Source organism: Pseudomonas rustica, from assembly GCF_049959085.1.
Taxonomy (GTDB): Bacteria; Pseudomonadota; Gammaproteobacteria; order Pseudomonadales; family Pseudomonadaceae; genus Aquipseudomonas; species Aquipseudomonas rustica.
In genome coordinates, this window is record NZ_CP188200.1 from 1305983 (window position 1) to 1360811 (window position 54829).

Annotated in this window: 57 protein-coding genes and 1 pseudogene (2 of these 58 cut by a window edge); 28 read left to right on the forward strand and 30 right to left on the reverse strand. The window is 59.2% G+C overall.

Going from position 1 to position 54829, the window contains the following annotated elements; all coding sequences use genetic code 11:
- A protein-coding gene (locus ACP3TY_RS06170; protein WP_093099671.1) for a hypothetical protein crosses the window boundary here: on the forward strand, positions 1-447 show its 3' portion. The gene continues 300 nt to the left of window position 1, outside the view; 447 of the gene's 747 nt are visible here — the last part of the coding sequence; its start codon lies off the left edge, out of view; it ends in the stop codon at positions 445-447.
- A 419-nt stretch (positions 448-866) separates the two neighbouring features.
- Positions 867-1550, forward strand: a complete 684-nt coding sequence (locus tag ACP3TY_RS06175; RefSeq protein ID WP_426619501.1) for a hypothetical protein — start codon at positions 867-869, stop codon at positions 1548-1550.
- 221 nt (positions 1551-1771) lie between these two features.
- On the opposite strand, the pseudogene ACP3TY_RS06180 reads toward ACP3TY_RS06175, so the two are convergent.
- From ACP3TY_RS06180 to ACP3TY_RS06190, 3 genes and pseudogenes are all read right to left on the reverse strand, one after another.
- Positions 1772-1942: pseudogene (locus tag ACP3TY_RS06180) on the reverse strand (transcription elongation factor GreB); the annotation flags it as partial.
- A 34-nt stretch (positions 1943-1976) separates the two neighbouring features.
- Positions 1977-4481 (reverse strand): ABC transporter permease, encoded by a 2505-nt coding sequence (locus ACP3TY_RS06185; RefSeq protein WP_426619502.1) that lies wholly within the window; start codon positions 4479-4481, stop codon positions 1977-1979.
- A complete protein-coding gene (locus tag ACP3TY_RS06190) occupies positions 4481-5164 on the reverse strand; it encodes an ABC transporter ATP-binding protein (protein WP_159811583.1) in 684 nt (227 codons plus the stop codon). The genes ACP3TY_RS06185 and ACP3TY_RS06190 overlap by 1 nt, the downstream gene beginning before the upstream one ends.
- A gap of 10 nt (positions 5165-5174) precedes the next feature.
- Here ACP3TY_RS06190 and ACP3TY_RS06195 point away from each other — a divergent pair, with 10 nt between their 5' ends.
- The 3 genes from ACP3TY_RS06195 to ACP3TY_RS06205 all read left to right on the forward strand — a co-directional run bounded on the left by ACP3TY_RS06195 (position 5175) and on the right by ACP3TY_RS06205 (position 7303).
- A complete protein-coding gene (locus ACP3TY_RS06195) occupies positions 5175-5780 on the forward strand; it encodes an arylesterase (protein ID WP_053122303.1) in 606 nt (201 codons plus the stop codon).
- 57 nt (positions 5781-5837) lie between these two features.
- Positions 5838-6131: a hypothetical protein gene (locus ACP3TY_RS06200; RefSeq protein ID WP_007908575.1), complete on the forward strand. Its 294-nt coding sequence runs from the start codon at positions 5838-5840 to the stop codon at positions 6129-6131.
- Positions 6132-6331: 200 nt separating this feature from the next.
- A complete protein-coding gene (locus ACP3TY_RS06205; protein ID WP_426619503.1) occupies positions 6332-7303 on the forward strand; it encodes a L,D-transpeptidase family protein in 972 nt (323 codons plus the stop codon).
- Positions 7304-7429: 126 nt separating this feature from the next.
- On the opposite strand, the gene oprI is transcribed toward ACP3TY_RS06205, so the two are convergent.
- Positions 7430-7681: an outer membrane lipoprotei OprI gene (gene oprI / locus ACP3TY_RS06210; protein ID WP_003199355.1), complete on the reverse strand. Its 252-nt coding sequence runs from the start codon at positions 7679-7681 to the stop codon at positions 7430-7432.
- A gap of 636 nt (positions 7682-8317) precedes the next feature.
- Between oprI and ACP3TY_RS06215 the strand changes: the two genes are divergently transcribed.
- Positions 8318-8599, forward strand: coding sequence for a GNAT family N-acetyltransferase (locus ACP3TY_RS06215; RefSeq protein WP_003226804.1), 282 nt, complete (start codon positions 8318-8320; stop codon positions 8597-8599).
- Between the two features lie 60 nt (positions 8600-8659).
- On the opposite strand, the gene ACP3TY_RS06220 is transcribed toward ACP3TY_RS06215, so the two are convergent.
- Positions 8660-9736 (reverse strand): 3-deoxy-7-phosphoheptulonate synthase, encoded by a 1077-nt coding sequence (locus tag ACP3TY_RS06220; RefSeq protein ID WP_053122298.1) that lies wholly within the window; start codon positions 9734-9736, stop codon positions 8660-8662.
- Positions 9737-9866: 130 nt separating this feature from the next.
- The gene (locus tag ACP3TY_RS06225) at positions 9867-10310 is read right to left on the reverse strand and encodes a PilZ domain-containing protein (RefSeq protein WP_053122296.1); all 444 of its coding nucleotides are present in this window, start codon (positions 10308-10310) and stop codon (positions 9867-9869) included.
- Here ACP3TY_RS06225 and ACP3TY_RS06230 point away from each other — a divergent pair.
- The 5 genes from ACP3TY_RS06230 (at position 10309) to cysB (ending at position 14274) form a co-directional block, all read left to right on the forward strand.
- Positions 10309-10695 carry a thioredoxin family protein gene (locus ACP3TY_RS06230; RefSeq protein ID WP_053122294.1) on the forward strand — a complete coding sequence of 129 codons (387 nt, stop codon included), beginning with the start codon at positions 10309-10311 and terminating at the stop codon, positions 10693-10695. The genes ACP3TY_RS06225 and ACP3TY_RS06230 overlap by 2 nt on opposite strands.
- Complete coding sequence (locus ACP3TY_RS06235; RefSeq protein WP_426619504.1) at positions 10692-11648, forward strand: putative 2-dehydropantoate 2-reductase; 957 nt, start codon at positions 10692-10694, stop codon at positions 11646-11648. The genes ACP3TY_RS06230 and ACP3TY_RS06235 overlap by 4 nt, the downstream gene beginning before the upstream one ends.
- 31 nt (positions 11649-11679) lie before the next feature.
- A complete protein-coding gene (locus ACP3TY_RS06240; protein WP_053122291.1) occupies positions 11680-12585 on the forward strand; it encodes a 5'-nucleotidase in 906 nt (301 codons plus the stop codon).
- A gap of 98 nt (positions 12586-12683) precedes the next feature.
- The gene (locus tag ACP3TY_RS06245) at positions 12684-13187 is read left to right on the forward strand and encodes a universal stress protein (RefSeq protein WP_053122288.1); all 504 of its coding nucleotides are present in this window, start codon (positions 12684-12686) and stop codon (positions 13185-13187) included.
- A gap of 112 nt (positions 13188-13299) precedes the next feature.
- Positions 13300-14274 (forward strand): HTH-type transcriptional regulator CysB, encoded by a 975-nt coding sequence (cysB, locus tag ACP3TY_RS06250; protein ID WP_007908591.1) that lies wholly within the window; start codon positions 13300-13302, stop codon positions 14272-14274.
- A gap of 9 nt (positions 14275-14283) precedes the next feature.
- Here the strand turns inward: cysB and ACP3TY_RS06255 are convergent, their stop codons facing one another.
- Positions 14284-14766, reverse strand: coding sequence for a GreA/GreB family elongation factor (locus tag ACP3TY_RS06255; protein ID WP_053122286.1), 483 nt, complete (start codon positions 14764-14766; stop codon positions 14284-14286).
- A gap of 2 nt (positions 14767-14768) precedes the next feature.
- Positions 14769-15179 (reverse strand): hypothetical protein, encoded by a 411-nt coding sequence (locus tag ACP3TY_RS06260; RefSeq protein ID WP_426619505.1) that lies wholly within the window; start codon positions 15177-15179, stop codon positions 14769-14771.
- Between the two features lie 124 nt (positions 15180-15303).
- Here ACP3TY_RS06260 and earP point away from each other — a divergent pair, with 124 nt between their 5' ends.
- Positions 15304-16446 (forward strand): elongation factor P maturation arginine rhamnosyltransferase EarP, encoded by a 1143-nt coding sequence (earP, locus tag ACP3TY_RS06265; RefSeq protein WP_426619506.1) that lies wholly within the window; start codon positions 15304-15306, stop codon positions 16444-16446.
- A gap of 48 nt (positions 16447-16494) precedes the next feature.
- Entirely contained in the window at positions 16495-17064 is a 570-nt protein-coding gene (locus ACP3TY_RS06270) for an elongation factor P (protein ID WP_007908599.1), read from the forward strand.
- 144 nt (positions 17065-17208) lie between these two features.
- On the opposite strand, the gene ACP3TY_RS06275 is transcribed toward ACP3TY_RS06270, so the two are convergent.
- From ACP3TY_RS06275 to ACP3TY_RS06285, 3 genes are all read right to left on the reverse strand, one after another.
- On the reverse strand, positions 17209-17628 hold the full coding sequence (locus ACP3TY_RS06275) for an organic hydroperoxide resistance protein (protein ID WP_034155242.1): 420 nt from the start codon (positions 17626-17628) through the stop codon (positions 17209-17211).
- A 232-nt stretch (positions 17629-17860) separates the two neighbouring features.
- Positions 17861-18316: a MarR family winged helix-turn-helix transcriptional regulator gene (locus ACP3TY_RS06280; RefSeq protein ID WP_426619507.1), complete on the reverse strand. Its 456-nt coding sequence runs from the start codon at positions 18314-18316 to the stop codon at positions 17861-17863.
- 72 nt (positions 18317-18388) lie between these two features.
- A complete protein-coding gene (locus ACP3TY_RS06285) occupies positions 18389-19345 on the reverse strand; it encodes a LysR family transcriptional regulator (protein WP_426619508.1) in 957 nt (318 codons plus the stop codon).
- A 111-nt stretch (positions 19346-19456) separates the two neighbouring features.
- Between ACP3TY_RS06285 and ACP3TY_RS06290 the strand changes: the two genes are divergently transcribed.
- Positions 19457-20206: a sulfite exporter TauE/SafE family protein gene (locus tag ACP3TY_RS06290; RefSeq protein ID WP_172680136.1), complete on the forward strand. Its 750-nt coding sequence runs from the start codon at positions 19457-19459 to the stop codon at positions 20204-20206.
- Here the strand turns inward: ACP3TY_RS06290 and ACP3TY_RS06295 are convergent.
- On the reverse strand, positions 20196-21050 hold the full coding sequence (locus ACP3TY_RS06295) for a LysR substrate-binding domain-containing protein (RefSeq protein WP_172680137.1): 855 nt from the start codon (positions 21048-21050) through the stop codon (positions 20196-20198). The two genes, ACP3TY_RS06290 and ACP3TY_RS06295, sit on opposite strands and share 11 nt — an antisense overlap.
- Positions 21051-21147: 97 nt before the next feature.
- On the opposite strand from ACP3TY_RS06295, the gene ACP3TY_RS06300 reads away from it, so the two are divergent.
- Entirely contained in the window at positions 21148-21363 is a 216-nt protein-coding gene (locus ACP3TY_RS06300; RefSeq protein ID WP_053122393.1) for a DUF1127 domain-containing protein, read from the forward strand.
- 64 nt (positions 21364-21427) lie between these two features.
- Positions 21428-22657 carry a winged helix-turn-helix domain-containing protein gene (locus ACP3TY_RS06305; protein WP_426619509.1) on the forward strand — a complete coding sequence of 410 codons (1230 nt, stop codon included), beginning with the start codon at positions 21428-21430 and terminating at the stop codon, positions 22655-22657.
- Between the two features lie 99 nt (positions 22658-22756).
- Here ACP3TY_RS06305 and ACP3TY_RS06310 read toward each other — a convergent pair whose 3' ends face one another.
- Positions 22757-24103 carry a class II 3-deoxy-7-phosphoheptulonate synthase gene (locus ACP3TY_RS06310; protein ID WP_007964815.1) on the reverse strand — a complete coding sequence of 449 codons (1347 nt, stop codon included), beginning with the start codon at positions 24101-24103 and terminating at the stop codon, positions 22757-22759.
- Between the two features lie 150 nt (positions 24104-24253).
- On the opposite strand from ACP3TY_RS06310, the gene ACP3TY_RS06315 reads away from it, so the two are divergent.
- Complete coding sequence (locus ACP3TY_RS06315) at positions 24254-25009, forward strand: spermidine synthase (protein WP_053122388.1); 756 nt, start codon at positions 24254-24256, stop codon at positions 25007-25009.
- Positions 25010-25111: 102 nt separating this feature from the next.
- Here ACP3TY_RS06315 and ACP3TY_RS06320 read toward each other — a convergent pair whose 3' ends face one another.
- A complete protein-coding gene (locus tag ACP3TY_RS06320) occupies positions 25112-25903 on the reverse strand; it encodes a crotonase/enoyl-CoA hydratase family protein (RefSeq protein ID WP_426619510.1) in 792 nt (263 codons plus the stop codon).
- 424 nt (positions 25904-26327) lie between these two features.
- Between ACP3TY_RS06320 and ACP3TY_RS06325 the strand changes: the two genes are divergently transcribed.
- Positions 26328-28001, forward strand: a complete 1674-nt coding sequence (locus ACP3TY_RS06325; protein WP_053122275.1) for a DEAD/DEAH box helicase — start codon at positions 26328-26330, stop codon at positions 27999-28001.
- Between the two features lie 160 nt (positions 28002-28161).
- On the opposite strand, the gene ACP3TY_RS06330 is transcribed toward ACP3TY_RS06325, so the two are convergent.
- Complete coding sequence (locus ACP3TY_RS06330; protein WP_426619511.1) at positions 28162-28929, reverse strand: DODA-type extradiol aromatic ring-opening family dioxygenase; 768 nt, start codon at positions 28927-28929, stop codon at positions 28162-28164.
- Positions 28930-29032: 103 nt separating this feature from the next.
- Here ACP3TY_RS06330 and ACP3TY_RS06335 point away from each other — a divergent pair, with 103 nt between their 5' ends.
- A complete protein-coding gene (locus tag ACP3TY_RS06335) occupies positions 29033-29689 on the forward strand; it encodes a thiopurine S-methyltransferase (RefSeq protein WP_426619512.1) in 657 nt (218 codons plus the stop codon).
- 90 nt (positions 29690-29779) lie between these two features.
- Here ACP3TY_RS06335 and ACP3TY_RS06340 read toward each other — a convergent pair whose 3' ends face one another.
- Positions 29780-30001 carry a YgdI/YgdR family lipoprotein gene (locus tag ACP3TY_RS06340; RefSeq protein WP_053122269.1) on the reverse strand — a complete coding sequence of 74 codons (222 nt, stop codon included), beginning with the start codon at positions 29999-30001 and terminating at the stop codon, positions 29780-29782.
- A 78-nt stretch (positions 30002-30079) separates the two neighbouring features.
- Positions 30080-30682 carry a molybdenum cofactor guanylyltransferase MobA gene (gene mobA, locus ACP3TY_RS06345; RefSeq protein WP_053122267.1) on the reverse strand — a complete coding sequence of 201 codons (603 nt, stop codon included), beginning with the start codon at positions 30680-30682 and terminating at the stop codon, positions 30080-30082.
- 81 nt (positions 30683-30763) lie between these two features.
- Here mobA and moaB point away from each other — a divergent pair, with 81 nt between their 5' ends.
- Positions 30764-31303, forward strand: a complete 540-nt coding sequence (moaB, locus tag ACP3TY_RS06350; protein ID WP_053122265.1) for a molybdenum cofactor biosynthesis protein B — start codon at positions 30764-30766, stop codon at positions 31301-31303.
- A complete protein-coding gene (glp, locus tag ACP3TY_RS06355) occupies positions 31287-32513 on the forward strand; it encodes a gephyrin-like molybdotransferase Glp (protein ID WP_426619513.1) in 1227 nt (408 codons plus the stop codon). The genes moaB and glp overlap by 17 nt, the downstream gene beginning before the upstream one ends.
- A gap of 60 nt (positions 32514-32573) precedes the next feature.
- On the opposite strand, the gene ACP3TY_RS06360 is transcribed toward glp, so the two are convergent.
- Entirely contained in the window at positions 32574-32882 is a 309-nt protein-coding gene (locus tag ACP3TY_RS06360) for a hypothetical protein (RefSeq protein ID WP_172680133.1), read from the reverse strand.
- Between the two features lie 316 nt (positions 32883-33198).
- Between ACP3TY_RS06360 and yegS the strand changes: the two genes are divergently transcribed.
- Positions 33199-34116 (forward strand): lipid kinase YegS, encoded by a 918-nt coding sequence (gene yegS / locus ACP3TY_RS06365; protein ID WP_053122259.1) that lies wholly within the window; start codon positions 33199-33201, stop codon positions 34114-34116.
- Here the strand turns inward: yegS and ACP3TY_RS06370 are convergent.
- From ACP3TY_RS06370 to ACP3TY_RS06380, 3 genes are all read right to left on the reverse strand, one after another.
- On the reverse strand, positions 34100-34759 hold the full coding sequence (locus ACP3TY_RS06370; protein ID WP_053122257.1) for a response regulator: 660 nt from the start codon (positions 34757-34759) through the stop codon (positions 34100-34102). The genes yegS and ACP3TY_RS06370 overlap by 17 nt on opposite strands.
- On the reverse strand, positions 34756-35649 hold the full coding sequence (locus tag ACP3TY_RS06375; protein ID WP_426619514.1) for a sensor histidine kinase: 894 nt from the start codon (positions 35647-35649) through the stop codon (positions 34756-34758). The genes ACP3TY_RS06370 and ACP3TY_RS06375 overlap by 4 nt, the downstream gene beginning before the upstream one ends.
- A gap of 475 nt (positions 35650-36124) precedes the next feature.
- Positions 36125-36595 (reverse strand): hypothetical protein, encoded by a 471-nt coding sequence (locus ACP3TY_RS06380; protein ID WP_426619515.1) that lies wholly within the window; start codon positions 36593-36595, stop codon positions 36125-36127.
- A gap of 456 nt (positions 36596-37051) precedes the next feature.
- On the opposite strand from ACP3TY_RS06380, the gene ACP3TY_RS06385 reads away from it, so the two are divergent.
- Both ACP3TY_RS06385 and ACP3TY_RS06390 read left to right on the forward strand, forming a co-directional pair.
- Positions 37052-37987, forward strand: coding sequence for a chemotaxis protein CheV (locus tag ACP3TY_RS06385; RefSeq protein WP_007908676.1), 936 nt, complete (start codon positions 37052-37054; stop codon positions 37985-37987).
- A gap of 166 nt (positions 37988-38153) precedes the next feature.
- A complete protein-coding gene (locus ACP3TY_RS06390) occupies positions 38154-38960 on the forward strand; it encodes an MOSC domain-containing protein (protein WP_053122252.1) in 807 nt (268 codons plus the stop codon).
- Between the two features lie 73 nt (positions 38961-39033).
- On the opposite strand, the gene ACP3TY_RS06395 is transcribed toward ACP3TY_RS06390, so the two are convergent.
- From ACP3TY_RS06395 to ACP3TY_RS06430, 8 genes are all read right to left on the reverse strand, one after another.
- Positions 39034-39318: a pyrimidine/purine nucleoside phosphorylase gene (locus ACP3TY_RS06395; protein WP_400648323.1), complete on the reverse strand. Its 285-nt coding sequence runs from the start codon at positions 39316-39318 to the stop codon at positions 39034-39036.
- 105 nt (positions 39319-39423) lie between these two features.
- Positions 39424-39966 (reverse strand): exonuclease domain-containing protein, encoded by a 543-nt coding sequence (locus ACP3TY_RS06400; RefSeq protein WP_159815673.1) that lies wholly within the window; start codon positions 39964-39966, stop codon positions 39424-39426.
- 70 nt (positions 39967-40036) lie between these two features.
- Positions 40037-41998 (reverse strand): acetyl/propionyl/methylcrotonyl-CoA carboxylase subunit alpha, encoded by a 1962-nt coding sequence (locus ACP3TY_RS06405; protein ID WP_426619516.1) that lies wholly within the window; start codon positions 41996-41998, stop codon positions 40037-40039.
- A 120-nt stretch (positions 41999-42118) separates the two neighbouring features.
- Complete coding sequence (locus ACP3TY_RS06410; protein WP_426619517.1) at positions 42119-42916, reverse strand: enoyl-CoA hydratase/isomerase family protein; 798 nt, start codon at positions 42914-42916, stop codon at positions 42119-42121.
- Entirely contained in the window at positions 42913-44070 is a 1158-nt protein-coding gene (atuD, locus tag ACP3TY_RS06415) for a citronellyl-CoA dehydrogenase (protein WP_426619518.1), read from the reverse strand. The genes ACP3TY_RS06410 and atuD overlap by 4 nt, the downstream gene beginning before the upstream one ends.
- A 31-nt stretch (positions 44071-44101) precedes the next feature.
- Positions 44102-45718 (reverse strand): geranyl-CoA carboxylase subunit beta, encoded by a 1617-nt coding sequence (atuC, locus tag ACP3TY_RS06420; protein WP_053122241.1) that lies wholly within the window; start codon positions 45716-45718, stop codon positions 44102-44104.
- A gap of 3 nt (positions 45719-45721) precedes the next feature.
- Entirely contained in the window at positions 45722-46591 is an 870-nt protein-coding gene (locus ACP3TY_RS06425; protein ID WP_053122238.1) for an SDR family oxidoreductase, read from the reverse strand.
- A gap of 12 nt (positions 46592-46603) precedes the next feature.
- Positions 46604-48388 (reverse strand): acyclic terpene utilization AtuA family protein, encoded by a 1785-nt coding sequence (locus ACP3TY_RS06430; protein ID WP_426619519.1) that lies wholly within the window; start codon positions 48386-48388, stop codon positions 46604-46606.
- A gap of 185 nt (positions 48389-48573) precedes the next feature.
- On the opposite strand from ACP3TY_RS06430, the gene ACP3TY_RS06435 reads away from it, so the two are divergent.
- From ACP3TY_RS06435 to ACP3TY_RS06445, 3 genes are all read left to right on the forward strand, one after another.
- Positions 48574-49197 (forward strand): TetR/AcrR family transcriptional regulator, encoded by a 624-nt coding sequence (locus ACP3TY_RS06435; protein WP_212543684.1) that lies wholly within the window; start codon positions 48574-48576, stop codon positions 49195-49197.
- Positions 49198-49288: 91 nt separating this feature from the next.
- Complete coding sequence (locus ACP3TY_RS06440) at positions 49289-50086, forward strand: substrate-binding periplasmic protein (RefSeq protein WP_053122232.1); 798 nt, start codon at positions 49289-49291, stop codon at positions 50084-50086.
- 87 nt (positions 50087-50173) lie between these two features.
- Complete coding sequence (locus ACP3TY_RS06445; RefSeq protein WP_426619520.1) at positions 50174-51187, forward strand: GNAT family N-acetyltransferase; 1014 nt, start codon at positions 50174-50176, stop codon at positions 51185-51187.
- Positions 51188-51297: 110 nt separating this feature from the next.
- Here ACP3TY_RS06445 and ACP3TY_RS06450 read toward each other — a convergent pair whose 3' ends face one another.
- The gene (locus ACP3TY_RS06450; protein ID WP_053122228.1) at positions 51298-51852 is read right to left on the reverse strand and encodes an RNA polymerase factor sigma-70; all 555 of its coding nucleotides are present in this window, start codon (positions 51850-51852) and stop codon (positions 51298-51300) included.
- A 371-nt stretch (positions 51853-52223) separates the two neighbouring features.
- Here ACP3TY_RS06450 and ACP3TY_RS06455 point away from each other — a divergent pair, with 371 nt between their 5' ends.
- Positions 52224-54829 carry the start of a non-ribosomal peptide synthetase gene (locus tag ACP3TY_RS06455; RefSeq protein WP_426619521.1) on the forward strand. 10393 nt of this gene lie beyond the right edge of the window, so the window shows 2606 of its 12999 coding nt (coding positions 1-2606); the start codon lies at positions 52224-52226; its stop codon lies off the right edge, out of view.

A 54829-nucleotide genomic window follows, 5' to 3' on the forward strand; every position in this document is an offset into this window, starting at 1 on the left:
TGGACGTACCATTGGCATCAGTTCAAAAAATATGTTCGCACCGTCGATGCCAAGGATTTTGCTGAGGCCCTACGGGAGGTGGATACAAGAGGTGTCTGGAAATACCGAGATATCGAGGAGCATGAGGTGATCATTGCCATGCTTGCCACCAGAGACTTCAAGCCCGTTAAGTCGTATCGGTCGCGTTGGGTACGATTTTGGTTCCAGAGCGAAGTGGAAAATCTTCAGGAGTTCTGGAATCTGGGCGACGGTCAGAAGGTCATGATTCGAGCCGAGTATGATCTTTCGGCGAGAGCCACGAAGATCCGTGAAGACAGATTCGAGGATTTCAGTTTGCTGGAGGTCAATTCCAGTTATCTAGAAAATGAGGCGTATGCCGAGGTACCCAGGATAGTTCAAACCATCATGTCGGAGCGTTTCCCTCGATTGATCGACCCTCCTGTTTGACGAGATCGGTATCACGGGAAAGTGGGGCGAGTCTCCCCCGGTGGTTGGTTGGATTCTCTCCACCTCTGAGTGCGTTACCTCGGCGGGCGTCAATCACCTCGCCTGTCTGACCTATGTTTGCTCGGCATCAGCGGATGCGGTAGGCGTGTGTTGTCTTGCATTTGATTGAGGCGTTGCTTGGCTTGAGTCATGGTCGATGCGGCGCGACCTAATTTCTACTTTAGATAAAATTCGAGTAGGGGATCGCAGTGACGGTATCAATTCCATGGGCGCTAGCGGGAGCCGCAGCGGCCTGGGTCTGGCGCAAAATAGAGAAAGCGCTATTTTACAAAACATACCTTTTGTCTCATCGAAGGTGGTCGAACAAGCATGGCTTGGGAGCGTTCTGGGAGCCCTTGGGGGAAAACCTGGAGTACTCGTTGCGTATTGCCCAATCCACTGATCCTGAGCCGCAGCAATCCAAAGTTGCATTTCGATCGACTCGGGGTCGGATCGAACGCTTCCAGGCGGTGTTTGAAGCAGAAGGAATGGGGCGTAGATATCAGGAGAACGTTACGATCCACGGGGTGGACGCGACCCCTATCGTTTGCGCCTTGAGCAGCCTGCCTGTTTGCGAGCCCGTAGGAATCTTCGGACTAGCAATGAAATATTCACTTGAGACAGTCCGGTTCTACTCATGCGTTGCGACCCTGGAAGGAGACCGGGTCGAGCAGATCTCAAGCCCATTGAGGCAATCGCTCACTCAGACTTGGGCGGAAAATTCGCACTGGAAAGAGCGATGGGGCATTTGGTGGAACCTGGACTCCATAATGCTTGCTCAGCAAGAGCTGCAGATTTTCTGGCGCTGGCTTGGAACCTATTCCCACTTCGGGCTCTATTCACCAAGCGCGCCATCCTCTCGGCCTAAGGTAATCTCACGCTTTATAGGCTGGTGGTGGCGACCAATTGCCAAGGCTGTTGGCTCGTTGATGGGGATGCGCTGGCTGGTTGTTTTACAATTTTGGTCGGCCGTATGGTCGGGGCTGTTCGTGATCGATGCCGATGATCGTTTGAGCTGGCGTTGGTCTCAGCGTGCGAAAACACATGCGAAGAGCAATGGATGAAAATTAGATTTGTGATCGTTTCTGGGATTTATCCCGGGCGACACAGCTATCGATTTTGGGGGCATCGACGAGCCGGATGGGTGACCTGAGAAAAATACTTTGCTAAAAGACGAAACATTTTTCGGTCAAGATAGTATGTTTTTTTAGTATGGGTACTATTCCGAAGTGCGCGTATTTAAAGGGCTGCGACGTAGATGGTATGTTTAGTGCGGTGCTTGTTTATATTCGGCGTTTTCAGAGCGATCACCTTGCGCCGCCGCCTCGCTGACGGACTGAGTCACCTGCGGGCGACGCACATGCCACAGCTCATGGAATTCGGCACGCATCCGCGCTTCACCTTCGGGGGTGATCAGCGCGGTGCCAGCGGGGCGGGGAGGGCGGTAACGACTCATGGCAACTTCTTGTGGTTAAGTCCGCTGGAGTCTATCAACCCTTGCGCAACACTGTCAGCGGACTTGCGTTGAGCGCCCGGCGCGTACCGAATACACCGGCGCCACCGATCAGCGCCGCGCCTATCAATGGCAGCACCAACAACCATGGATGCGGATGCCACGGCAGGTCGAAGGCGTAGCGATAGAGCACCAGACTCACCACTTCCGAACCGATGGCCGCGAGCAAACCGCTGACCGCGCCGAGCAAACCGAACTCGATGCGCCGCGCCTTGATCAGCAATTGCCGTTCCGCGCCCAGCGCACGCAACAACGCGCCTTGGCGAATACGTTCATCCAGCGTCGCTTGCAGGCCGGAAAACAACACCGCCATCCCGGCCGCCAAAACAAACAACAACACATATTCCACGGCCAGGGTGACTTGGGCGAGGATGCTGCGCAGCTGTTCGAGCAGGGCTTCGACCTGCAGGATGGTCACCGCCGGGAAGGCGCGCGACAGCTCGACAATCTGCTGATCATGACCCGGTGCCAGATAGAAGCTGGTCAGGTAGGTCGCTGGCAGATCTTTCAAGGTGCCCGGCTGGAAGATCATGAAGAAGTTCGGCTGGAAGTTATCCCAGTTGATCTCGCGCAGGCTGGTGACCTTCGCTTCACGATTGACCCCGCCGACAGTGAACACCAGATGATCGCCAAGCTTCAGTTTCAGGCTCTCTGCGACTTTACCTTCGACCGACACACCGGGTACGTCGTCCGACGGTTGTCCGCTCCACCATGACCCTGCGGTGATTTTGTTACCGGTGGGCAAATCGGCAGCCCAGGTCAGGCTCAGGTCGCGTTGTATCGCACGATCCCCCGCCGAATCCTTGCTAACGATCTGCTGTACCGGATCGCCGTTGATGCTGATCAGTCGGCCCGGCACTACGGGATACAGCGGCGCCGCTTGTGCTGACACGTTGATCAGGTGATCGCTGAACGCCTGTTTATCGGCGGGCAGAATGTTCAGGGCAAAGTAGTTAGGGGCATTTTTCGGCAACTGGTTTTGCCAAGTGTCGAGCAGTTCGCCACGCAGTAGCGCGATCAACGCCATCGACAACAGGATCAAACCGAAGGCCAGCGATTGACCGGCGGCGGCCAAGGGATGACGCAGCAACTGCCCCAGACCCAGGCGCCACGGCAACGAAGCGCGGGCGAGCATCCGGCGCAGACTTTTCAGCAGTAAGAGCAGCAAACCGCCAAGCACCAGCGCGGCGACCACACCGCCGCCGAGCAAGGCAAATGTCAGCAGCAGATCCAGACTCAAACGCCACATGATCAGACCGAGTGCGCCGAGTGCCACGCCATAAACCATCCAGGTGCTCGACGGAATAGGCAGCATGTCGCGACGCAACACGCGCAGCGGCGGTACGCGACCCAGTGCCGCGAGCGGCGGCAGGGCGAAACCGGCCAAGGCTACGAGCCCGGTGCCGATCCCGGCAATCGCCGGAAACAATCCGCCTGCAGGTACATCGCTCGGCAGCAAATCATGCAGCAGTGCGAACAAGCCCAACTGCGCCAACCAACCGAGCAGCGCACCGCCGAGGGCAGCGAGCAAGCCAAGTACGGTCAGTTGAATACTGAACAGCAGCATGGTTTCACGGCGCGACAGTCCGAGGCACCGCAGTAACGCGCTGGCATCGAAACGGCGGCTGGCAAAACGGTTCGCCGACAACGCCACTGCTACACCGGCCAACAGCACTGCGACCAGGCTGGCCATGTTCAGATAACGTTCAGCCTTGCCTAGCGCGCCACCAATTTGCCGGTTACCGTCGCGGGCATCCTGAATGCGCTGATTGGCCGCAAGGCCCGGTTTGATCAGTTGCCGATAGGTTTCCAGCGCCTGCGGTTCGCCGCGCCACAGTTCGCGATAACTCACCCGGCTGCCCGGTTGCACCACGCCGGTGGCGGCGAGGTCGTCGAGGTTGATCAGTACCCGTGGGGTCAGGCTATAAAAGTTGCCGGCGCGATCCGGTTCGTAAGTCAGGATGCGGGTCAGCTTCAACGTCTTCATGCCGACGTCGATGCTGTCGCCGATCTTCAGATCCAGCGCGGTCAGCAGGCGTGCTTCGACCCAGGCTTCGCCGGGTTGCGGTTCGCCGCCGATGTCTTCAGGGGCGAAGGGGGCCGGTGCACTTTTCAGTTCACCGCGTAATGGATAGGCGCGATCCACGGCTTTGATGCTCGACAACTGAATGCCGCTGTCGGTGGCGATGACGCTGGAGAACTCCACGACTTGCGCATGATTCAGGCGCAACTCGGTGCCGCTTTTGATTTGCTCCTCGCGGGCCGGTGAGCTGCCTTCAAGCACCAGATCGGCGCCGAGAAACTCGGTGGCGCGCAACATCATCGCGCCGTTCAACCGGGCGCCGAAGTAACCGATGGCGGTACTGGCCGCCACGGCCACCACCAATGCAAAGAACAACACGCGCAATTCGCCGGCGCGGGCATCGCGCAGCAATTGGCGAATGGCGAGACTGAACAGACGCAACAGCGGCAAACGTGCCATCAAGGCTCCAGAGGGGCGACCAACAGCCCGGCTTCAAGACGGATCAGGCGCCGGCAGCGATGGGCCAGGCGTTCGTCGTGGGTCACCAGCACCAGGGTGGTGCCGCGTTCCTTGTTCAACTCGAAGAGCAAGTCGCTGATGCGCTCGCCGGTGTGGCTGTCGAGGTTGCCGGTGGGTTCATCGGCGAACAGCACATCAGGCTCGGCGGCAAACGCACGGGCAATCGCTACACGCTGCTGCTCGCCACCGGAGAGCTGGCGCGGCGAGTGAGTCAGGCGCTGACCGAGGCCGACGCGCTGGAGCAATTCGGTCGCACGCTCACGCGCGTCTTTGCGGCCGTCGAGTTCCAGCGGCAGCATGACGTTTTCCAGCGCATTGAGGCTGTCGAGCAATTGAAACGATTGGAAGACGAAGCCAACGTGCTCGGCGCGAATGCGTGCGCGCTGGTCTTCATCGAGATTGCTCAGGCTTTGCCCGGCAAGGATGACTTCGCCGCTGCTCGGCAGGTCGAGGCCGGCGAGCAGGCCGAGGAGGGTGGATTTGCCGGAACCGGACGCGCCAACGATGGCCAGGCTGTCGCCCTTGTTCAGTTCCAGGCTGAGTTCGTGCAGGATAGTCAGTTCACCTTCCGCGCTGGGAACCACTTTGCTGAGGTTCTTCGCGGTGAGAATGCTTGAGCCCATGGAGAATCCGATGCGTGTGTGGTTTTTGAGTGCTGGCCTGGCCGTTATGTGCATGGCCCAGAACGCAGCGGCGGGTACTGTCCTGATCGTTGGCGATAGTATCAGCGCCGGTTTCGGGCTGGATACCCGCTTGGGGTGGGTGTCGTTGCTCGAACAACGGCTCAAACAGGAGGGTTTCGACGATAAAGTCGTCAATGCCTCGATCAGCGGCGACACCAGTGCCGGAGGCCAGGCGCGCCTGCCGGCGCTGCTTGCAGAGCATAAGCCGGAACTGGTGATCCTCGAACTGGGCGGCAACGATGGCTTGCGCGGAATGCCGCCAACTCAATTGCAACAAAATCTTGCCTCGATGATCGACAGCTCGCGCCAGAGCGGCGCCAAGGTGTTGTTGCTCGGTATGCAACTGCCGCCCAACTACGGCAAGCGTTACACCGATGCTTTTGCCGAGGTCTACGGCAAACTCGCCGACGATAAAAAGATCCCGCTGGTACCGTTTTTCCTCGACGGCGTCGGCGGTCATCCGGACTTGATGCAGGCCGATGGATTACACCCGGCGGTCGGGGCTCAGGGCAAGTTGCTGGAAAATGTCTGGCCGACGCTAAAACCGCTGTTATGAGGCTTTTCTAAGGGCAGGCTTTCGGCTAATGTGGCGCCCCCTTATTCGGAGCCCCAGATGTCGCGTTCTGCCTGGTCCCTGTTTGCCTACCAACTGATCGAGCCTGACGAGCAGCTGGATCTGTTCGCCTGCCAGGAAGTGCGGGTGCATTTGGTGACGCGTCAGCTCGAACTCGGTGGCTCGGCTGATCGAACCCTGTGCGGCAGCCTGCTGCCGGCGCAACCGCGCTGGTCGAGTGTTGATCGCCGGGTGTTTCAGGATCAGCGTCTGTGCTCGCTGTGCCGGGCGATTCTGGAGTCGCAGAAGCGTGGCACGTCGCCGATCTGGCCGGAGCTGCGTTTCGAGCTCTGATCTTGTAGGAGCCGAGCTTGCTCGCGAAGAGGCCGTGTCAGTCAACACTTCTGGCGACTGACACACCGCCTTCGCGAGCAGGCTCGCTCCCACCCAAAGCACCTTGCATCGCCTGCTGCAGGGTGGTCTCCCCGAAATTTCAAAGTGCGGTGTACAATCGCGCTCTTATACCCTTGTTGATCATGCGAAGGATTTTCCGGATGTTGCCGCGCTTGCCTGCCGTCACCCGCTGCCTGTCACTTGCCGCCCTGTGTGTGGCCGATCCCGTTGCTGCATTGGAGTTTCCCCTGCCACCACCCGGTGAAGACATCATCGGTCAGGTGCAGGTGATCAAAGCCAAGTACGAAGATACCTTCGCCGATCTGGGCACGACCTACGATCTGGGCTATTCGGAAATGGTCGCGGCCAACCCGGGCGTCGATGCCTGGTTGCCGGGCGCCGGCACTGAAATCGTCTTGCCGACCCGTTTCATCCTGCCGCCGGGCCCGCGCGAAGGCATCGTGATCAACCTCGCCGAGTACCGCCTCTACTACTTCCCGAAGGGCAAGAACGTGGTTTACACGTTCCCGCTGGGGATTGGCCGTGAGGGTTGGGGCTCGCCGATCGCGCACACCACCATCACCGCGAAGACGCCGAACCCGACCTGGACGCCGCCAGCGTCGATCAAGGCTGAACACGCCGCTGATGGCGATCCGCTGCCGAACGTTGTGCCGGCCGGCCCGGACAACCCGTTGGGGCCGTTCAAGTTCAACCTCGGCACGCCGGGTTACCTGATTCACGGTTCGAACAAGAAATTCGGTATCGGCATGCGTACCAGCCACGGTTGCTTCCGCATGTTCAACAACAACGTGCTGGAGATGGCCAGCATGGTGCCGGTCGGCACGTCGGTGCGCATCATCAACGATGCCTACAAGTTCGGCAGCAGTGGCGGCAAGGTGTACCTGGAAGCGCACACGCCGATTGACGACAAGGGCAACCCGTCGGTGGTCGACAAACACACGGCGGTCATCAATGCGATGCTCAAGCGTGAAGACGTCACCAGTAACCTGCGGGTAAATTGGGATGTAGTGCGCGACGTGGTCGCCGCTGAAGATGGTCTGCCGACAGAAATCGGCACGCCGAGTGCGTCGGCACCGATTGTCTCGAGTGCGCCGATCGATCTGCAGCAGTAAGCTGGCGATCAAGAACCCGTCGATGCCCAAAGCGTCGGCGGGTTTTTTATTGCCCGGACAAAAGTATCAGGCACAAAAAAGCCGATCCAAACATCGGATCGGCTTGATAACAATCCCGAAGGACTATTACTTGCGGCTAGCTTTGTCAAGCATGCGCAGAGCACGCTCGTTAGCTTCGTCAGCAGTCTGTTGTGCTTTTTGAGCAGCAGCCAGAGCTTCATCAGCTTTACGGTAAGCTTCGTCTGCACGAGCCTGGGAGCGAGCAGCTGCGTCTTCAGTAGCGGTCAGACGTGCTTCGGTTTCTTTCGATGCGCTGCTGCAACCGGTAGCCAGAACTGCGGCCAGAGCCAGAGCAGAGAATTTCAGAACGTTGTTCATCGTGTTCCCCTTCAAGGACTTTCAATTAAGTGACTGTCTCCTCCGATTGAGGAAATAGCCGGCGTACATACTACCCATTACTTGTAGTAAGTAAACTGACGTAGCGCAAGATGCAAAAAAAATTGTAGGCGTTGATTCTTTTTCGAGCAACTTTTAACTGCGCTGTTTAAAAAATAAACAGCTACAAGCCCCGCGCTGAGCGAGTTAATGGGAAAAAGTTCCCGTTGTGATGGTTGTTTTTGCAGTCTTGGCTAAAGTCTGTCTATATCAATTCGTCCATACTTTCATTGCGATTTTGCGTGGTGCATCACCTATCTTTATGTTTCTTGAGGTGACTTTAAAAAAGGCTGCACGTCTTAAGTCTCAACATCCGGCAATGTTCAGGTGAGCGGCCCGGGAAGATCTTCTCCCACGCCACCCCTGCGTCCATCGGAGCAACCCCCGTCAACTGGCTTGATGACGAGCGCACCTTGAGCATTTTTGCCAATGGTGCCTACTATTTATCAGGTGCTCGGTTGCGCGAGATCGGTGTGGCTCTTCTCGGTGTCCAACAGGCACGGGGTGGCGTAGATGTTCCTTCGCCGGAAAAACATCGGTAAGGTAGGGGTCAGAATTCAAGACCCGCGAGGAGTAGTGATGAGCGAGGCGTTGTCCATCCACCATGACCAGGCTGGTCATCAGTTCGAGACCAATGTGGACGGTCATCGTGCCTATCTGACCTATATGGATCTGGGGAAACAGACCCTGGATATCTATCGCACGTTCGTGCCCAACGCCCTGCGTGGCCGGGGCATAGCGGCAGCGCTGACCGAAAGCGCGCTGCAGTACGCCGAAGAAATGGGCTACACGGTGATTCCGTCGTGCTCCTACGTCGAGCGCTATATGGAGCGCCACCAGCGCCGCGCCGCTAAGATCTGAATCGCACACACAAAAACGCCGGGCATTGCCCGGCGTTTTTTTATGCCTGCGAAACCTCGATCAGTTGCGCTGACGTTTCGGCAGCACGTCTTTGAGCTTGGCGTGCATGCTGCGCAGGGTGGTCTCGGTGGCCGACCAGTCGATGCAGGCATCGGTGATCGACACGCCGTATTGCAGATCGGCGAGGTCTTTCGGAATCGCCTGGCAGCCCCAGTTCAGGTGACTTTCGACCATCAGGCCGATGATCGACTGGTTGCCTTCAAGGATCTGGTTGGCGACGTTTTCCATCACCAATGGTTGCAGGGCCGGATCCTTGTTGGAGTTGGCGTGGCTGCAATCGACCATCACGTTCGGCTTGATCTTGGCTTTGTTCAGCGCCTGCTCGCACAGGGCAACGCTAACCGAATCGTAGTTCGGCTTGCCGTTGCCACCACGCAGCACGACGTGACCGTAGGCGTTGCCTTTGGTAGTGACGATCGACACGCCACCTTCCTGGTTGATACCGAGGAAACGGTGCGGGCTGGAGACCGACTGCAAGGCGTTGATCGCCACGGTCAGGCCGCCGTCGGTGCCGTTCTTGAAGCCGACCGCCGAGGACAGGCCGGAAGCCATTTCACGGTGAGTCTGCGATTCGGTGGTGCGCGCGCCGATGGCCGACCAACTGATCAGATCCTGCAGATACTGCGGGGAGATCGGGTCGAGGGCTTCAGTGGCGGTCGGCAGGCCTTTTTCGGCCAGATCCAGCAGCAACTGGCGACCGATGTGCAGGCCGTCCTGAATCTTGAACGAGTCGTCCAGGTACGGATCGTTGATCAGGCCTTTCCAGCCGACGGTGGTGCGCGGCTTCTCGAAATACACACGCATGACCAGATACAGGGTGTCGGAGACTTCTTCCGCCAGCACCTTCAGGCGATCGGCGTATTCGTGAGCAGCCTTGATGTCGTGGATCGAGCACGGGCCGATCACTACGAACAGACGGTGGTCGGTGCCATCAAGAATGTTGCGAATGACTTCGCGGCCCTTGGTGACGGTGCGCAGCGCGGCGTCGCTCAGAGGGATATCACGCTTGAGCTGATCAGGAGTGATCAGGGTCTCGTTAGAGGCGACGTTTAGGTCGTTGATCGGTAAATCAGCCATCGTTTACTCGTCAGGTCACGGGTGCCGGCCGCCAGCGATCCCCGCGCGGCGGAGCACAGCAGATTTAAGCGCGTCGGGGAGCGGAACCTTAGCGCGTAAAGCGCCTGCTCGACAATGGGCAAAAGGTGCTTTAGTCCAGCGCTGGCTGCGCAAAAGCCTTGCGCACGCTGTCATGGGAGAACTCATCGGCGTGTTGCTCGACCCATTGCAGGGCCACAGCCTGAATTTCCTGCAGATCATCGTGGGTTTCGTTCATGCGGCAGTAGCGCTCGATCTGACACACCTGCTCACCCATTCGTGCGCTGAACAGCGTCTGCTCATCGGTAAATGCGATGCCCACCAGATAACCTTTTTTACGCCGCAAACACCACGCCACATAGCCCGGATAACAGATGTCGGTGTTGAGCGTCGGCATGCGCACTTGCAGCGCCGTGCCATGGCGCCAGGCACGGTGGTAATTGCAAGCGATGCCGCCGAGGCTGATAGTGTGCAGCTGTTGCCTGGAAATACATTCAGGCTTGAGCAAGGTTAATTCAACCGGCACCTCGTCCGGATGAGGAATGAAACGTCCCATGAGCACAGACTCCCTGTGTCGGCCATTTGACATTGTTTCCCCCAGTATAGTGGTCGAATCCGAACTGACCGATTTCGACGCCGACCAACGGCTGCTGGCGATGAGCGGCGTTTCCCTGGTGATTTTCACCAGTGTCGGCTGCGCGAGTTGCCGCTATGCCCGCGAAGTATTGCCGGGGATGGCGCTGGCGGCCGATCGCTTGTGCTGGATTGACGCTGGCGACAACGGTGGTTTGGTCGAGCGTTATCAGGTCTTTCATTTGCCGGCACTGTTTGTGGTGCGCGACGGCGAGTTCTTTGGGGCTGTGCACGCACGCCTGACCGCCGATGCACTCAACGAAGCATTGGCGCAGGCGCTGGGTCGAATTGCAGAGGAGTTGCCATGATGGCGGCAGTGAATAAGCCGGTGATCGGGATTATTGGTACCGGCGCAATCGGCGGATTTTACGGTGTGATGCTGGCGCGAGCCGGTTTCGATGTGCACTTTTTGCTGCGCAGCGAATTCTCGGCAGTCGCCGAGCGCGGTTTGCAGGTGAACAGCGCGGTGCATGGCCAGATGACGTTGAACCCGGCGCAAGCCTATTCGTCAGCCGAAGACATGCCCAAGTGTGACTGGCTGCTGGTGGGCGCAAAAACCACCAGCAACGCTGATCTGGCGCCGGCAATCATTCAAGCCGCCAAGCCGGATGCGAAAGTGCTGTTGCTGCAAAACGGTCTGGACGTTGAAGACAGTTTGCGCCCGCTGTTGCCTGATTCGTTGCATCTGCTCGGTGGTCTGTGTCTGATCTGCGTGCATCGCGAGGGGCCGGGTCTGGTGACGCATCAGGCGCTCGGCGCGGTCAACGTCGGTTATCACAGCGGCTCGGCGATTGATGATGTCGCGCGCATGGCGATCGTTGAGGAGGGCGCCGAGCTGTTCCGTACCGCCGGTCTTGATTCGCAAGCGATGCCCAATCTGCACCAGGCGCGCTGGCAGAAACTGGTCTGGAATATCCCTTACAACGGTCTCTCGGTGTTGCTCGGCGCGGGCACCACGCCGTTGATGGCCGATGCCGACAGCCGCGCGCACATCCAGGCATTGATGGCCGAAGTGGTTGAGGGCGCCAAAGCCTGCGGCCACGACATGCCGCCCGGTTACGCCGATTTTCTGTTGATGATGACCGAGAAAATGCCCGACTACTGGCCGAGCATGTACCACGATTTTTTACACAAGCGTCCGCTGGAACTCGAAGCGATCTACGCTCGACCATTGGCGGCAGCTAAAGCGGCGGGGTGTGACTTGCCGCGTATCGAAGCGCTGTACCGCAATTTAAGCTTTATCGACCGACGCAACGTTTAGGTCGGTTTTTTTGTAAGGGGCGGGGGAACGCATGGCCAAGAACATCGATGACAAACTGGTGCTGGCGATTTCGTCGCGGGCCTTGTTCGACCTGAGCGAGAGCCACAAGGTGTATCTGTCGAGCGGCGTCGAAGCCTATCGGCAATATCAGATCGAACACGAAGACGAGATTCTCGCGCCCGGCGATGCCTTCCCGCTGGTGGAAAAACTCCTGGCACTCAACAGTCGCCTCGGCCGCGCGCGGGTCGAGGTGATTCTGGTCTCGCGCAACAGCGCCGATACTGGCCTGCGCGTGTTCAACTCGATTCACCATTACGGGCTGGCGATTTCCCGCGCGGCGTTTGTCGGCGGGCGCAGTCCTTATCCGTACCTGAAAGCCTTTGGTTGTGATCTGTTTCTGTCGACCCACGCCGAAGATGTGCGTGCGGCGCTGGACGCTGGTTTCGCCGCCGCAACCATTCTGTCCGGTGGCGCCAGCCGTGCCGCCAGCGACGAATTGCGCATCGCCTTCGATGGTGATGCGGTGATTTTTTCCGACGAGTCGGAGCGTGTGTATCAGTCCGGCGGGCTGGAAGCGTTTCAGGCCAAGGAGCGCGAATCAGCCCGCGAACCGTTGCGTGGCGGCCCGTTCAAAGGCTTTCTGGCTGCACTCAATTTGCTCCAGCGCGAATTCCCCGATGACGATTGCCCAATCCGCACGGCACTGGTTACCGCGCGCTCGGCACCGGCGCACGAGCGGGTCATTCGCACGTTGCGCGAGTGGGATATTCGTCTCGACGAATCGCTTTTTCTCGGCGGTCTGACCAAATCGGCGTTCCTCGAAGCGTTCGCCGCTGACGTGTTTTTCGACGATCAGGCCGGGCATTGCGAGGCTGCCCGCGAAGTGGTTGCCACGGGCCATGTCCCCCACGGCATCAGCAACGAACCAGCGGTCTAAAGCCCAAACGGTTCAAGACGTTGCGCCGCACGTCGTAGTCGCCAAGGCACTGCTAAGCTGAATCAAATCTCCGCCATGTTGGCTTGCGAGGAGGTCATATGATTCGTTCGATGCTGTATGCCACTGACCTCGGTCTGTACGCACCGTTAGTGATGCAGCATGCCCTGGCGTTGGCGCGAACGTTCAATGCTGACCTGTACGTGGTGCACGCGGTGGAGCCGATGGGGCTGTTCGCCGAATCGGTGTTGCAGAGCTATCTCGATGAGCAGGCATTGAACGAATTTCATAGCCAAGGTCTGAAAACAGTCATCGCCAATATCGAGCAGCGGGTGCTGGAAAGCTTTCGTGAAGAATTGGGCGATGAAGGCGAACAAGACTTGCAGCGCATTCGCGCGGTGCGCGTGCTGCAGGGTGATCCGTCACAGGTGATTCTCGACCAGGTGCAGAAGCTCTCTGTCGACTTGCTGATCGTTGGCAGTCATAGCCATGGGGTGGGCGCGGAAACGCCGTTGGGGCGAACGGCGGCGCGGGTTCTGCAGTTATCGAAGGTGCCGGTTTATCTGGTGCCGCTGGTTGAGCGTCGGCGCAGTGAGGATCGCTGAAGCAGAATAATGGCACTTTGACAAAAAAGTTCTAGATTTATTCTTCAAACCATTAATATAGTTATATACCGTCGCTGATGCCCGTGGCGTCTACCTGCTTTGAGGGATACATATGAAGCTTCAACAATTGCGCTACATCTGGGAAGTGGCGCACCACGACCTCAACGTTTCCGCTACAGCCCAAAGCCTTTACACCTCGCAACCGGGCATCAGTAAACAAATCCGTCTGCTGGAAGACGAACTCGGCGTCGAAGTATTTGCCCGCAGCGGCAAGCACCTGACCCGCGTCACCCCGGCCGGCGAGCGCATCATCACCACCGCCGGTGAGATTCTGCGCAAGGTCGAAAGCATCAAGCAGATCGCTCAGGAATTCTCCAACGAGAAGAAGGGCACCCTGTCGATCGCCACCACGCACACCCAGGCGCGTTATGCCTTGCCGCCGGTGATCAGCAATTTCATCAAGCAATACCCTGACGTCGCATTGCACATGCACCAGGGTTCGCCGATGCAGATCGCTGAAATGGCCGCTGACGGCACCGTCGATTTCGCCATTGCCACCGAAGCGCTGGAACTGTTCGGCGATCTGGTGATGATGCCGTGCTACCGCTGGAACCGCTGCGTGGTCGTGCCGCAGGGTCACCCGCTGACCAAACTGCCGAAGCTGACTCTGGAAGCACTGGCCGAATACCCGATCGTGACTTACGTGTTCGGGTTCACCGGCCGTTCGAAACTCGACGAAGCCTTCAGCCATCGCGGCCTGACGCCGAAAGTGGTGTTCACCGCCGCCGACGCCGACGTGATCAAAACCTACGTACGTTTGGGTCTGGGCGTGGGGATCGTGGCGAAAATGGCGGTCGACACCAAACTCGACAACGACCTGGTAGTGCTGGACGCCAGCGAGCTGTTCGAATCGAGCATCACCAAGATCGGTTTCCGTCGCGGCACCTTCCTGCGTGGTTTCATGTGCGACTTCATCGAGAAGTTTGCGCCGCACCTGACCCGCGAAGTGATGGCCAAAGCCATTCAGTGCCACAACAAGCAGGAACTGGAAGAACTGTTCGACGGCGTCGAACTGCCGGTTCACTGATCCGTTGAATCAGAGCACCTCGGTGACAGCAAACTGTTGCCGGGTGCCCGCCACCAGAATCTCCACCTCATCACCTTCGCACTTGCCCAGCAGACTTTTTCCCAGCGGCGAGCGCGGCGTGATGACGGTAATCGGCTGACCGACCACGTCGACTTTCAGGCCTGCCGCATCCGGCGCCAGAAACAGCCATTGCTCGCGACCCTTTTCATCCTCCAGACCGAGCAGGGCGCCGACTTCGATGCCGCGATTTTCGTCGTAGGCACGCAACGTCAGGTTTTGGCACAGCGCCAGTGACTGGCGAATTTCCTCGACCCGTTTCGCCTGACCCGCCGCCAGATACGACGCCTCCAGTCCCAACGTGTCGTACTTGTTTTCGGCGATGTTCTCTTCGTGGGTCGCGGTTTCGTAGGCGGTTTGCGCCGCACGTTCGGCGATGTCGAGGTCGATGCGCAGCTTGTCGAGAATCAGTTGGTGGACGGTGTGCTTGTTCATGGTCAATCGCAGAATTGCAAAACGTTGGCGCGGGATTTTTCGCTTGGAGCCGTCTGATCTTGCTGCAGCCAGAACTGACAGTTGGGGTTCGACTGATTGCGGCTGCTGTTGCGCGCCTGATCCAGACGAGCCTGCTGTTCATTCTTGCGCAGGTTTTCTTCGTACTGCTGGAACAGTTGGCTTTGCGGCGGAATGTCCGGCTGAACCGGAATCGCCGCTGGAGGTTTGGCGACTTGCTGAACGGCTTGAGCGACCGGCGCCAATTGTTCAGCGAACAGAAAACGGGAAAGCACCCAGCAGGTCAGCGCGATGGCGAGAAAACCTAGCCACATGCCCAAAGCAATGCTGCCGGTCAGGTGCAGCGCACTAAGCTGAACAGGCAAGGGGCGACGCGGGTTTGGGCGGTAGGGCATGGCTGCCTCCTGGCGGATGATGACGGGCGAGCGGCGATTGTCGCACGAAGATTAATCGCCGTCGGCTCTTCTGCGCGAGGTGATTTATGCGGACAATTGCAGCTTTTGCCAACGGGAGTCTTGAATGTCGGAACTGAAACCCCGCTGGGATATTTTCTGCACCGTGGTCGACAACTATGGCGACATCGGCGTGACCTGGCGTCTGGCTCGGCAATTGGTCGCTGAGCATGCTTTGCCGGTGCGCTTGTGGGTCGATGATCTGCGTGCGTTTGAGCGTATCTGTCCCGAGATTGATATCAACGTCGCGCAGCAATTTCAGCAAGGCGTCGAGGTGCGGCACTGGCCGAGCGAGTGGCAGCACACCGAGGCGGCCGACGTGGTCATTGCTGCGTTTGCCTGTCAGCTGCCGAGTGATTACATGGACGCCATGGCCGAGCGCGAGAAGCCGCCGCTGTGGATGAACCTTGACTATCTGAGCGCCGAAGACTGGGTGATCGGTTGCCACGGGCTGCCGTCGGTCAAATACAAAACCGTGCAGAAGTTCTTCTTTTTTCCGGGATTCCAGCCGGGGACAGGCGGTTTGCTGCGTGAGCATGGTTTGCTGGAGCGTCGTAGGCAATTTCAGCAGGACGCTCAGGCGCAGCGAACATTCCTGCAAGGTCTGGGGATTGATCGCGCCGAGGGGGCGCAACTGATCTCGCTGTTTGCCTACGAGAACGCAGGGCTGGCCAGTTGGCTTGATGTGTTGGCGGCGGACAGTCTGCCGACGCATCTTTTGGTGCCGGAAGGGCGCGTGCTGGGTGATGTCGCCCAGTGGCTGGACGTGGAAACGCTGAGTGTCGGCGCGATTCATGTGCGCCAGTCGTTGACCGTGCAAGTGCTGCCGTTCGTCCGACAGGATCAATACGATCATCTGCTGTGGTGCTGCGATTTCAACGCAGTGCGTGGCGAAGATTCGTTCGTGCGTGCGCAATGGGCGGGGCGGCCGATGCTCTGGCACATCTATCAGCAGGACGAAGACATCCATCTGGACAAGCTCGACGCCTTCCTCGCGCTTTACACAAAAGGCTTGTCGCCGGCCGCTGCTGAGGCGATGAACGGTCTGTGGCGGGCGTGGAGTGCCGGTCAGCCGATCGGTGAACACTGGCTGGCAAGCCGCAAACACTGGCCAGAACTGCAGGAAAATGCGCAAAAATGGTGTCTGGAACAAGGCTTGCAGGCCGATCTTGCCGCAGCGCTGGTACAGTTTTACCTAAATTGGATATGATACGCGGCCTAGATTTTTGTAAATCCCATCCAAATTCGGATATTCGCAATGAAAACTGGTAAAGAACTGAAACCCGGTACCGTGATCCGTCTCGAAAACGATCCTTGGCTGGTTCAGAAAGCTGAATTCACCAAGTCGGGCCGTAACAGCGCGATCATGAAGACCAAGCTGAAAAACCTGCTGACCGGTTACAAGACCGAGATCGTTTACAGCGCTGACGACAAACTGGACGACGTAATCCTCGACCGTAAAGAAGCGACCCTGTCCTTCATCAGCGGCGACACCTACACGTTCATGGACACCACTGACTACACCATGTACGAGCTGAACGCTGAAGACATCGAAGCCGTTCTGCCTTTCGTTGAAGAAGGCATGACCGATGTTTGCGAAGCGATCTTCTTCGAAGAGCGTCTGGTTTCCGTAGAGCTGCCGACCACCATCGTGCGCGTAGTTGACTACACCGAAGGTTCGGCTCGTGGCGACACTTCCGGCAAAGTCATGAAGCCAGCCAAACTGGCTAACGGTACTGAGCTGCAAGTTGCTGACTTCATCGAAATCGGTGACAAGATCGAAATCGACACCCGCGAAGGCGGTTCCTACAAAGGCCGTGCTAAATAAGCACCGGTTTTTGCGGAAAGAAAAAGCCCGACCATTGAGTCGGGTTTTTTTGTGCCTGAAAGAAAGATCAAAAGATCGCAGCCTGCGGCAGCTCCTACAGGGATCGGTGTAGGAGCTGCCGCAGGCTGCGATCTTTTGCTTTGTTTACACAGTGACGTGCAAGCGGACGTCGACATTGCCACGGGTGGCGTTGGAGTACGGGCAGACCTGGTGCGCCGCGTCGACCAGCGATTGCGCGTCGGCTTGTTCCAGGCCGGGCAGGCTGATGTGCAGATCGATGTCCAGACCAAAACCGCCGGGGATCTGACCAATGCCGACGTGGGCGGTGATCGACGCGTCATCCGGGATCTTGCGTTTGGTCTGGCTGGCGACAAATTTCAGTGCGCCGATGAAGCAGGCCGAGTAGCCAGCGGCAAACAGTTGCTCAGGGTTGGTCGCCGCGCCGCCAGCACCGCCGAGTTCTTTCGGGGTGGCGAGTTTGACGTCGAGGATGTTGTCGCTGGAGATCGCACGACCATCACGGCCGCCGGTGGAGGTTGCGATTGCGGTGTACAGAGTTTGCATGGTGAGAGCCTCGCAGGGTGTGATGTGTTGCGCTAATTGTTTGCGCGCTAAGTAAGTGCGAAGTGAATGTATCGCACGAATATTTAGCGCGCAAGATAAATTTCAAAAAATGATTCGTGTTGATTGGCTGAAACACTTGTAGGAGCTGCGGCACGCTGCGATCTTTTGATCTTAAAAACCAAGGTCAAAAGATCGCAGCGTGCCGCAGCTCCTACAGGGGGAGAGGGTGGAGTCAGGTGAGGCTGTTTTGCAGGTGACTGCGCAGTGCTTGTAGCTCTGCTTGCAGGTTTTGCAGGCGTTCGATGGAGAAACCGCTGGCGCCGAGAATGCATTGCGGAACGGTTTGAGCGCTCTCTTTGAGCTCACGCCCCTTGGCAGTCAGTTCGACGATGACGACCCGCTCATCCTCTCGACTACGCGTACGGCTCAATAACCCTTCACCCTCCAGCCGTTTAAGCAGTGGCGTCAGCGACCCCGGATCGGTGAGCAACTTTGTGCTGATTTCCCCGACCGTCAAACCATCCTTTTCCCACAACACCATCATCGCCAGGTACTGCGGATAGGTCAGCCCCAGCGCTTGCAACAAAGGTTTGTACACCTTGGTCATCATCAGCGAGGTGGAATGCAGGGCGAAGCAGGCCTGATTGTCGAGTAGCAGGTCGTCGCAGGTGTCGCGTTTGGAAGTCATGTCTACGCCTTGATCGTTGATGGTCACGAATCTAGCGCTCGAGTGTTTAATGCGCCAGATAATTTTCCAGCGCTAGTGCCGGCCGAGATCCCTTTGCAGCGCCAGATCCCATGGCGGTGTCGGGCTGAAGCGCGTTTTCAAGTATTCCAGAAGCAAGCGGCTGCGCGAGTGGGTTTGTTGCTCCATGCGCAACGCGTAGATGCCGGTGGTTTCCGGTTTCGGCAGACCGTCGGCGCAAAACAGTGGCAATAATTCGCCGCGGAGCAAGTATTCACTGGCCAGCCACGAGGGCAGATGCGCAATGCCCAAACCGGCCAGTGCCCCGCACACCAAGGCTTCGGCATTGTTGGCGCTCATGCGAATGCGCGCCGGGCGATGCAATTGCAGCTGCCCGTCCTGCTCGAAGCGCCAGGCGAACGGCGGGGCAAGGCCTTCCCAGTCGAGGCCGTCATGTTCGCTCAATTGCGCTGGAGTGCTCGGCACGCCGCGGCGCTTGAGATAGTCAGGACTCGCACAAGCGATGCGCACCATGCTCGCCAGCGGCGTGGCGACCAATCGCGTATCCGCCAGTTGCCCGGCGCGCAGCACCAGATCGACCTTGCCGAGATTGGAACCGCCCATGTCGACAAAACTGTCGATCAGGTGCAACTGCACATCGAGTCCCGGATATAGCACCAGAAAGTCGGCAATCACTGGCGCCAGATGCCTGCGCCCGAACGCCGCCGGTGCATCAACCCGAATCAAACCTTCCGGCGCGCTGCTCAAAGACACGGCTTCTGCGCGAGCCAGTTGCAGCTCAGCTACGATTCGACGTGCGCGTTCGGCGAACGCCAGCCCGGCCGGCGTGGCGAGCACCGCGTGAGTGCTGCGGACAAACAACTGGCTGCCCACGGCGCTTTCCAGGCTGTCGATCCGTCGCGCAATGGCTGATGGCGTCAACGGATGACGACGCGAGACGGCAGAAAAACTGCCGCTCTCCAGCACATCCAGAAACAATCCGAGTTGGTCGGTAAGTTGATTGGGATTCATGGCGAACTCAATGCTTGTGCGAAATCGGCATAGCCATTGTGCGTTGCTGTGCGTTTCCCCGCCAGCCGCGACTGCGTAGGATGATTCGCCTGACGTAAGAGGAATTCGGCTGTGATGGAGTTTTTGTTGTACCTGTTGTTCGGCGCCGCACTCGGCACCCTCGGTGGCATCTTCGGCATCGGTGGTGGCCTGATCGCGATTCCGCTGCTCGGTGTTTGGTTTGGCCTTGATCAACAGATCGCCCAAGGCACGGCGCTGGTGATGGTGGTGCCGAACGTGATGTTGGCGCTGTGGCGCTACCACCAGCGTAATCGCATTGAATTGCGCCACGCGTTGCCGCTGGCGGTGATGGGTTTCTGCTTCGCCTGGATCGGCTCGATCTGGGCTGTCGGTATCGACGCGCAAACCATGCGCATCGGCTTCGTCGCTTTTCTGGTGGTGTTGTCGGTTTACAACCTGTTGAAGATGTTCGGTCGCCAACCTGCCGCGACGTCCGAGATGCGCTACTCATGGCCGTGGCTTGGTGTGCTCGGCGCGGCCTCGGGCACCATGGGCGGTTTGTTCGGGGTTGGCGGCGCGGTGGTGGCGACGCCAGTGTTGACCAGCCTGTTCGGCACCACCCAAGTGGTTGCTCAGGGCTTATCGCTGGCGCTGGCCTTGCCGAGTACCGGCGTGACGTTGGTGACGTACGCGGTGCATCACGAAGTGGACTGGATGATCGGCCTGCCGCTGGCCATCGGTGGTCTGGCCAGCATCAGTTGGGGTGTAAAAGTTGCCCACGCGATGCCGGAAAAACTCCTGCGTGGGCTGTTCTGCGGTTTTCTGGTGCTGTGTGCGGTGATGCTCGCGTTTAAAGTTTGAAGCCTTCGACGATGTGCTCGGCCAGGCACTCGGTGATCGGCGACGGATTATTCAGGTTGCGCACCAGCATGATGCTGGCCTCCGGCAACAACGGCAGGTCTTGGTCGGCACCAAGAATGCGCATGTCCGGAGTGATCAGGCTTTCCAGTTGCGCGGTGATCGCCAGACCCGCGCTGACCACGGCCATCAGCGCCGACAAACTGGTGCTGTTGTAGGCGATGCGGTAGTCGCGACCCATCGCGTCCAGCGCATTGCACGCCCACAAGCGGCAGAAACAATCACTGTTGAACATTGCCAGCGGCAGCGGCGTTTGTTCGTGGGCGCTGAAGTTCTGCGCCTCGGCCCAGACGAAACGCTCCTTGCGCAGCAGTTGGCCGATCTCGTTGCCCGGCTCGCGGGTGACGATCGACAAGTCCAGGTCGGTGCGCTGCAACAGTTGTTTGGTCGACTCGCAATGCACTTCGATCTGGATCAGCGGATAGAACTGGGCGAATCGCGACAGAATCCCCGGCAGAAAACGCATCACATAATCATCCGGCGTACCGATGCGCACGGTGCCGACCATGTGTGGCTCGCGCAGCGTGTTGAACACCTCACTGTGCAATTTGAGGATGCGCCGCGCGTAACCGAGCAGCACCTGGCCCTCAGCCGTGAGGCGCACCTGACGTCCATCACGCTCGAACAACTGGCGCTGTAACACGTCTTCTTCCAGACGCTTCATCTGCATGCTCACCGCCGATTGCGTGCGGTTGACCATTTCGCCGGCGCGGGTGAACCCGCCCTGATCGGCAATCGCGACGAAGGTACGCAGGACATCGGTATCGATACTGGGGTAGGCGGACAATTGATGAATCTCCGTGATGCATGCCATCAGAAACATTCGTTGGATTGATCTTAGCGCCAGGCAGAGACTTGAGCCATCCACAACGGAGGGCAACACGATGAAAGGTCAAAGAGAGTTTGCAGGCGAAGAAAAATTTAGCGGTCACATCGTTTCCGATCTGCTGCACAAGTTTAGCCGCTGGTACGATTTGCACCGTGAACGTGAGTTGCTCGCCAGTCTGAGCGACGAAGCGTTGAAGGACATCGGGGTCAGTCGTGCCGACGTCGAGCACGAAACCGTGCGGCCATTCTGGGACGACCCGATGCATAAATGATGAGGGCGCCGCTACACAAACCACTTTCAGGTGAGGTAGGTTGCGAGCAGACAAGGAGATGCTCATGCCCGCGACACTGTCCTTTTCCCTCAAACAGGCGCGACGACTGGCGCTGGCTGCCCAAGGGTTCAACGGGCGCCAGCCGCCGACCGTCAAAGCCGCTCACGTCAACCGGCTGATCGAACGGCTGGGCCTGCTGCAAATCGACTCCGTCAACGCCGTGGTGCGCTCGCACTACCTGCCGCTGTTTTCCCGTCTCGGTTCCTATTCTTCTGACTTGCTCGACCAGGCTGCCTGGAGTTCGGGGCGACGTCGCACGTTGTTTGAATATTGGGGCCATGAAGCATCGTTGCTGCCGCTGTCGATGTATCCGTTGATGGCTTGGCGCATGCAGCGAGCGCGGCGCGGCGAGGATATTTATCAGCAACTGGCGAAGTTTGGTCGCGAGCAGCAGGACGTGGTGCGTCGCGTGTTGAGTTCGGTGCAAGAGCAGGGCGCGGTGGGCGCCGGCAGTCTGTCGACCCGCGAAGACAAGGCCGGGCCATGGTGGGACTGGAGCGCGGAAAAGCATGCGCTGGAGTGGTTGTTTGCCGCCGGTGAAGTGACGGTGGCGGGACGACGTGGTTTTGAGCGTTTGTATGATTTACCGGAGCGGGTGATTCCTTCTTCGATCTTGCAGCAGGCATTGCCGGATGAAGCCGAGGCGCAACGGGGATTGCTGTTGCATGCGGTGCAGGCGTTGGGTGTCGGTACTGAAAAGGATCTGCGTGATTATTTCCGCTTGAACCCGGCGGATGCGCGACCACGACTGGCGGAACTGATCGAGGCGGGGCAGTTGCAGATGTGCGAAGTGGCCGGTTGGCGGCAGATCGCTTATTGCCTGCCGGAGCCGAAAATCCCGCGCAAAGTGACGGCGAGTGCGCTGTTGTCGCCATTCGATTCGTTGATCTGGGAGCGCAGCCGCACCGAGCGATTGTTTGATTTCCGCTATCGGCTGGAGATTTACACGCCGCAGGATAAGCGGGTTTATGGCTATTACGTGTTGCCGTTTTTGCACAATGAACAGATTGCCGCGCGGGTTGATTTACGCGCTGAGCGAGCGGCGGGGCGGTTGGCGGTGCATGCGGTGCACGAGGAAGAGCCGGGGCTGGATGAGCAGGGGATGTTGGCGCTGGCGATGAATTTGCAGCGCATGGCGAATTGGTTGGGGCTGGAGCGGGTGCAGCTCAATTGTCAGCGCGAGAGTGCGCTGCGGTTGCGGGTGGCATTGGCCAAAATCGACGGCCCCCTGTAGGAGCTGCCGAAGGCTGCGATCTTTTGATCTTGATCTTAAAAAACAACATCAAAAGATCGCAGCCTTCGGCAGCTCCTACAAGGGCGGTGGCGAGGCGGTTTAGCGGCGAACCTGCTTGAGGGTTTCGGCGATGAGGAATGCCAACTCCAGCGACTGATCGGCATTCATCCGTGGATCACAGTGCGTGTGATAGCGATCCGACAAGCCGTCTTCCGTAATCGGCCGCGCTCCACCGATGCACTCGGTGACGTTCTGCCCGGTCATCTCGATATGAATCCCGCCGGCATAAGTGCCTTCCGCTTCGTGCACTTGGAAGAATTGCTTCACCTCGCCAAGGATCTGCGCAAAGTCGCGGGTCTTGTAGCCGCTGCTGGCCTTGATGGTGTTGCCGTGCATCGGGTCGGAGCTCCACAGCACCTGCTTGCCTTCACGCTGCACCGCGCGGATTAGCGCCGGCAGGTGATCGCCGACCTTGTTCGCGCCCATCCGCGCGATCAGGTTGAGGCGACCCGGATCGTTGTCCGGGTTGAGCACGTCGATCAGGCGAATCAGATCATCCGGGTTCATGCTCGGGCCGACTTTCACGCCGATCGGGTTGTTCACGCCACGCAAGAATTCGACGTGAGCGCCGTCGAGCTGACGGGTGCGGTCGCCGATCCACAGCATGTGCGCCGAGCAATCGTAGTAATCGTTGGTCAGGCTGTCGCGGCGCACGAAGGCTTCTTCGTAGTTCAGCAGCAGCGCTTCGTGGGCGGTGAAGAAACTGGTTTCGCGCAGTTGCGGCGAGCTGTCCATGCCGCAGGCGCGCATGAATGCCAGGGTTTCATCGATGCGGTCGGCGAGGTGGCTGTACTTCTCGGCCAGCGCTGAGTTGGCGATGAAATCGAGGTTCCATTTGTGCACTTGGTGCAGGTCGGCAAAACCGCCCTGAGCGAAGGCGCGCAACAGGTTCAGCGTCGCGGTGGACTGGTGATAGGACTGCAGCAGACGCTCCGGATCCGGCACGCGGCTCTTCTCATCGAAACCGATGCCGTTGACGATGTCGCCGCGATAAGCCGGCAGCGTCACGCCGTCGATGGTCTCGTCGTTGGCCGAACGCGGCTTGGCGAACTGACCAGCCATGCGCCCGACTTTGACCACCGGGCAACCGGCGGCGAAGGTCATGACGATCGCCATTTGCAGCAACACTTTAAAAGTGTCGCGAATCTTTGCCGCAGAGAATTCGGCGAAGCTTTCTGCGCAATCGCCACCCTGGAGCAAGAACGCGCGGCCCTGAGTTACTTCAGCAAACTGTCGACGCAGCTCGCGTGCCTCGCCGGCAAACACCAGCGGCGGATAACTGGCCAGGGTTTGCTCGACCTGGCGCAGGTGTGCGGCGTCGGGGTATTGGGGTTGTTGCTGGATCGGCAGGGCGCGCCAGCTGTCAGGGCTCCACGGTTGGCTCATCACGGTCTCTAAGGTTCTACGCACGGAAGGCCATGTTAGCAGCAATTAGTGCGTGACCTGCTCCCGCCCCTTCGCCGACAATCGCCGCTTTGCCACGGCGCCACAGCGGTGCCATCGCGTCACCGCGCCCGGTGACCATCAGGAGACGAAATGACTGAGGAGCGCGTCGAGCATCTGCTCGCCGAAGTACAGGATGAGTTCGGCGTGATTCGCGTGCTGGAAGTGGCCGATTACCGCTTTCTCGAATTCGGCGATGCGATCGAGCAGAGCTGCGTGTTCACCGCTGACCCGAGCTGGCTGGAGTACGACTACACCCGCGCGATGCTGATCGGCGCGTTGTGCCATGAGCAACCGGACAGCGCGCTGTTTCTCGGGTTGGGTGCGGGGACATTGACCCAGGCCTGCCTCAAGTTTCTGCCACTGGAAGATGTTGAAGCCATCGAGTTGCGCCCGGACGTGCCGCGTCTGGCGATCGAATATCTTGGGCTGGATGATGACCCGCGTCTGTACATCCGTGTTGGCGATGCGCTGGAATTGCTGCCGACGGCGGAACCTGCGGATTTGATCTTCGTCGACCTCTACACCGACGTCGGGCCGGGTGTCGGGCACCTGGCCTGGGGGTTTCTCGGTGATTGCCAGAAGCGTTTGAATCCGGGCGGCTGGCTGGTGATCAATCAGTGGGCCACCGATGATGGCCAGCCGTTGGGCGCGGCGCTGTTGCGCGGGCTCTATCACCGGCATTACTGGGAGCTGCCGGTGAAGGAGGGCAATGTGATTCTGCTGGTGCCGGCGGATCTCGATCAGGAACTGGACATGCAGGCGTTGACTGCGCGGGCTGAAGCGCTGGCGCCACGGTTGGGGTATTCGTTGCAGTCGTTGATCAACGCGATTCGCCCGGCGACCTGAGCCGTAACCCATGTAGGAGCTGCCGAAGGCTGCGATCTTTTGATCTTGTTTTTCATAGGATCAAGATCAAAAGATCGCAGCCTTCGGCAGCTCCTACAGGGGTTAAATTCCTTTGAAGATTCCGGGTCGCCGCTCCACAAGCGACCGCACGCCTTCCTTGGCATCCTCACTCGCCAACAACTTCTTCACCAACGCCGGCAAGCCCTGCGTCGCCGCCGTCTCACCCTCATACCGCGCCTGCCGCGCCGACATCAACGTCGCCTGCACCCCCAATGGCGCCTGTCGCGCGATCCGCTCCGCCAATTCCATTGCCCGTGGCAACAAATCCTCACTGGCCATCACTTCCTGCACCAACCCCAAGCGCAACGCATCGTGCGCATCAAACTCATCGCCGGTCAGCAGCCAGCGCATCGCATTGCCCCAGCCGGCAATCTGTTGAAAACGTAAAGTCGCGCCACCAAAAGGAAAGATCCCACGCTGCACTTCCATTTGCGCGAAGCGGGTGTTGCTCGCGCAAAGATTGATATCCGCCGCCAACATGAGCTCGATCCCGATGGTCAGGCAATAACCCTGCGCCGCGACAATCACCGGTTTGCTCACCCGTGGCCCGACGAAAACACCCCACGGATCGCAACCGCCGGTCGGAACCTGCCAACCTTCGGCCAATGCTGAGCTGGCATTTACCAGATCCAGACCGGCGGTAAAGTGTTCGCCATGGCCGAACACCACCGCTACCCGCGCCTCGCTGTCGGCTTCGAACTCGCCATAGGCCAGGCTCAAGTCGTTGAGCAGGTCGAGGTCGAAAGCATTGCGCTTGGCCGCTCGATCCAGTCCGATCAGGTGGACGTGACCACGACGTTCTCGGCTGACGCGGCCGGCGCAGGGCTGATTCATCGGTAGATCCTCGGGCGGGAAGGGCAGGTGCAGCGACGGAATGCCGCACGTCGGTGAATCGTTTAAGCGTCATCGCCCGCAGGGCCGGGCCTTTGAAAAATAGACCTTGGAACGATTATCCGCAAAACCCCATTACACAGCGGTGACACACGCATTTTTCCGATAAAAAAAGCTCCCTTTTTGGGCAATTTCCGGTATAGTGCGCGCCGGCCTTTAACCGGGCCGCGTTTAGGTAGCGCAATTCCCCGAAGTCAGCTTCGGCTGCACGTCCGCACTGCGGGCTCTTCCCGGACGATTCTTTTTTTTCATTCATTCGTTTTCGCAAATCCCCGCCGACAAAGCAGCCAGGGCGACTCTTGAGTCTCAACACGGCATGCGCAGCTTTGGAGCATGGGTCTTTGCGGATGCACTTAGAGGCAGACCCATGACCCAGGAAACCGGCGGCTTCGCCGCTTTTAATCTTAATCCGAACATTCTTGCAGCCGTCATCGCGACTGGCTACGAAGAACCTTCGGCTATTCAGCAGCAATCGATCCCGATCATCATGGCCGGTCAAGACATGATTGGTCAGGCGCAAACCGGTACGGGTAAAACCGCCGCATTCGCCCTGCCCATCCTGCACCGCATCGATCCTGCCAAGCGCGAGCCGCAAGCCCTGATCCTGGCGCCAACCCGTGAGTTGGCGCTGCAAGTAGCAACCGCTTTCGAAACCTACGCCAAGCAAATGCCAGGCGTTACTGTTGTGGCCGTTTACGGCGGCGCGCCGATGGGCCCGCAACTGAAAGCAATCCGTAATGGCGCACAGATCGTTGTCGCCACCCCGGGCCGTCTGTGCGACCACCTGCGTCGTGACGAAAAAGTCCTGTCGACCGTGAACCACCTGGTTCTCGACGAAGCGGACGAAATGTTGAAGCTGGGCTTCATGGATGACCTGGAAGTCATCTTCAAGGCTCTGCCACCAACCCGTCAGACCGTACTGTTCTCGGCCACCTTGCCGCAGTCGATCCGCGCCATTGCCGAACGCCATCTGCGCGATCCGCAACACGTGAAGATCCAGACCAAGACCCAGACCGTTACCGCGATCGAACAGGCTCACCTGTTGGTTCACGCTGACCAGAAGACTTCGGCTGTTCTCAGCTTGCTGGAAGTGGAAGACTTCGACGCCCTGATCATGTTCGTGCGCACCAAGCAAGCGACCCTGGATCTGGCCAGCGCCCTCGACGCCAAAGGCTACAAAGCCGCCGCGTTGAACGGTGACATCGCCCAGAACCAGCGTGAGCGCGTTATCGACTCGCTGAAAGATGGCCGTCTGGACATCGTTGTGGCGACCGACGTTGCTGCCCGTGGTCTGGACGTTCCGCGCATCACTCACGTGTTCAACGTTGACATGCCGTACGATCCAGAGTCCTACGTTCACCGTATCGGCCGTACTGGCCGTGCCGGTCGCGAAGGTCGTGCACTGCTGCTGGTGACTCCACGTGAGCGCCGCATGCTGCAAGTGATCGAGCGTGTAACCGGTCAGAAGGTTGCTGAAGTTCGCCTGCCGGACGCTCAAGCCGTTCTCGATGCGCGCATCAAGAAACTGACCAACAGCCTGTCGCCGCTGGTGGCTGATGCCGAGTCGACTCACGGTGAGTTGCTCGATCGTCTGACCGCAGACATCGGCTGCACCCCGCGTGCTCTGGCTGCTGCGCTGCTGCGCAAAGCCACCAACGGTCAAGCGCTGAACCTGGCTGCAATCGAGAAGGAACGTCCACTGGTGCCGAACAATGCACCGCGTGGCGACCGTCCTGAGCGCACTGGCGATCGTCCTGATCGTGGTGACCGCGAGCGTCGCGCGCCAATGCCTTTGGGCGAAGGCCGTGCTCGTTGCCGTACCGCGCTGGGTGCGCGTGACGGTATCGCTGCGAAAAACCTGCTGGGCGCCATCCTCAACGAAGGCGGTCTGGCCCGTGAAGCGATCGGTCGCATCCAGGTGCGTGACAGCTTCAGCCTCGTCGAGCTGCCGGAAGATGGTCTGGACAAACTCCTGACCAAACTGAAGGACACTCGCGTTGCCGGTAAGCAGTTGAAGCTGCGTCGCTACCGCGAAGATTGATCCGCCCTTGGGCTGATTGATCGCAGATAAAAAATCCCCGACTGGTTCGGGGATTTTTTTTTGCCTGTTTTTCAGGATCAAAAGATCGCAGCCTTCGGCAGCTCCTACATTTGGAATGCGTTCCCCCTGTAGGAGCTGCCGAAGGCTGCGATCTTTTGCTTTAACCGAAGCGGTAAATATCCATCCCCAGCGCACCCATCGTGAATCCCTTGTGCGCCACACTAAACTCACCCCCCGCACCCCGGGCAAAATACAGCGGCAACAAATGCTCATCACTCGGATGGTTGCGCACCGCATTCGGCGCCTGCTGACGATAATCGTGCAGCGCCGCCTCATCGTCGGCCTGCAGCTTGTCGATCACCCAATCACGGAAATCCCGCGCCCATGGCTCAACGCTTTCCGGCCCGGCATGCCAGTCCAGTTCGCGCAGGTTGTGGGTGATGCTGCCAGAGCCGATCAACAGAATCCCTTGCTCGCGTAAACCGGCCAATGCTCGACCCACACGGGTCTGAAGCGCCGGGCCTGCCCGACTTGGCAGCGAAACCTGCACCACCGGAATATTCGCCTGCGGATACATCAGCGACAACGGCACCCACACGCCATGATCGAAAGGGCGCTGCGGGTCGAGACGTGCTGGCAGGTTGTTCGCCGTCAGCAACTGCGCCACTTCTCCAGCCAGTTGCGGATCGCCCGGCGCCGGGTAGTGCACTTCAAACAGCGCACGGGGAAACCCGCCAAAGTCATGCCAGGTTTCCGGTTGCGGATTGCTGCTGACCAACAGTTCGTGGCTTTCCCAGTGTGCAGAGACGATCACGATGGCTTTCGGTGTCGGCAGTTCGGCGGCCAATCGCGCGAGGGCCGGGCCGCTGGCGCCTGGCTCCAATGCAAGCATCGGTGAGCCGTGTGAGATATACAGACTGGGAAACATGAGCGGGCTCCTGAACGGTAAGATGGCCCATCTTCAGTCAGTTCATTGATCTAAATCTAATATAAGTTTTAACGCTTTTTGATCGAATTTTTAGGGGGGATGCATGCAGCCTGAGTTTTGGCACAAGAAGTGGGCTTCGAACCAGATCGGCTTTCATTTACCGCAAGTGAATCCTTATCTACAACGCTTCTGGCCGGATCTGAATCTCTCATCACACGCGCGGGTGCTGGTGCCGTTGTGTGGGAAAAGTCTGGATTTGCTGTGGCTGGCTGGGCGCGGGCATCGGGTTCTCGGTATTGAACTGTCGGAGAAAGCCGTTGAAGACTTTTTCAGCGAGCAACAACTGCAGCCACAGATCAGCGAGCACGGCGTCTTCAAGGTTTACCGCGCTGGCACAATCGAGTTGTGGTGCGGTGATGTTTTCGCGCTGAGCGCTGCGGACGTTGCCGATTGTTCCGCGCTGTACGACCGTGCAGCAGTGATCGCCTTGCCGCCGCCAATGCGCGAGCGTTATGCCGAGCTTTTGCAAAACATCCTGCCGGTGGGTTTGAAGGGGCTGTTGATTACGCTGGATTACGATCAATCGCAAATTTCCGGACCGCCGTTCTCCGTAGACGATGCTCAAGTGCAACACATGTTCGGCGGTGCGTGGCAGATGCAGGTACTGGAATCGCAGGATGTGCTGAGTGACAGCGGCAAGTTTGTGCAGGCAGGTGCGACGCGGCTTGAGGAGCGGGTCTATCGGATAACCGCTCGGTAACTTTCTTGCGCGCATAAAAAATGCCCCGACGTATCGGGGCATTTTTTTAGCCAGGCAAACCGGCTGGGTCAGACGTCGCTTCGAAGAACCTTACAGTTCTTTAACGGTGCGAACCTGATCCTTGTTGATGCGAGTTTCTTTGCCGTCCAGCTGCTGGAACTCGTAGAAACCCGAATCATCATCGTATTTCGGCGTGTCGACGGCCTGGATTTCGCGACCGTCATTCAGCGTGATCACTGTAGGCGACGAGCAACCGGCGAGGGTGGCCAGGCCCAGTGCGAGCATGAGAGAGGCGATGGTCCGTTGAGTCATGGGTGTGTCTCCGAATGGGAATTCTTTTGGTTACTGAGCTTGAGACGTATACAAGGCGTGAGAGTTCCTTGAATAGTGTCAGTCTGACACAGTGTTATGCGCCTTTAACAGTTCGGGGGTGTTGAGGTTGGCCAGTCGCGGGTCATTGTCCGGGCATTCCAATGCAGTGGCGCCGAGGCTGCGCATCACCCGGCCGGGGCTGCGTTCACCGCTGTTCCAGGCGGTTTCGAAGGCTGGCAGCAGGCTCACGGGAATCACGCACAACAACGGTTCCCAGTGCTCGTCGTGCCACAACATTAAAGGTTTGTCAGGATTGTGATTGGCGGTTTCGCGCATGCTTTGCAGCAGTGCTTCGTCGATTCGCGGAACATCGCACGGCAACACCAGCAAGTGCGAATGGCGCGCCGCTTTCAAGCCTGCACGAATACCGGCGAGTGGCCCGGGGAAGTCACCTTCGTCATCCACTACCAATTGATCGGCATAGGTTTCATAGCGTTCGCGATTGCGGTTGCAGGAGATGATCAAGTCGTCCGTCAGCGCTCGTACTTTGCGCTGCAGATGCGCAATCAGCGGTTCGCCGTGCCACTCGATCAAACCTTTGTCCTGACCGCCCATGCGCTGGCCGCGTCCGCCTGCCAGCAGCAGCACGGAACAAGGGGGCAATGGCGTATTTGCGGTCATTCTGGCTCTCCGTAGGGGCGGCGTAAAAAGGGGGCGCTGTGATATAACACCGGGCTGTTTCTCCTACAACTGGACGAGCCTATGAAAGCCAAGGCTGATGTACCTTTCGCACCGCTCAATATTGCCGTGCTGACTGTCAGCGATACCCGAACACTGGAAACCGATACCTCAGGTCAGGTCTTTGTCGATCGCCTGTTGGCGGCCGGCCACAACCTGGCCGAGCGGGTTCTGCTCAAAGATGATCTGTATAAAATTCGTGCGCAAGTCGCCAACTGGATCGCCGACGATGTTGTGCAGGTCGTGTTGATCACTGGCGGCACCGGCTTCACCGGCCGTGACAGTACGCCGGAAGCGGTGGCCTGTCTGCTCGACAAACAGGTCGATGGCTTTGGCGAATTGTTCCGCCAGATCTCGGTGGCCGATATCGGCACCTCAACCGTGCAATCCCGCGCACTGGCCGGTTTGGCCAACGGCACGCTAGTGTGCTGCCTGCCGGGTTCGACCAATGCGGTACGCACCGGTTGGGACGGGATTCTCGCCGAGCAACTGGATTCCCGTCACCGCCCATGCAATTTCGTCCCCCATCTGAAACAGGCGGCGCCTTGTGAATCCCGTGGGTAAGCCGGGCAAGACTGGTGCGCTGATGCCTGTCGAAGTGGCATTGGCGCGGCTGCTGGAAATGGCCGAGGCCTCGCCAATCGTCGAGCGTGAGTATTTGCCGCTCGCTGAGGTTCAGGGGCGCGTGCTGGCCGAGGATCTGGTTTCGACGCTGGATCTGCCGCCGTGGCCGAACAGTGCGATGGACGGTTACGCGCTGAATCTGGCCGACTGGACGGGCGAGCCGTTGCCGGTCAGCCAGAAAATATTCGCCGGGCAAGCGCCTGAACCTTTGCAGCGTGGAACCTGTGCTCGAATCTTCACCGGCGCACCTGTGCCGGCCGGAGCCGATTGTGTCGAGATGCAGGAAAACGCCGAAGTCATGGCGGACGGCCGTGTAGGTTTTTCCGAAGCCATGAAAGTCGGGCAGAACATTCGTCCGCAGGGCCAGGAAACCACGGTGGGTGAACTCGTCCTGTCGGCCGGCACTCGCCTGGGGCCGATCGAGCAGGGCTTGTCCGCTTCATTGGGCCGCGCCGGCCTGAATGTCGTGCGCAAGGTGCGCGTAGCCGTGCTGTCGACCGGCGATGAACTGATTGAGCCCGGTCAGGCATTGGGGCCGGGGCAGATTTACAACAGTAACCGTGTGGTGCTGTGCAGCTGGTTGCAGCGGTTGGGCTGCGAAGTGATCGATGCCGGGATTCTTCCGGACAATCTGGCGACGACCCGAGAGCGTTTGGGCGAATTGCAGGATGTCGATCTGATTCTCTCCACTGGTGGTGTTTCGGTCGGTGAGGCGGATTTTCTCGGCATCGCATTGAGGGAAGAGGGCGAGCTCGCCTTGTGGAAGCTGGCGATCAAACCCGGGAAACCGCTGACCTTCGGCCATTTTCGCAACGTACCGGTAATCGGCCTGCCGGGTAACCCTGCCTCGACGCTGGTGACCTTCGCCCTGTTAACCCGACCATATCTGTTGCGGCGCCAAGGCGTGCAAGACGTTGAACCCCTCAAGTTCCGCGTGCCGGCCGGGTTCAACTGGCCAGTGGCTGGCAACCGTCGTGAGTACTTGCGCGGACGGCTGGAACAGGGCCGGGCAATCATCTATCGCAATCAAAGCTCCGGCGTTTTGCGCAGTGCGGCCTGGGCTGACGGTCTGGTCGAGGTGCTTGAGGGCCGGACGCTGGTTGAGGGCGACGAAGCTGTCTTCATTCCCCTGAGTGAGCTTCTGGGTTAACTGCCTCGGTATCCGCAGGTGCTGGCGAGTGTCGCCGGCACCTGCGGGCCCGCTCAGGCGTCAGTGAGCCATGAGCGAAATGATCTGGTCAAAACGACTGTTGGCTATCCATCCCAGCAAACCCATCACGACGGCTGTTGCGCCTGCCGCGTAGGCGAGGCGATGCTTGATGGTTCTGACATCGCCCCTGACTTCATCCATGTCCCTGCGGATGTATTTGAGGTGGGTTTCCAGCTCGGTGACGCGAGGTTCCATGTTCGTTTCTCCAGTGGTTTTGGCGCCGCTGTGGAAGTCAGTGGTGTGGCTGGTGCGACTTTGCGCGAGTGGAGCAACCGGGCTCACTGGCAGTCTGGCTTCATGACTATGCATTGATGTTGACGCCTGCTGGAAATGGACGCGGGTCGCTAACGGTGTCAATGAAAGTATCGAAAGCCCTAGAGGTGTATCCACTCATTACATGCACATCCTTGTGTGTTTTCAGATTGAAGATTGATACCGCCGACGCACGATCTACCAATGGCTGGAGTTGGTCAATGCAGCCAATTCATCACATCTTGTAAGAAAAATCCCAGCCCTGTAGGACGCGTGCGCCGAGACGCCTGAATTAATTACGGTTCTTGCGGCTTTTTTCCGTGCGCCAGTTGTCAAGATGTCTCATACCGAATCCATTCACGGAGTGATTGCAATGAGTGAACGCAGGGCGCTGTTGATTCTGCATGGCAAGCAGGCACTCAACGAGGCGGTTCGTGCCGCCGTCGAAAGTAAACGCGAACAAGGCTGGGAGCTGGCCGTGCGCCTGACCTGGGAGGGCGGCGATGCCGAGCGTCTGGTCGAAGAGGCGCTGGCGGCTGGCTATAAACAGATTATCGCTGGTGGGGGCGATGGCACCTTGCGTGATATCGCCCAGGCGCTGGCGGCGCATCCGGGCGAAGCCAGCCTGGTGCTGTTGCCGCTGGGTACGGCGAACGATTTTTCCCGTGCGGCGGGCGTTCCGCTGGAGCCGGCAGAGGCTCTTGAGTTGCTCGATGTGCCTGCACGCGACATCGATCTGGGCCAGGTTGGCGGGCAGATTTTCCTCAATATGGCCACTGGCGGTTTTGGTAGCCAGGTCACGGCCAATACTTCTGAGGACTTGAAGAAAGTACTCGGTGGCGCGGCCTACCTGTTCACCGGTCTGTCGCGCTTCAGTGAGCTGCATGCAGCCTATGGCGAGTTGCAGGGGCCGGATTTCCACTGGCGTGGCGAGCTGCTGGCGCTGGGCATCGGCAATGGCCGTCAGGCGGGCGGTGGGCACGTGCTGTGTCCGCAGGCACTGGCCGATGATGGTCTTTTGGACATCAGCATTCTGCCGGCGCCACAGGAGTTGGTGGGTACCTTGAAGAATCTGCTCACTGATGGCTTCGGCCTCGACAACATGTTCGTGCGGACACGTTTGCCGTGGGTCGAAATCAAGGTGTCTGAAGGGCTTTACATCAATCTGGATGGTGAGCCACTGGAAGGCGATAGCCTGCGCTTCGAAGCGCGCCCTGCGGCATTGCAGGTGCATTTGCCTGAGGACTCTCCGCTGTTGAGCGCTACAACGCCGATCAGTCGTCCAGACTGATGATCTGTTCGCGCACGGCGAACAGCACCAGGCCCGCCACATCGTAGATCTGCAGACGTTTCATGATCTGCGCGCGGTGGGTCTCGACGGTTTTGATGCTCAGGCCCAGGCCGTTGGCGATTTCCCGGGTCGACTTGCCGCGCACGATCAGTCGGAGGATTTCCAGTTGGCGTGCCGTCAGGTTGTGCGAATCGGTGGTGTCCGGCTGGCCTTTTTGATTGCGAACCAGAGCTTGGTTGATCACCGTGTGGGCGATCGCCGGACTTAGATAACGCTCGTTATTGCGCAGCGCGTCCAGCGCGTGTTCAAGCTCGGTGCCGGTGGTGTCCTTGAGCAGATAACCGTAAGCGCCGGATTCCAGCGCCTGCATGATCAGCGCCGGGTCGGTGTGCATCGACAGGATCAGCACTTTGCTTTGCGGGCGCACGCGTTTGAGTCGCTGCAACGCTTCGAGGCCGCCGGTTTCCTTCATGGAAATATCCAGCAAGACAATATCGGGGTTCAGCAGCTCGACCATTTCAAGCAACTGCGAGCCATCATTGGCCTCGCCGATTACCGCGTAACCGGGAATATCCATAACCAGAGCGCGCACGCCGGCCCTGATCAGCGAGTGGTCATCCACCAGAAGTAAGTTACAAGTCAACGCATAACCTTATTCGTACTGGCCCGCTCGAGTGCGCGCGGCGCCCAGGGGAAAAGTGCTTCGATTTGAGTGCCTTTGCCCGGTTCGCTGATCACGCTCAGGGTGCCACCCAGTTGTTCGATCCGTTCGGCCATGCCGGCCATGCCACGTTGTCCTTCCCGCCCCGGATTGACGGCCGGCGCGAAGCCCTGGCCATCATCGCTGATCAGCAGGGTCAAGCCCTTGGGCAAGCGCTGCACGCGAATCAGCAGGTTTTTCGCCTGGGCGTGACGCAGGATGTTGGTCACTGCCTCCTGCGCAATACGAAACGCAGCGACGGCCATTTCTTCCGGAATACCGTTCAAGCGCTGCTGGCAATCGAGGCTCCAGTGCACGTCGGTGTTGGTCAATGTCTTGAGCAGGTGCGCGCGCAGGCTCGCTTCAAGGCCAAGGCTGGTCAGTTGCCGTGGGTTGAGGATGGCCGATACGTCGCGGACTTTGTTGAGGGTTTCTTCGAGGGTGTCGCAGAGGACGGTGCATTGCTCCTGCAAATCCTCCGGCATACGGCGTTTCAGCCAGTCGCTTTGCAATTTGGCGGCGGTCAGCAATTGGCCGATGTCATCGTGAAGCTCGCGGCTGAGGCGGTGGCGTTCGTTTTCCTGGACTTCCAGCAGGCGGTCAGCCAGTTCCTGTGGCTGGAACTTGATCGATTTGCGTGACAGGCGATATTGCACCCAGACGCACGCCGTGGCTGCGATGTCGAGCAACAACAGACCCAGGCCCAACGGCTTGGAAAAACCGTAGGTCAGAAGGCTGCCCAGCGCAGCGGCGACACACAGGATGAGTGTGAACCGGCGGGCATTTTCCCGGGAGGGTGGCCATGTTGTGAGGGTCTTTATGCTGGCGTACATAACGGATGGAGCCAATGGATGTTCGCTGCGGGTAGACCGGTCGGTGGCTGACGGGTCTCTGTCTGGAAATGCTGTCAATTATGTGAATGATTTCAACTGGCTACAGTGAGCGGTAGTTAACCGCCAACTTCTCTGGACGCCGATCAATGAAATCACTTTGCCATTAATTTGAAAGCAACTTATGGGCGGCATAGTACCACTTAAGATACCGTTGGTCGCGCCTGCTCTATATGTCCAATGAGTCAGGAAAGACGCCATTATGGACGTATGTTCCATAATGGAAAAAAGTCGAAGTATGTTATTCGACAGATAAACAAATTGACTAAATCACGATTCTTAACACACAGGAAAACCCTGAGGCGGGCTGAAAATTATCCGTCGTGTCAGGTGGGTTTATTTAGTTCGATATGTCGCTGGCAGGTATGAACTATTCAATAACGACATTAAATGAGTAGTGCCCAAGCCTGACGCCAGATCAGGCCTGTCGCTCAGAGAACGACAGAGGTGGCAAACGTTTGCCCGGCAAAGGCATCTGGAACTGGCTTTGCCCGACATGAAAGGCGAACGCTTCGATTAATGAGGCCTGTTCGCTGCCATCAAGGCTCAGTTGCCCGGTCTTCACATCGACCAGCTCCAGTTGCCAGGCCATCAGCGTGAAGCAATCTTTCAAGGCGCTCAGCGCTTGTTCGTGCAGATCGACGTGATCCTGGGTCAGATTGAGCAGGCTGTAGATGTGCAGGGAAAACTCGGAAATCGCTTCCAGCGCCAGTGCCTCAGCTCTGCCGGCGAGCTTGAGCAGTGTGCCCTGCATGCACGCGATGGCATCCTTGTCATTGCTGATCAGTTGCAGATGGCTCAGGCATTCTTCCGACTTGGCCAGCAGCGTCTCAGCCTCGAGCAGAAATTCGGGGAAGCGTTGCACCCAGTCTTTACGGTCGATTGGCATGCTTACCTCCACAGCGTCATGTCTGATGGGGGAGTGCCGTGTGTGGCGACGATCGTGAATCGTCGGCAGATCGCGCCCAGACGTGCCGCAGGTGCACAGGCTGAGGATTTCCAGGGGATGGGTTGCCACTGAGTTGCGATCGCACACAATAGCCTGACTCCGTTCATGCAATGAGAATGGCGTCACATTAATGGCTATTGGATATCGCGAATATCAGGTTGGGCCTGATTGATACTAGGGGAATCCCTTAGGCGCGGGAACCTACCGTGCAAACCGAGGTCGCGCCGCAAAGACTGTAGCAGATGAAAACAACCGAGCCAGTAAAGCATGATGTTAATGTGACATCAATGCCCGGTTGTGGCATTTTGATGGCTAATTTCGCAGCAATCAAGATTCGTCATTAACTGCCGATAAAGCCAGTTAGTGAATTCATCTGAACAAGCCCAGGAGTCATTGATGGCCGGCATTCTCGACACGGTAGACCAACGCACGCAACTGGTGGGTGAGAATCGCCTGGAAATTCTCATGTTTCGTCTGGCTGGACGCCAATTGTTTGCGATCAACGTGTTCAAGGTTCAGGAAGTCCTGCAACTGCCGAAGCTGACCCTGATGCCGCAGCGTCACCCGTTCGTATGCGGCGTGGTCAACCTGCGCGGGCAGACCTTGCCGGTGATCGATCTGTCCCAGGCGATCGGCATGCGTCCGTTGGTGCCGGGCCCGAACAGCACCATCATCGTCACTGAATACAACCGCTCGGTGCAGGCCTTCCTTGTGGGCGGTGTGGATCGCATCGTCAACATGAACTGGGAAGCCATTTTGCCGCCACCGACCAGCGCTGGCCGTCAGCATTACCTGACCGCGATCAGCAAGGTCGACGATCAGTTGGTGGAAATCATCGACGTCGAGAAAGTCCTCGCCGAAATCGTCCCGTACAACGCCAAGGTCTCGCGGGAAAAGCTCGAAGACCCGGTGCTCGAACGTGCCCGTGGTCGCGAAGTGCTGCTGGTCGACGATTCCAACGTGGCGCTCTCGCAACTGCGTGACACCCTTGGCCAGTTGGGCGTGAAGATGCACATCGCCAGCGACGGTTTGAAGGCGCTGAACATGCTCAAGGCCTGGGCTGACACCGGCGTGAACATGACTGACAAGTTGCTGATGATCTTCACCGACGCGGAAATGCCGGAAATGGACGGTTACCGTCTGACCACCGAAATCCGCAACGACCCGCGTTTGCGGGGGCTGTACGTGGTACTGCACACGTCGCTGTCGGGCAGCTTCAACGACTCGATGGTGAAGAAGGTTGGCTGCGATAACTTCCTCTCGAAATTCCAGCCGGACAAACTGGTCGACGTGGTGCGCCAGCGCCTGATGCTCGACGAAGTCCCTGCCTGATCACACACCCTTTGTAGGAGTGAGCCTGCTCGCGATAGCGGTTTGTCAGCCCCCAATCATTATCTGACACACCGCTATCGCGAGCAGGCTCACTCCTACAGTTTGCTCTTTGATTCCCTGACCAAGCTCGTATAGGGTGGCGTTTTTATCCTCCAGGAAGCTGGCCATGCTGCGTCTGAGCGCGCTTTATCGTTACCCGTTGAAATCCGGCAAAGTCGATGTGCTGCAAAGCGTCGACCTCGACAAGCTGGGGCTCGATGGCGACCGACGCTGGATGCTCGTGGACGAAGCCAGCGGCCGCTTCCTGACCCAGCGTGCTGTAGCAAAAATGAGCCAGTTGTCGGCGCTCTGGAATGCGCAGGGCGGTCTGACCCTGAGCGCGCCGCAACAGTCTTCCATCGAAATCGCTTTGCCGGGCAGCGACGCCGAACTGCGCGGCGTGACTATCTGGCGTGACACTTTGCGCGTGCCGGATGCCGGTGATGAGGCGGCGCGTTGGGTCAGCGAGTTCATCGGCAAACCGACACGTCTGGTGCAAGTGCCGCTGGATCGTGCGCGCACCACGCCGTCAGGTGTCGGCAAGGATGATGATCAGGTCGCGTTCGCCGACGGTTTTCCGCTGCTGCTGATTGGCGAGGCGTCGCTGCAAGATCTGTCGCAACGGGTCGGGCGACCGCTGGAGATGCTGCGTTTTCGCCCGAATCTGGTGATCGAAGGCAGCGAAGCGTATGCCGAGGATGGCTGGAAACGCATCCGTATCGGCGACGTCGAGTTCCGCGTGGTCAAGCCGTGCGCGCGCTGCATCCTTACCACCATCGACCCGCAGACTGGCGAGCGCAGTGCCGATCGTGAACCGCTGGCGACCTTGCAGAAATACCGCGCCGAAGCCGATGGCGCGATGTTCGGTCAGAACCTGGTGAACGACAGCAATGGTCGACTCGAGGTCGGAATGCCGGTGGAAATCCTCGAATAAGCCGCCCCTGAAACGAAAAATGCCCGAGTCCTTGGACCCGGGCATTTTTATTGGCGCTGTGGAAACCGACGACTTAGCCGCGGTACTCGCACAGGTAAGCGGTATCAACCGCGACTTTCAGCTGGAATTTGCTGTTCGCCGGAACGTTGAACTGGCTGCCGGCGGCGAAGGTTTCCCAGTCGCTGCTGTCGGGCAGTTTCACGATCAGTGCGCCGGAGACCACGTGCATGATTTCACGCTGGCTGGTGCCGAATTCGTATTCGCCCGGGGCCATGACGCCAATGGTCGCCGGACCTTCAGCGGTGCCAAAGGCGATCGACTTGACGGTGCCGTCGAAGTACTCGTTGACTTTAAACATGGGCGATTCCTCGAAAAGGGCTCAAAAATGGAGGCGGCCAGTATGCACAAGGCTTTGGGCGCCGTCACCTGCCCGGCGCCTGTCCAGCCAGTTCTCGAATTGACCCTAGAGTGGCAAAACCAGCGGCAACAATCGTGCGGTGTTGCGCGCATCTTCCAGCGCCCGGTGTTGCTGACCGCTGAACTGCATGCCGGCCAGTTGCAGCGCGCCGTTAAGCCCCAGCGGCCGCTCCAGGCGTCGGGCCTTGGCGAAGCGTTGTTTGAGGTTCATGTGCGGCACTCGACTCAGGCCGCTGTCGATCTGCAGGCGCTGCCATTCCTGGAGCAGTTGTTTGCGGTCGTAATCGCCCCAACTGGCCCAACCTTCAAGACGTGATTGATGCTGCGCGAGCCAGCGTTCGAACGCCGGCCAGACCTCAGTCAGCGGTTGCGCCGTATCGATATTGGCCTGGGTGATGTGTGTCAGCTCGCGACAGAACGGCGTCAGCAACGGCCGTCGAGTCGGTTTGACGAAGCGTTGGAAGTGATCCTGCTCGCGCCCGGCACGATCGACCAGCGTCGCGCCGATCTCGATAATTTCCATCTCGGTGACCGGCCAGCCACCCTCATCGGTGGTGGCTTCCAGATCTATGACCAGCCAGTGGGGCATCGCAGGGTTCCTGATTTGTACGTTCTGATTATTCAGAGCGTAGCCAAACCCTGCGTTTGCGCTCGGCTGACTACTCCACCTGCAACAGAACCTGACGATTTTTTACCTGATCGCCGACTTTGACCTGCACCCGCTTCAGCACGCCGTCGATGCCGGCCTTGAGCGGGTGCTCCATTTTCATTGCCTCCAGTACCACCAGCAGCTGACCTTTGCTGACCGGGCTGCCTTCGCTGACCAACACGTCGACGATGGCGCCGTCCATGGGCGCTTTCAAGGTGCCGGAACTGACGCTGGTCTGACTGCCGATCACCGCGTGAGTTCGATCCTCCAAGCGCAGGCTGCCGGGGTGAGTGAACAGCCAGAGTTGTTCGCCATCGAGACGACAGGCGTGGCGTTGGCGCAAGCCGTCGACTTCCAGCGTTATCGAGTGGGCGTCTTGATCGATGAGTTTCAATGCCAGTGTGCGTTCGGCGACTTGCACTTTGAACGCACCTTGCGGCTCAGCGAGCAGTTGCAGCGTCCAGTTTTGCTCATCAAGACCGAGGCGAAAATGCAGCGGCACACTGGCGTTATTACGCCAGCCGGACAGCGGCGCGCGGTGACTGAGGGCGCTGGTTTGATAGAACAACACTGCCGCGATGGCCAGGTCTTCGGCACTCGGCGCGTAGCTGTTCAGGCACGCGTGATCGCTGAAATGCTGCGCGATAAATGCCGTGCTGAACTCACCGCTGATGAACTGCGGATGTTGCAGCAGGCTGACCAGCAACCGCTGATTGCTTTGCACACCCAGCAACACCGAGTCCTCCACTGCGCGCAGGAGTTTGCGTCGAGCCTCGTCGCGAGTAGCGCCGTGGGCGATCAGTTTACCGAGCATCGGGTCGTAGAACGGGCTGATCAATTGCCCTTCGCGCAGACCATGATCGATGCGCGCGCCGTGTTGCAGCGCGGGCTCCCACGCCTCTACACAACCGGTTTGCGGCAAGAAATCCTGCGCAGGGTCCTCTGCGTAAAGGCGCACTTCCATCGCGTGGCCATTGAGTTGCACCTGATCCTGAGTCAGCGGTAAAGGCTGACCTTCGGCGACCCATAATTGCCAGGCGACCAGATCCAGCCCGGTGATTAGTTCTGTCACCGGATGCTCGACCTGCAAGCGAGTGTTCATTTCCAAAAAGTAGAACTGCCCGCGTGCATCGAGCAGGAATTCCACGGTGCCAGCGCCGACATAATTCACCGCACGTCCAGCCTTGAGAGCCGCTTCACCCATGGCGTGACGCAACTCGGCGGTCATCACCGGGCAGGGCGCTTCTTCGATGACTTTCTGATGGCGGCGCTGCACCGAGCAATCGCGCTCGCCGAGGTAGATCAGGTTGCCGTGTTGGTCGCCGAACAGTTGCACTTCGACATGCCGTGGTTCGATCAACGCCTGTTCAAGAATCAATTCGTCGCTGCCAAAACCGTTCAACGCTTCCGAACGCGCGGTACGCAGTTGCGCCGGTAAATCAGAGCCATCGTGCAGCAGACGCATGCCGCGACCGCCGCCACCGGCGCTGGCCTTGATCATCAATGGATAGCCGATGCGCTCGGCTTCGCGCAGCAGGGTCGCGTCGTCCTGCTCGGCGCCTTGGTAGCCGGCGATGCACGGTACACCGGCGTCGAGCATGGCGATTTTCGAGCGGCGTTTGCTGCCCATCAATTCGATGGCTGCGACGCTCGGGCCGATGAACGTCAGGCCAGCCTGTTCGCAGGCGCGGGCGAACTCGGCGTTTTCCGAGAGAAAGCCGTAACCGGGATGAATGGCGTCGGCACCGCTGCGGCGCGCGGCGTCGATGATCGCCGGGATGTTCAGGTAGGACTGCTGCACGGGGGCGAGGCCGATGTGCACGGCTTGATCGGCGATTTGCACGTGTAGGGCGTCGGCGTCGGCGTCGCTGTAGACGGCGACGGTTCGGTAGCCGAGGGCTTGGGCGGTGCGCTGGATGCGGCAGGCGATTTCACCGCGGTTGGCGATCAGGATTTTTTGGATGGCGGGCATGGTGGGTTTCCTGAGGTTTTTGCGGTGGGTTGGATGGCCTCTTCGCGAGCAGGCTCGCTCCCACAAGGGATTTGCGTCGTTCACAAAACCTGTGGGAGCGAGCCTGCTCGCGAAGCTTTTTCAGGTGGCCCACCGTGGTTTACGCTTCTGCACAAAAGCCATGGTGCCCTCGATCCCTTCTTCTCCCGTCACCGCTTCGCTAAACCACTGCGCCGCTACATCAAGCAATTCACTCGATGGCTGCCCGGCACTCGCCAGCAACAATTTCTTGGTCACGGCATTCGCCTCCGGCGCACAACACAGCACGTGTTGCAGCACCTCATCCAGTCGCTCAGCCAGCGCCTGCGCATCCTGCTCGACAAAATGCACCAGCCCCAAACGGCGTGCCTGATGCCCGTCAAAACGTGCGGCGGTCAGCGCCAGTCGCCGCGCCTCGGTCAGGCCAATGCGCTGCACCACAAACGGCGCGATCTGCGCCGGCAGCAAGCCGAGGCTGGTTTCCGGCAAACCGAATTGCGCCTGATGATCAGCAATCGCAATGTCGCTGACACACGCCAGCCCAAAACCGCCGCCGAGCACTGCGCCTTGCAGCACCGTGATCAACACTTGCGGCGCGTGCTGCGCTTCTTCCAGCAAAGCCCCGAACGCACGATTCAAATCACGGTAAGCATCCGCACCCTGAGCACGGGCACTGGCCATGTCCTTGATATCGCCCCCGGCACAGAAATGCCCGCCGGCGCCGCTGAGCACCAGAGCGCGAACGCTGCGATCCTTGCGTACCGACGCCAGCACCGCGCGCAATTCGCTGACCATTTGCAGGCTCATCGCATTGCGGCTGTCCGGGCGATTGAGGGTGATGTGCAGCACGCCGCCATGCAGTTTCAGCAATAGCGTCTGGCATTCCGGCAGGCTGCTCATTTCTTTTTCCCCGGCAGGATGCCCATCAGTTTGCAGATGATCCCCAGCATGATTTCGTCGGCGCCGCCGCCAATCGACACCAGCCGCACATCGCGATAGGCGCGGGCCACCGGGTTGTCCCACATGAAGCCCATGCCGCCCCAATATTGCAGGCAACTGTCGCTGACTTCGCGCCCGAGGCGCCCGGCCTTGAGCTTGGCCATCGACGCCAGGCGCGTGACGTCCTGGCCTTTGATGTACTGCTCGGTGGCCTGATAGACCAGCGCGCGCAGGCATTCGATCTCGGTTTGCAGTTCGGCGAGGCGAAAGTGGATGACCTGATTGTCGATCAGCGCATTGCCGAAGGTCTTGCGCTCCTTGCAGTACTCAATGGTGCTGTCGACGCAATATTCCAGACCCTTGATCATGTTCGCCGCACCGAACAGACGTTCTTCCTGAAACTGCAGCATCTGCATCATGAACCCGGCGCCTTCGTGGCCGACGCGGTTGCGCTGCGGCACGCGCACGTCGTCGAAAAACACCTGTGCAGTTTCCGAGCTGCGCATGCCGAGCTTGTCGAGGTGAGAACTCAGGCTGATGCCCGGCGTGTTCATCGGCACCATGATCAGCGACTTGTTGATGTGCGGTTTATCGTCGGAAGTATTCGCCAGCAGGCAGATGAAATCAGCACTCGGCGAGTTGGTGATCCACATCTTGCTGCCGTTGATCACGTAGTCGTCGCCGTCCTTGCGCGCGGTGGTTTTCAGCCCGGCAACGTCGGAGCCAGCGCCGACCTCGGAAACGCCGATGCAGCCAACCTGCTCGCCGGTGATCGCCGGACGCAGAAACTCTTCGCGCAAGTCATCGGAACCAAAACGGGCGAGGGCGGGCGTACACATGTCGGTCTGCACGCCGATCGACATCGGAATGCCGCCGCAATGAATGGTGCCGAACTCTTCAGCGGCGACAATCGAATAGCTGTAATCGAGACCCATGCCGCCGAATTTTTCCGGTTTGGAAATACCGAGCAAACCGAGGTCGCCGGCCTTGCGGAAAATCTCGTGGATGGGAAAGCGTCCGGCCTTTTCCCATTCATCGACGTGCGGATTGATCTCGTGCTCGACGAACTGGCGGACGGTACGGCGCAGGGCTTCGTGTTCCGGGGTGAAGATCATTTTTTATTGTTCTCCGTAAGATCCGTGGCGATCAGAACCGGCTGACGCCGAAGCTGTTGGGTTGCAGCGTGCGAATGTCGGCTTCGTGGCAGATGTCCAGCAAATAGCCGAGCAGGGTGCGCGTATCGCGTGGATCGATCAGCCCGTCGTCCCACAGATTGGCGCTGCCATAGAGCGCGGTGGACTGGCTGTCGAGTTTCTGCGCGGTGACCTGTTCAAGCATGTCGAGCATTTTCGGATCCGGCGTCAAACCGTCCTTGAGCTGTTTGGCTTCGGTAACGATGCGCAGAACTTTACCGGCCTGCGCGCCGCCCATTACAGCGGTGCGGCTGTTCGGCCAGGCAAAGATAAAGCGCGGATCGAGACCGCGTCCGCACATCGCATAGTTCCCGGCACCGTAGGAGCCGCCGACGACGATGGTCAGTTTAGGCACCCGCGCGTTGGCCACCGCTTGAATCAGTTTCGAGCCGTGTTTGATCACGCCTTGCTGTTCCGATTCGGTGCCGACCATGAAACCGGTGGTGTTGTGGAAAAACAGCAACGGCGTCTGGCTCTGATCGCACAGCTGAATGAACTGCGCCGCTTTGCTCGCACCGTTCGGCGTGATCGGACCGTTGTTGCCGATGAAACCGCAGGCGCGACCCTGAATCTTCAATTGCCCGCAAAGGGTTTGCTGATCGAACTCACCCTTGAATTCCAGAAAGCAGGATTCGTCGGCGATGCGCGCGATGATTTCACGCACGTCGTAGGGTTTTTTCGGATCGTCGGGGATCAAGCCGAGCAGTTCTTCGATGGGGTAGAGCGGCTCTTTGTATTGCGGCTCCGGCAGCCATGGCAGTTGTTCATTCCACGGCAGCATTCGCAGAATTTCACGCACCTGACGCACGCCGTCGGCATCGTTTTCCGCCAGGTATTCAGCCGTGCCGGCGACCTGCGCGTGCATCTCGGCGCCGCCGAGTTCCTCATCGGTGGCGACTTCCCCCGTGGCCGCTTTGAGTAACGGCGGGCCGGCCAAAAACAGCTTGGCCTTGCCGCGCACCACCACCACATAATCCGACAGCCCCGGCTGATAAGCGCCGCCCGCCGTGGCTGAGCCGTGCACCACGGTGATCTGTGGCAAACCCATCGCCGACATCCGCGCCTGGTTGGCAAAACTGCGCGCACCTTCGACAAAAATATCCGCCGCGTAATTGAGGTTGGCACCGCCGCTTTCGGCGAGGGTAATCACCGGCAGTTTGTTTTCCTGAGCGATCTGTTGCAGGCGCAGGGATTTTTTCAAACCGCTCGGTGAGATCGTGCCGCCCTTGATCGCACTGTTGTTGGCCACGACCATGGCGCGGATGCCACAAACGTAACCGATGCCGGCGATCAGTCCGCCACCGGCCGAGCTGCCGTCCTTGTCGTCATGCAACTTGTAGCCGGCGAGACTGGCCAGTTCGAGAAACGGCGCGCCGGGATCGAGCAACAGATTCAGGCGTTCGCGCGGCAGTAACTGTCCGCGCTTGTCGAATTTGGCTTTGGCTTCGGCGGCTTTGTTCAGCAGGTTTTGTTCGAGTTGCTGCACTTGCTCGATGGCCACGAGCATTGCCGCACGGTTACGGGCAAAGGCCTCGCTGTGCGGATCGAGTTGGGACTGGATCTGCGGCATGGCTTACTCCTTGTCCTTCAGCACGTCTGGAAGGTAGGCGCGATGGAAGCCATTGAACGACTCGCTGTGAGTCGCTTTGTGCAACGGCCACGCACGGCTGCCGAGGCTGGCCGCGCCATCGATTTTCAATGTGCTGCCGCTAATAAATGCCGCCGCCGGACTGAGCAGAAACACAATCGCTGCGCTGACTTCCGATTCGGTGCCAATGCGCTTGAGCGGCACATGCTCGCGCAGGGTCGGAATCACCGCTTTGAACGCGCCTTCGTAAGTGTCCATGCCGCTGGAGGCGATCCAGCCCGGCGCCACCGCATTGACCCGCACCCCGGCATAACCCCATTCAAACGCGGCGGTTTTGGTGAAGTTGTCCATGCCCGAACGCGCCGCGCCGGAGTGGCCCATGCCGGGCATGCCGCCCCACATGTCGGCGAGCATGTTGACGATGCTGCCGCCGTGTTTGCTCATCGACTGATTGAAGACTTCCCGCGCCATCAGAAAACCGCCGACCAGATTGGTACGCAGCACGGTTTCGAAACCTTTCTGATTGATCGAAGCCAGCGGCGACGGGTATTGGCCGCCAGCGTTGTTGACCAGACCATGAATCGGCCCGTGCTCGGCGATCAGTTCCTTGACCAGTTGTTTTACCGCTTCTTCATCACGAATATCGCAGGCCTGCCAATGCGCGCGGCCGCCGTCCTCGGCAATTTCGGCGGCGACCTTTTCCAGTTTTTCCGGTTTGCGCCCGACCAGCAGCACGTTGGCGCCGAGCGCTGCCAGTTCGTGCGCGGTGCAACGGCCGATGCCGCTGCCGCCACCGGTGACGATGATGGTCTGGCCGCTGAACAGCTCGGCATTGAAAATCGACGCGTAAGCCATGCACACCATCCTCTAGTCGAACTGTTCGGCGATGCTCTGCGGCACCGGGATCTGGATTTCCAATAATTGCTGGGCGAAGGCTTTGCCTTGCGGGTCGATGCGCAGACTGGCCACGCCGCCACCGCCGAGAGCGTTTTCCAATAGAAAGTTGAGACTGTGGGTGCCGGGCAGATACCAGCGTTCGACGCGGCCGTGGATTGGGTCGAGCACGTGGCTCATCCAGTCGACGATCACTGCCGGGGTCAACGCTTCGGCGATCCACGGCAAGTATTCGGGTTTGCGCGGCAGCACGCCGATGTTGCTGTGATTGCCCTTGTCACCCGAGCGCGCCACGGCGAGTTTCACCAGTGCCACGCTGGCATCGGCGCGGCCATGAGGTTTCGGCGGTTGCTGGGCAATCGGCAAGTCTTCGCTGTCGAGCGCGACCAACGAGGGCAGGGCGCAAGGATGGCGTTCACCGGCCAGATCGATCTGCAAGGTGCAGGCGTTTTTATCGATCAGGAATGAAAACAAACGGATCAGCGGATACACGGTTGGCCGTCCGCCAACGATGCCGGTCAGCCCGGGCGCCATGCCGGTCGCAGCCTGGGCGATTTCCCGGGAGAACAGAATCAGCGCCTGTTTGCTCGGGTGCCGCACGGCGAGTTTGATCACCACTTCGCGGCTGTCGCGACGTTGCCCGTGCGGGCCGTAAGTGGCTTCGCTGCCGAGCAGTTCGATGTGGGTTTCGCTGTAGGGCGCCCAGCCACGCTGGCTGAACATTTCCGCGGTCTTGTCGATGATTGCCTGACTGACGCGCTGCGCTTTTTCAACGGCATCGATACCGGCGATCAGGCAACTGGCGGTGCAGCGAAAGCCGTCCGGCCAGGTGGCGCTGACCTTGTATTTATCCGTCGGCGGCAGGCCTTTGGCGCCGTGAACGTGCACCGCGTTTTTGCCTTGCTGCTGAAGTTTGACCTCGGTGAAATCGCAGACGACGTCGGGCAATAGATAGGCCTGCGGATCGCCGATTTCGTAGAGCATTTGCTCGCCGACGGTCAGTGGCGTGACCAGTCCACCGGAACCTTCCGGTTTGCTGACGATAAATTGGCTGTCGGCGCTGACTTCGACGATTGGAAAACCGATGTGCTCGTAATCCGGCACGTCGCGCCAGTCGGTGAAATTACCGCCGGTGCATTGCGCGCCACATTCGATGATGTGCCCGGCCAGTGCGGCTTGCGCGAGTTTGTCGTAGTCGTGCCACGACCAGCCGAATTCGTGCACCAGCGCCGCGCTGACCACGGCGCTGTCGACCACGCGGCCGGTGATGACGATATCGGCGCCCAGTCGTAACGCTTCGACAATGCCCGGCGCACCGAGGTAGGCGTTGGTCGAGACGCACATCGGCGGCAACGGGGCGCCGCTGAACATTTCAGTGATGCCGCTGAGTTGTTTGAATTGTGGTTGCAGGTCATCGCCGAGCAACACGGCGATTTTCAGTGGGATGCCGGCCTTGTCGCAGGCCGCTTGCAGGGCAGCGGCGCAGGCTTGCGGGTTGACCCCGCCGGCATTGCTGATGACGCGGATATTTTGCTCGGCGAGTTGTGGCAGCAGCGGTGTGAGGACTTCGATAAAGTCCCCGGCGAACCCGGCCTGCGGGTCTTTCATGCGCGCGCCGGCCATGATCGACATGGTGATTTCGGCCAGATAGTCGAAGACCAGATAGTCCAGTTTGCCGCCGTCGACTAACTGCGCGGCGGCGGTCGAGGTGTCTCCCCAGAATGCACTGGCGCATCCGATGCGAACGGTGGTGGGCATTTTTATCTCCGACTCAGCAACCTGCGACAGAAGTGTCTGGAGGCTACCAAGCAAGCGCTTGGTTTGTAAACAGCGAAACACTATCTTCTGCCCAAGCGCTTGCTTGGTTGCCGTTGGGGGCTTAAATTGCGCGCAACCCTGCGGTTTCAGGGGGCAACAGACTGATCGACTGTAGGAGAGAACGGGTGGACGAGCAAAAAGCCCTGAGGGTCATGCGCGAATTGGTCGACGACGGCCAGTTGACCGACCCGGACAGCGCGCGCGGCAAACTGCTGCAAGTGGCGGCTCACCTGTTCCGTAATAAAGGCTACGAACGCACCACGGTGCGCGATCTGGCCGGTGCGGTGGGGATTCAGTCGGGAAGCATTTTTCATCACTTTAAAAGCAAGGACGAAATTCTCCGGGCGGTGATGGAAGAAACCATCCGTTACAACACGGCACTGATGCGCGCCGCGCTCGCCGATGCGAACAATGTGCGTGAGCGGGTGCTGGCGCTGATTCGCTGTGAATTGCAGTCGATCATGGGCGGCAGCGGCGAAGCGATGGCGGTGCTGGTGTATGAATGGCGTTCGTTGTCCGAAGAGGGCCAAGCCAAAGTGCTGGCGTTGCGCGATGTCTACGAAGACCTCTGGCTAGAGGTGCTCGGCGAAGCCAAAGAGGCCGGGTTTATTCGCGGCGACGTGTTTGTCACTCGACGTTTTCTCACCGGTGCGTTGTCCTGGACGACCACCTGGTTCCGTGCCGGCGGCAGTCTGAGCCTCGATCAACTGGCGGATGAGGCGCTGATTCTGGTGCTTGAAGAGCGCTGAGACGCTTTCTATCAGGCGGTGAAACTGGCTAACTGGGCGAAACCGCCTAGCTTGAATGCATTGATCGGTATTTTTCGGGGAGTGGGGTGTTTTGAAGTCTTCGCCAATTCGGACGGCGTCGGGCGTGATGCTCGCAGCGCTGGCGGCATTCTGGTTGTTGCCTGCGCAAGCAGCGCAACTGGTTCGAGTGGGCGCCGCGCACTTTCCGCCGTACACCATCCGCCCGGAAAACGGTGCCGATACCGGTCTGCTGCCGCAATTGGTCGAGTCGCTGAACCGCCTGCAAAAAGACTATCAATTCGTCCTCGTGCCGACTTCGATCCCGCGACGTTTCGGTGATTTCAAACAAGGCCGGATCGACATGGCGATCTTCGAGAACCCTGATTGGGGCTGGAAGGAAATCCCTCACACTGACGTCGACATGGGCCTTGAAGACGCCGAGATTTTCGTCGCGCAACGTGAAGACGGTCGCCAGCAGAACTATTTCGCTGACCTTAAAGGCAAGCGTCTGGCGTTGTTCAGCGGCTATCACTATGAGTTCGCCAACTTCAACGCCGACCCGAAATTCCTCGCGCAGAATTTCAACGCCACCCTGACCTATTCCCACGACAGCAACCTGCTGATGGTGCTGCGCGGGCGCGCCGACATTGCTCTGGTGACGCGCTCCTATCTGAGCGATTACCTGCTGCGCAACGAGAAGGTTCGCGACGAGTTGCTGGTGTCGCAACGCATTGATCAGGTTTACCACCATTACGCAATTCTGCGTCCCGCCGCGCCGATCACCGGCGAGGCGTTCGGCAAGCTGCTGCAAGGCCTGCGCGACAACGGCGAGATGCTGAAAATCTTCGATCCGTACAAGATTGCCGTGGTGCCAGTGCCGCATCACTGAGGCACTGATTTCTCTGCCAAGCCTAAATTTCCCCTGCCGGATCACGTCCCATCGTTGAACTGTCGACGATTATCGTGAGCCCGACCCATGTCCAATCTGAATGACCTGACTGCCTTGTCTTTGCCTTCGGGCAGCCAACTGGTAGCCGATGCCACCGAAAGCCGTCTGAGCCTGAGCCTGGACGGGCAACCATTGATTCGCCTGCGCCTCGATCGCGAGGCCAAAGGGCCGATCCAGATCGATGAGCGTTTCGCCTTGCCGCCGGGGCAAGCGCTGTGGGCAGCCTGTTATTGGCTGTTCGCCCGCGACCCTGAGTGCCAGCAATTGACCTGGCAACTCGATCAACCGCCGACCGAAGCTTTGCTCAGCGGTTTGCTGGTGAGCACCGAGGTGGCCGGCGAATATCGCTGCGAGCGCACGTTGTTCTGGCAACTGCCGCAACCTTGGCTCGGCACGTCGCTGACCGGCAGCTATCCGCAGCAAATGCTCATCAGCGCTGGCAAGCGCCATCCACTGCGACCGGTGAAACCGCGCGGTGAAGTCTATCGGCGTTTCGATGCGCGGCTGGGCGCGTGGATTTCCCTGCGCACGGTGGAAATCGAAGAGGATCTGCCGCGCTTCAACCGTTGGCAGAACAGCCCGCGTGTCGCCAGTTTCTGGCAGGAAGAAGGCAGCATCGAAAAGCACCGCGAATACCTGAGCAAACTTGACGCCGACCCGCACACGCTGACCCTGATCGGCTGTTTCGATGATCAGCCGTTCGCCTACTTCGAAGCTTATTGGGCCAAGGAAGATCGTATCGCGCCGTTCTACGATGCCGACGATTACGACCGGGGCATTCACATGCTGGTGGGGGAGGAGGATCACCGTGGCCCGCACAAAGTCGCGAGCTGGTTATCGGCGCTGGTGCATTACCTGTTTCTGGACGATCCGCGCACGCAACGCGTGGTCGCCGAACCGCGTGCCGATAACGCGAAGATGATTGGCCACATGCAGAACCAGTGCTTCCACTGCGAGAAGGAATTCGACTTCCCGCATAAGCGTGCGGCGCTGATGATTCTGGGGCGTGAGCGGTTTTTTGATCGGTGCAAGTTGGCTTGAGGTGATCTGAAAGCAAAAGATCGCAGCCTTCGGCAGCTCCTACATTTGGAATGCGTTCCCCTGTAGGAGCTGCCGAAGGCTGCGATCTTTTTCTATCTGTCGACCCGGTCTCAGCGCCGCCCCGCAATCACCACATCCCGACGACTGCTCGACACTTTGCGGCAGTGCACCAGCGCATCGCGAATCATGAAGTTGACCAGGGTCGGCGAAACACCGAGTTCCTTGGCGATGTCCTTTTGCGGCACGCCGTGCAAGCGGTACATCTCGAACGCGTAGCGAGTGCGGCTGGGCAGCTCGGTCAGTGCGTCGGCGATGTGCTCCAGGGTGGAGAAGTTGATGTGCGAGGTTTCCGGCGAAGCACCTTGAATGACCACGTTCAGCCCTTCCTCTTCAGGGCCTGAGTATTTCTGCTCCAGCGCCTGTTTGCGGTAGTGATCGATGGCCAGGTTGCGCACGATCTGGAACAGATAACTCAGTTGCGCCTTGATCGACGACGTGATCGGTGGCGCCGATTGCAGTCGGAAAAACGCATCCTGCACCACGTCTTCGGCACGTGACCGGCAGCCGGTAATGCGGGCCGCAATCTTGACCAGAATCAGTCGATTGTCGACGAATGCCTGAAGTAGCGGTGAATCGCACCTGCTTGTGGATACTGGTTCCGTCATGGAAATCACCTTGCTGCCAAATAGGTTAGTGGGACGCCTTGGGGAGACGGGGCCGTCCTACACATCGAGCGACAAATTATGTTGAATGATAATGATTGTCAATTGAGAAAGAGAACTAATGATACAAATTGGTGCGTTGTGAGAACTGCGACACGCCGCCGCATCCCAGCCCCGTTGGCGATCCAGCCTGCCGACTAATTATTTCAAGACGTCATCCGTTCTCATTGGTGAATGGTTCCGGGTACCGAACCCCGACCAGACAGCATTCCGCAGCCTTGCGCGGTCGGCACAGACCGCGCCCTGCATGCCCTTGAGGGCGTGACGCAGCAACCCGATTCCACTCAGCAAGCCGACTTCAGGCAGGAAACCTCATGACCGACGCGTTCGACATCCCCAGCACTCTGGTCCAAGCCCTCCAGCGCCGCGCGGCCCTGACGCCGGATCAACTGGCCTTGCGTTTTCTTGCCGAAAACGAAGAACAGGCTGTGATGCTCAGCTATCGCGAACTCGATCAACGCGCGCGCACGATTGCTGCCGCATTGCAGGAAGAGGCCGGATTTGGTGATCGCGCGGTGTTGTTGTTTCCCAGCGGCCCGGATTACGTCGCGGCGTTTTTTGGTTGCCTGTACGCGGGCGTGATCGCAGTGCCGGCGTATCCGCCTGAATCGGCGCGCCGTCACCATCAGGAACGTTTGCTGTCGATCATCGCCGACGCCGAACCGCGTCTGCTGCTGACCAGCGCCGACCTGCGCGACGCCTTGCAGCAGATCGAAGGCGCGCCGCCGCTGTTGTGCGTCGACACACTCGACAATGCGCTGGCCGAAAAATGGCTTGAACCGAACCTGCCGCCAGAGCACATCGCCTTTCTGCAGTACACCTCCGGCTCGACTGCGCTGCCCAAAGGCGTGCAGGTCAGCCACGGCAATCTGGTGGCCAACGAACTGTTAATCCGCCACGGTTTCGGCATTGATGTGAACCCGGATGATGTGATCGTCAGTTGGCTGCCGCTGTATCACGACATGGGGTTGATCGGCGGTCTGCTGCAACCGATCTTTAGCGGCGTGCCGTGCATTCTGATGTCGCCGGCGTACTTCCTCGGTCGGCCATTGCGCTGGCTCGAAGCGATCAGCCAATACGGCGGCACCATCAGCGGCGGGCCGGATTTTGCCTATCGCTTGTGCAGCGAACGGGTCAGCGAATCGGCGCTGGAGCGTCTCGACCTGAGCCGCTGGCGCGTGGCTTATTCCGGCTCTGAACCGATCCGCCTCGACACCCTTGAACGCTTCGCCGACAAGTTCGCCGCGAGCGGTTTCAGCGATGACAGTTTCATGGCCTCGTACGGTCTGGCCGAGGCCACGCTGTTCGTCGCCGGCACCCCACGCGGCACCGGCATTCCTGCACTGCGCGTGGACGATCAAGCGCTGGCGCAAAATCGTGCCGAGCCGGGCGCTGGTTCCCCGATCATGAGTTGCGGTATCAGCCAGCCTGAGCACGCGGTGCTGATCGTTGAGCCCAATACGCTCGTAGAACTCGCCGACAATGCCGTCGGCGAAGTCTGGGCGACCGGCCCGAGCATCGCCCTCGGTTACTGGCGCAACCCCGAAGCCAGCGCCAAAACCTTCGTACTGCACGCTGGCCGCACCTGGCTGCGCACTGGCGACCTGGGTTTTATCCGCAACGGCGAACTGTTCATCACCGGTCGCCTGAAAGACATGCTCATCGTGCGCGGCCACAACCTCTATCCGCAGGACATCGAGCAAACCGTCGAGCGCGAAGTGGAAGTTGTGCGCAAGGGCCGCGTCGCTGCATTCGCGATCAATCAGAATGGCGAAGAGGGTATTGGCATCGCTGCAGAAATCAGCCGCAGCGTGCAGAAAATCCTGCCGCCGGAAGCGTTGATCAAAGCCATCCGCCAAGCCGTGGCCGAGGCGTATCAAGAAGCACCGAGCGTGGTCGTATTGCTCAATCCCGGCGCATTGCCGAAAACCTCCAGCGGTAAATTGCAGCGCTCGGCGTGCCGCAATCGTCTGGCCGATGGCAGCCTCGACAGCTACGCGGTGTTCCCGTCGAGCACCGCTGAAACTCAAGAATCGATAGCCAGCGCCTCCGAACTTGAAACGCTGATCGGCAAAATCTGGGCTGAGCAACTCAACGTCAAACAGGTCAACGCCGACGATCACTTCTTCCTGCTTGGCGGTAACTCGATCGCCGCCACGCAAGTGATCGCCCGTGTTCGCGAAGCACTCAGTCTGGAGCTGAGCCTTCGCCTGCTGTTCGAAGCGCCAACCCTCTCCGCGTTTGCCGCCGCAGTCGCCCAGCAACAACAGGACGGCGGCAGCGCGCAAGGTGAGATCACCGCGCTGTCACGTTCCGAGCCGATGCCGCAATCGCTGGCGCAAAACCGCTTGTGGATCACCTGGCAACTCGACCCGCACAGCAGCGCCTACAACATTCCCGGCGGCCTGCGCTTGCGTGGCGAACTCGATGAAGACGCACTGCGCGCCAGCTTCCAGCAATTGATCGAGCGCCACGAACCCCTGCGCACGCGTTTCTTCGAACGTGACGGCGTTGCTCTGCAACAAGTCGATGCCGCTGCCGATTTCAACCTGCAATTGATCGACATCAGCGACCTGCCAGCCGATGAACGCGAAGCCCACGCGCAGCAGATCCGCGACGACGAAGCCCGCACTCAGTTCGATCTGGAGAAAGGCCCGCTGCTGTGGGTGACGTTGATCCGTCTCGACGATGAAGATCACCAATTGCTGGTGACGATGCACCACATCATCGCTGACGGTTGGTCGCTGAACGTGTTGATCGACGAGTTCTCGCGCCTGTACGCCGCTGCCTCGCAAGGCGCAACGGCCAACCTCGCGCCGCTGCCAACCCAATACGCTGACTACGGCAACTGGCAGCGCCAATGGCTGGGGCAAGGAGAGGGCGAGCGGCAACTGGCTTACTGGAAAGCGCAGTTGGGCGA

What these genes read in the sequence shown, in the direction of transcription:
- ACP3TY_RS06400 (WP_159815673.1), bottom strand. Translation starts at nt 39,966, where the DNA reads ATGCCCCACTGGCTGGTCATAGATCTGGAAGCCACCACCGATGAGGGT.
- ACP3TY_RS06375 (WP_426619514.1), bottom strand. Translation starts at nt 35,649, where the DNA reads ATGTACGCCAGCATAAAGACCCTCACAACATGGCCACCCTCCCGGGAA.
- ACP3TY_RS06230 (WP_053122294.1), top strand. Translation starts at nt 10,309, where the DNA reads ATGAGCACAGACTCCCTGTGTCGGCCATTTGACATTGTTTCCCCCAGT.
- ACP3TY_RS06255 (WP_053122286.1), bottom strand. Translation starts at nt 14,766, where the DNA reads ATGAACAAGCACACCGTCCACCAACTGATTCTCGACAAGCTGCGCATC.
- ACP3TY_RS06285 (WP_426619508.1), bottom strand. Translation starts at nt 19,345, where the DNA reads ATGAATCCCAATCAACTTACCGACCAACTCGGATTGTTTCTGGATGTG.
- ACP3TY_RS06310 (WP_007964815.1), bottom strand. Translation starts at nt 24,103, where the DNA reads ATGAGCCAACCGTGGAGCCCTGACAGCTGGCGCGCCCTGCCGATCCAG.
- ACP3TY_RS06430 (WP_426619519.1), bottom strand. Translation starts at nt 48,388, where the DNA reads ATGCCCACCACCGTTCGCATCGGATGCGCCAGTGCATTCTGGGGAGAC.
- ACP3TY_RS06305 (WP_426619509.1), top strand. Translation starts at nt 21,428, where the DNA reads ATGCCCGCGACACTGTCCTTTTCCCTCAAACAGGCGCGACGACTGGCG.
- ACP3TY_RS06280 (WP_426619507.1), bottom strand. Translation starts at nt 18,316, where the DNA reads ATGACTTCCAAACGCGACACCTGCGACGACCTGCTACTCGACAATCAG.
- ACP3TY_RS06220 (WP_053122298.1), bottom strand. Translation starts at nt 9,736, where the DNA reads ATGGCTGATTTACCGATCAACGACCTAAACGTCGCCTCTAACGAGACC.
- ACP3TY_RS06315 (WP_053122388.1), top strand. Translation starts at nt 24,254, where the DNA reads ATGACTGAGGAGCGCGTCGAGCATCTGCTCGCCGAAGTACAGGATGAG.
- mobA (WP_053122267.1), bottom strand. Translation starts at nt 30,682, where the DNA reads ATGACCGCAAATACGCCATTGCCCCCTTGTTCCGTGCTGCTGCTGGCA.
- ACP3TY_RS06235 (WP_426619504.1), top strand. Translation starts at nt 10,692, where the DNA reads ATGATGGCGGCAGTGAATAAGCCGGTGATCGGGATTATTGGTACCGGC.
- ACP3TY_RS06360 (WP_172680133.1), bottom strand. Translation starts at nt 32,882, where the DNA reads ATGCATAGTCATGAAGCCAGACTGCCAGTGAGCCCGGTTGCTCCACTC.
- ACP3TY_RS06330 (WP_426619511.1), bottom strand. Translation starts at nt 28,929, where the DNA reads ATGTTTCCCAGTCTGTATATCTCACACGGCTCACCGATGCTTGCATTG.
- cysB (WP_007908591.1), top strand. Translation starts at nt 13,300, where the DNA reads ATGAAGCTTCAACAATTGCGCTACATCTGGGAAGTGGCGCACCACGAC.
- ACP3TY_RS06270 (WP_007908599.1), top strand. Translation starts at nt 16,495, where the DNA reads ATGAAAACTGGTAAAGAACTGAAACCCGGTACCGTGATCCGTCTCGAA.
- ACP3TY_RS06215 (WP_003226804.1), top strand. Translation starts at nt 8,318, where the DNA reads ATGAGCGAGGCGTTGTCCATCCACCATGACCAGGCTGGTCATCAGTTC.
- ACP3TY_RS06380 (WP_426619515.1), bottom strand. Translation starts at nt 36,595, where the DNA reads ATGCCAATCGACCGTAAAGACTGGGTGCAACGCTTCCCCGAATTTCTG.
- moaB (WP_053122265.1), top strand. Translation starts at nt 30,764, where the DNA reads ATGAAAGCCAAGGCTGATGTACCTTTCGCACCGCTCAATATTGCCGTG.
- ACP3TY_RS06240 (WP_053122291.1), top strand. Translation starts at nt 11,680, where the DNA reads ATGGCCAAGAACATCGATGACAAACTGGTGCTGGCGATTTCGTCGCGG.
- oprI (WP_003199355.1), bottom strand. Translation starts at nt 7,681, where the DNA reads ATGAACAACGTTCTGAAATTCTCTGCTCTGGCTCTGGCCGCAGTTCTG.
- earP (WP_426619506.1), top strand. Translation starts at nt 15,304, where the DNA reads ATGTCGGAACTGAAACCCCGCTGGGATATTTTCTGCACCGTGGTCGAC.
- ACP3TY_RS06300 (WP_053122393.1), top strand. Translation starts at nt 21,148, where the DNA reads ATGAAAGGTCAAAGAGAGTTTGCAGGCGAAGAAAAATTTAGCGGTCAC.
- ACP3TY_RS06320 (WP_426619510.1), bottom strand. Translation starts at nt 25,903, where the DNA reads ATGAATCAGCCCTGCGCCGGCCGCGTCAGCCGAGAACGTCGTGGTCAC.
- yegS (WP_053122259.1), top strand. Translation starts at nt 33,199, where the DNA reads ATGAGTGAACGCAGGGCGCTGTTGATTCTGCATGGCAAGCAGGCACTC.
- ACP3TY_RS06405 (WP_426619516.1), bottom strand. Translation starts at nt 41,998, where the DNA reads ATGCCCGCCATCCAAAAAATCCTGATCGCCAACCGCGGTGAAATCGCC.
- ACP3TY_RS06200 (WP_007908575.1), top strand. Translation starts at nt 5,838, where the DNA reads ATGTCGCGTTCTGCCTGGTCCCTGTTTGCCTACCAACTGATCGAGCCT.
- ACP3TY_RS06275 (WP_034155242.1), bottom strand. Translation starts at nt 17,628, where the DNA reads ATGCAAACTCTGTACACCGCAATCGCAACCTCCACCGGCGGCCGTGAT.
- ACP3TY_RS06390 (WP_053122252.1), top strand. Translation starts at nt 38,154, where the DNA reads ATGCTGCGTCTGAGCGCGCTTTATCGTTACCCGTTGAAATCCGGCAAA.
- atuD (WP_426619518.1), bottom strand. Translation starts at nt 44,070, where the DNA reads ATGATCTTCACCCCGGAACACGAAGCCCTGCGCCGTACCGTCCGCCAG.
- ACP3TY_RS06340 (WP_053122269.1), bottom strand. Translation starts at nt 30,001, where the DNA reads ATGACTCAACGGACCATCGCCTCTCTCATGCTCGCACTGGGCCTGGCC.
- ACP3TY_RS06195 (WP_053122303.1), top strand. Translation starts at nt 5,175, where the DNA reads ATGCGTGTGTGGTTTTTGAGTGCTGGCCTGGCCGTTATGTGCATGGCC.
- ACP3TY_RS06385 (WP_007908676.1), top strand. Translation starts at nt 37,052, where the DNA reads ATGGCCGGCATTCTCGACACGGTAGACCAACGCACGCAACTGGTGGGT.
- ACP3TY_RS06445 (WP_426619520.1), top strand. Translation starts at nt 50,174, where the DNA reads ATGTCCAATCTGAATGACCTGACTGCCTTGTCTTTGCCTTCGGGCAGC.
- ACP3TY_RS06205 (WP_426619503.1), top strand. Translation starts at nt 6,332, where the DNA reads ATGTTGCCGCGCTTGCCTGCCGTCACCCGCTGCCTGTCACTTGCCGCC.
- ACP3TY_RS06245 (WP_053122288.1), top strand. Translation starts at nt 12,684, where the DNA reads ATGATTCGTTCGATGCTGTATGCCACTGACCTCGGTCTGTACGCACCG.
- ACP3TY_RS06185 (WP_426619502.1), bottom strand. Translation starts at nt 4,481, where the DNA reads ATGGCACGTTTGCCGCTGTTGCGTCTGTTCAGTCTCGCCATTCGCCAA.
- ACP3TY_RS06395 (WP_400648323.1), bottom strand. Translation starts at nt 39,318, where the DNA reads ATGTTTAAAGTCAACGAGTACTTCGACGGCACCGTCAAGTCGATCGCC.
- ACP3TY_RS06335 (WP_426619512.1), top strand. Translation starts at nt 29,033, where the DNA reads ATGCAGCCTGAGTTTTGGCACAAGAAGTGGGCTTCGAACCAGATCGGC.
- ACP3TY_RS06450 (WP_053122228.1), bottom strand. Translation starts at nt 51,852, where the DNA reads ATGACGGAACCAGTATCCACAAGCAGGTGCGATTCACCGCTACTTCAG.
- ACP3TY_RS06190 (WP_159811583.1), bottom strand. Translation starts at nt 5,164, where the DNA reads ATGGGCTCAAGCATTCTCACCGCGAAGAACCTCAGCAAAGTGGTTCCC.
- ACP3TY_RS06260 (WP_426619505.1), bottom strand. Translation starts at nt 15,179, where the DNA reads ATGCCCTACCGCCCAAACCCGCGTCGCCCCTTGCCTGTTCAGCTTAGT.
- ACP3TY_RS06425 (WP_053122238.1), bottom strand. Translation starts at nt 46,591, where the DNA reads ATGGCTTACGCGTCGATTTTCAATGCCGAGCTGTTCAGCGGCCAGACC.
- atuC (WP_053122241.1), bottom strand. Translation starts at nt 45,718, where the DNA reads ATGCCGCAGATCCAGTCCCAACTCGATCCGCACAGCGAGGCCTTTGCC.
- ACP3TY_RS06325 (WP_053122275.1), top strand. Translation starts at nt 26,328, where the DNA reads ATGACCCAGGAAACCGGCGGCTTCGCCGCTTTTAATCTTAATCCGAAC.
- ACP3TY_RS06410 (WP_426619517.1), bottom strand. Translation starts at nt 42,916, where the DNA reads ATGAGCAGCCTGCCGGAATGCCAGACGCTATTGCTGAAACTGCATGGC.
- ACP3TY_RS06225 (WP_053122296.1), bottom strand. Translation starts at nt 10,310, where the DNA reads ATGGGACGTTTCATTCCTCATCCGGACGAGGTGCCGGTTGAATTAACC.